55 protein-coding genes (1 of these 55 only partly in view) are annotated in these 54,693 nt (G+C 72.8%); 21 read left to right on the forward strand and 34 right to left on the reverse strand.

The window, feature by feature from the left end:
• The first annotated feature begins 102 nt into the window (after nucleotides 1-102).
• Together ABZ883_RS23830 and ABZ883_RS23835 are read left to right on the forward strand one after the other, a co-directional pair.
• Nucleotides 103-741, forward strand: a complete 639-nt coding sequence (locus ABZ883_RS23830; protein WP_360909201.1) for a sigma-70 family RNA polymerase sigma factor — start codon at nucleotides 103-105, stop codon at nucleotides 739-741.
• Nucleotides 738-1,163 (forward strand): hypothetical protein, encoded by a 426-nt coding sequence (locus tag ABZ883_RS23835; RefSeq protein WP_360909203.1) that lies wholly within the window; start codon nucleotides 738-740, stop codon nucleotides 1,161-1,163. The genes ABZ883_RS23830 and ABZ883_RS23835 overlap by 4 nt, the downstream gene beginning before the upstream one ends.
• Nucleotides 1,164-1,184: 21 nt before the next feature.
• Here ABZ883_RS23835 and ABZ883_RS23840 read toward each other — a convergent pair whose 3' ends face one another.
• From ABZ883_RS23840 to ABZ883_RS23885, 10 genes are all read right to left on the reverse strand, one after another.
• Nucleotides 1,185-1,481, reverse strand: a complete 297-nt coding sequence (locus ABZ883_RS23840; protein WP_360909205.1) for a hypothetical protein — start codon at nucleotides 1,479-1,481, stop codon at nucleotides 1,185-1,187.
• 29 nt (nucleotides 1,482-1,510) lie between these two features.
• Nucleotides 1,511-1,822, reverse strand: coding sequence for a hypothetical protein (locus tag ABZ883_RS23845; protein ID WP_360909207.1), 312 nt, complete (start codon nucleotides 1,820-1,822; stop codon nucleotides 1,511-1,513).
• A gap of 123 nt (nucleotides 1,823-1,945) precedes the next feature.
• Nucleotides 1,946-3,352, reverse strand: a complete 1,407-nt coding sequence (locus tag ABZ883_RS23850) for an MFS transporter (protein WP_360909209.1) — start codon at nucleotides 3,350-3,352, stop codon at nucleotides 1,946-1,948.
• Nucleotides 3,353-3,426: 74 nt separating this feature from the next.
• Complete coding sequence (locus tag ABZ883_RS23855; RefSeq protein ID WP_360909211.1) at nucleotides 3,427-4,680, reverse strand: hypothetical protein; 1,254 nt, start codon at nucleotides 4,678-4,680, stop codon at nucleotides 3,427-3,429.
• Nucleotides 4,677-5,918, reverse strand: coding sequence for a bifunctional glycosyltransferase family 2/GtrA family protein (locus tag ABZ883_RS23860; protein ID WP_360909213.1), 1,242 nt, complete (start codon nucleotides 5,916-5,918; stop codon nucleotides 4,677-4,679). The genes ABZ883_RS23855 and ABZ883_RS23860 overlap by 4 nt, the downstream gene beginning before the upstream one ends.
• 153 nt (nucleotides 5,919-6,071) lie before the next feature.
• Nucleotides 6,072-6,686: a hypothetical protein gene (locus ABZ883_RS23865; RefSeq protein ID WP_360909215.1), complete on the reverse strand. Its 615-nt coding sequence runs from the start codon at nucleotides 6,684-6,686 to the stop codon at nucleotides 6,072-6,074.
• Between the two features lie 26 nt (nucleotides 6,687-6,712).
• Nucleotides 6,713-7,219 (reverse strand): SigE family RNA polymerase sigma factor, encoded by a 507-nt coding sequence (locus tag ABZ883_RS23870; protein ID WP_360909216.1) that lies wholly within the window; start codon nucleotides 7,217-7,219, stop codon nucleotides 6,713-6,715.
• 145 nt (nucleotides 7,220-7,364) lie between these two features.
• The gene (locus tag ABZ883_RS23875; RefSeq protein ID WP_360909218.1) at nucleotides 7,365-8,246 is read right to left on the reverse strand and encodes a LysR family transcriptional regulator; all 882 of its coding nucleotides are present in this window, start codon (nucleotides 8,244-8,246) and stop codon (nucleotides 7,365-7,367) included.
• A gap of 69 nt (nucleotides 8,247-8,315) precedes the next feature.
• Nucleotides 8,316-9,185 carry an NAD-dependent epimerase/dehydratase family protein gene (locus ABZ883_RS23880; protein ID WP_360909220.1) on the reverse strand — a complete coding sequence of 290 codons (870 nt, stop codon included), beginning with the start codon at nucleotides 9,183-9,185 and terminating at the stop codon, nucleotides 8,316-8,318.
• Nucleotides 9,186-9,304: 119 nt separating this feature from the next.
• Nucleotides 9,305-10,741 (reverse strand): hypothetical protein, encoded by a 1,437-nt coding sequence (locus tag ABZ883_RS23885; RefSeq protein ID WP_360909222.1) that lies wholly within the window; start codon nucleotides 10,739-10,741, stop codon nucleotides 9,305-9,307.
• A 76-nt stretch (nucleotides 10,742-10,817) separates the two neighbouring features.
• On the opposite strand from ABZ883_RS23885, the gene ABZ883_RS23890 reads away from it, so the two are divergent.
• The gene (locus ABZ883_RS23890; protein WP_360909224.1) at nucleotides 10,818-11,564 is read left to right on the forward strand and encodes a TetR/AcrR family transcriptional regulator; all 747 of its coding nucleotides are present in this window, start codon (nucleotides 10,818-10,820) and stop codon (nucleotides 11,562-11,564) included.
• 10 nt (nucleotides 11,565-11,574) lie between these two features.
• Nucleotides 11,575-12,036 carry a GNAT family N-acetyltransferase gene (locus ABZ883_RS23895; RefSeq protein ID WP_360909226.1) on the forward strand — a complete coding sequence of 154 codons (462 nt, stop codon included), beginning with the start codon at nucleotides 11,575-11,577 and terminating at the stop codon, nucleotides 12,034-12,036.
• A gap of 40 nt (nucleotides 12,037-12,076) precedes the next feature.
• Here the strand turns inward: ABZ883_RS23895 and ABZ883_RS23900 are convergent, their stop codons facing one another.
• A complete protein-coding gene (locus ABZ883_RS23900) occupies nucleotides 12,077-12,274 on the reverse strand; it encodes a hypothetical protein (protein WP_360909228.1) in 198 nt (65 codons plus the stop codon).
• Between the two features lie 164 nt (nucleotides 12,275-12,438).
• Nucleotides 12,439-13,458 carry an aldo/keto reductase gene (locus tag ABZ883_RS23905; protein ID WP_360909230.1) on the reverse strand — a complete coding sequence of 340 codons (1,020 nt, stop codon included), beginning with the start codon at nucleotides 13,456-13,458 and terminating at the stop codon, nucleotides 12,439-12,441.
• A gap of 141 nt (nucleotides 13,459-13,599) precedes the next feature.
• On the opposite strand from ABZ883_RS23905, the gene ABZ883_RS23910 reads away from it, so the two are divergent.
• Entirely contained in the window at nucleotides 13,600-14,577 is a 978-nt protein-coding gene (locus ABZ883_RS23910) for an AraC family transcriptional regulator (RefSeq protein WP_360909232.1), read from the forward strand.
• A 291-nt stretch (nucleotides 14,578-14,868) separates the two neighbouring features.
• Here the strand turns inward: ABZ883_RS23910 and ABZ883_RS23915 are convergent, their stop codons facing one another.
• Together ABZ883_RS23915 and ABZ883_RS23920 are read right to left on the reverse strand one after the other, a co-directional pair.
• Entirely contained in the window at nucleotides 14,869-15,213 is a 345-nt protein-coding gene (locus ABZ883_RS23915; RefSeq protein WP_360909234.1) for a hypothetical protein, read from the reverse strand.
• A gap of 83 nt (nucleotides 15,214-15,296) precedes the next feature.
• Complete coding sequence (locus ABZ883_RS23920; RefSeq protein WP_360909236.1) at nucleotides 15,297-16,850, reverse strand: CehA/McbA family metallohydrolase; 1,554 nt, start codon at nucleotides 16,848-16,850, stop codon at nucleotides 15,297-15,299.
• 583 nt (nucleotides 16,851-17,433) lie between these two features.
• Between ABZ883_RS23920 and ABZ883_RS23925 the strand changes: the two genes are divergently transcribed.
• Complete coding sequence (locus ABZ883_RS23925; protein WP_360909238.1) at nucleotides 17,434-20,706, forward strand: class I SAM-dependent DNA methyltransferase; 3,273 nt, start codon at nucleotides 17,434-17,436, stop codon at nucleotides 20,704-20,706.
• 347 nt (nucleotides 20,707-21,053) lie between these two features.
• Here the strand turns inward: ABZ883_RS23925 and ABZ883_RS23930 are convergent, their stop codons facing one another.
• The gene (locus tag ABZ883_RS23930; protein WP_360909240.1) at nucleotides 21,054-22,577 is read right to left on the reverse strand and encodes an aldehyde dehydrogenase family protein; all 1,524 of its coding nucleotides are present in this window, start codon (nucleotides 22,575-22,577) and stop codon (nucleotides 21,054-21,056) included.
• Between the two features lie 171 nt (nucleotides 22,578-22,748).
• Here ABZ883_RS23930 and ABZ883_RS23935 point away from each other — a divergent pair, with 171 nt between their 5' ends.
• On the forward strand, nucleotides 22,749-24,038 hold the full coding sequence (locus ABZ883_RS23935) for a GAF domain-containing protein (protein ID WP_360909242.1): 1,290 nt from the start codon (nucleotides 22,749-22,751) through the stop codon (nucleotides 24,036-24,038).
• Between the two features lie 21 nt (nucleotides 24,039-24,059).
• Here the strand turns inward: ABZ883_RS23935 and ABZ883_RS23940 are convergent, their stop codons facing one another.
• From ABZ883_RS23940 to ABZ883_RS23965, 6 genes are all read right to left on the reverse strand, one after another.
• Nucleotides 24,060-24,809, reverse strand: a complete 750-nt coding sequence (locus tag ABZ883_RS23940; protein ID WP_360909244.1) for a GNAT family N-acetyltransferase — start codon at nucleotides 24,807-24,809, stop codon at nucleotides 24,060-24,062.
• A gap of 129 nt (nucleotides 24,810-24,938) precedes the next feature.
• The gene (locus ABZ883_RS23945) at nucleotides 24,939-25,916 is read right to left on the reverse strand and encodes an NAD(P)-dependent alcohol dehydrogenase (protein ID WP_360909246.1); all 978 of its coding nucleotides are present in this window, start codon (nucleotides 25,914-25,916) and stop codon (nucleotides 24,939-24,941) included.
• Nucleotides 25,913-26,158, reverse strand: coding sequence for a helix-turn-helix transcriptional regulator (locus ABZ883_RS23950; RefSeq protein ID WP_360909248.1), 246 nt, complete (start codon nucleotides 26,156-26,158; stop codon nucleotides 25,913-25,915). Before ABZ883_RS23950 ends, ABZ883_RS23945 begins: the two co-directional genes overlap by 4 nt.
• Nucleotides 26,152-26,580: a hypothetical protein gene (locus ABZ883_RS23955; RefSeq protein ID WP_360909250.1), complete on the reverse strand. Its 429-nt coding sequence runs from the start codon at nucleotides 26,578-26,580 to the stop codon at nucleotides 26,152-26,154. The genes ABZ883_RS23950 and ABZ883_RS23955 overlap by 7 nt, the downstream gene beginning before the upstream one ends.
• A 933-nt stretch (nucleotides 26,581-27,513) precedes the next feature.
• Nucleotides 27,514-28,413 (reverse strand): sugar isomerase, encoded by a 900-nt coding sequence (locus ABZ883_RS23960; RefSeq protein WP_360909252.1) that lies wholly within the window; start codon nucleotides 28,411-28,413, stop codon nucleotides 27,514-27,516.
• 202 nt (nucleotides 28,414-28,615) lie between these two features.
• Nucleotides 28,616-29,404 carry a DeoR/GlpR family DNA-binding transcription regulator gene (locus ABZ883_RS23965; protein ID WP_360909255.1) on the reverse strand — a complete coding sequence of 263 codons (789 nt, stop codon included), beginning with the start codon at nucleotides 29,402-29,404 and terminating at the stop codon, nucleotides 28,616-28,618.
• A gap of 76 nt (nucleotides 29,405-29,480) precedes the next feature.
• On the opposite strand from ABZ883_RS23965, the gene ABZ883_RS23970 reads away from it, so the two are divergent.
• The 5 genes from ABZ883_RS23970 to ABZ883_RS23990 all read left to right on the forward strand — a co-directional run bounded on the left by ABZ883_RS23970 (nucleotide 29,481) and on the right by ABZ883_RS23990 (nucleotide 33,226).
• Nucleotides 29,481-30,314, forward strand: a complete 834-nt coding sequence (locus ABZ883_RS23970) for a class II fructose-bisphosphate aldolase (protein WP_360909257.1) — start codon at nucleotides 29,481-29,483, stop codon at nucleotides 30,312-30,314.
• A gap of 146 nt (nucleotides 30,315-30,460) precedes the next feature.
• The gene (locus ABZ883_RS23975) at nucleotides 30,461-31,033 is read left to right on the forward strand and encodes a hypothetical protein (RefSeq protein ID WP_360909259.1); all 573 of its coding nucleotides are present in this window, start codon (nucleotides 30,461-30,463) and stop codon (nucleotides 31,031-31,033) included.
• 43 nt (nucleotides 31,034-31,076) lie between these two features.
• Nucleotides 31,077-31,835, forward strand: a complete 759-nt coding sequence (locus ABZ883_RS23980; RefSeq protein ID WP_360909261.1) for a DUF2071 domain-containing protein — start codon at nucleotides 31,077-31,079, stop codon at nucleotides 31,833-31,835.
• A 126-nt stretch (nucleotides 31,836-31,961) separates the two neighbouring features.
• The gene (locus ABZ883_RS23985) at nucleotides 31,962-32,312 is read left to right on the forward strand and encodes a nuclear transport factor 2 family protein (protein WP_360909263.1); all 351 of its coding nucleotides are present in this window, start codon (nucleotides 31,962-31,964) and stop codon (nucleotides 32,310-32,312) included.
• Between the two features lie 29 nt (nucleotides 32,313-32,341).
• Nucleotides 32,342-33,226, forward strand: a complete 885-nt coding sequence (locus tag ABZ883_RS23990) for an oxidoreductase (RefSeq protein ID WP_360909591.1) — start codon at nucleotides 32,342-32,344, stop codon at nucleotides 33,224-33,226.
• A 17-nt stretch (nucleotides 33,227-33,243) separates the two neighbouring features.
• Here the strand turns inward: ABZ883_RS23990 and ABZ883_RS23995 are convergent, their stop codons facing one another.
• Entirely contained in the window at nucleotides 33,244-33,885 is a 642-nt protein-coding gene (locus ABZ883_RS23995) for a class I SAM-dependent methyltransferase (protein WP_360909265.1), read from the reverse strand.
• A 205-nt stretch (nucleotides 33,886-34,090) separates the two neighbouring features.
• On the opposite strand from ABZ883_RS23995, the gene ABZ883_RS24000 reads away from it, so the two are divergent.
• The 5 genes from ABZ883_RS24000 (at nucleotide 34,091) to ABZ883_RS24020 (ending at nucleotide 38,984) form a co-directional block, all read left to right on the forward strand.
• Entirely contained in the window at nucleotides 34,091-35,359 is a 1,269-nt protein-coding gene (locus tag ABZ883_RS24000; protein ID WP_360909267.1) for a GNAT family N-acetyltransferase, read from the forward strand.
• 47 nt (nucleotides 35,360-35,406) lie between these two features.
• A complete protein-coding gene (locus ABZ883_RS24005) occupies nucleotides 35,407-36,600 on the forward strand; it encodes an aminotransferase class I/II-fold pyridoxal phosphate-dependent enzyme (RefSeq protein WP_360909269.1) in 1,194 nt (397 codons plus the stop codon).
• Between the two features lie 80 nt (nucleotides 36,601-36,680).
• On the forward strand, nucleotides 36,681-37,772 hold the full coding sequence (locus tag ABZ883_RS24010) for an NAD-dependent epimerase/dehydratase family protein (RefSeq protein WP_360909271.1): 1,092 nt from the start codon (nucleotides 36,681-36,683) through the stop codon (nucleotides 37,770-37,772).
• A 34-nt stretch (nucleotides 37,773-37,806) separates the two neighbouring features.
• Nucleotides 37,807-38,133 carry a plasmid stabilization protein gene (locus tag ABZ883_RS24015; protein WP_360909273.1) on the forward strand — a complete coding sequence of 109 codons (327 nt, stop codon included), beginning with the start codon at nucleotides 37,807-37,809 and terminating at the stop codon, nucleotides 38,131-38,133.
• A 635-nt stretch (nucleotides 38,134-38,768) separates the two neighbouring features.
• Nucleotides 38,769-38,984, forward strand: coding sequence for a hypothetical protein (locus tag ABZ883_RS24020; protein WP_360909275.1), 216 nt, complete (start codon nucleotides 38,769-38,771; stop codon nucleotides 38,982-38,984).
• A gap of 33 nt (nucleotides 38,985-39,017) precedes the next feature.
• On the opposite strand, the gene ABZ883_RS24025 is transcribed toward ABZ883_RS24020, so the two are convergent.
• The 12 genes from ABZ883_RS24025 to ABZ883_RS24080 form a co-directional block, all read right to left on the reverse strand.
• The gene (locus tag ABZ883_RS24025) at nucleotides 39,018-40,073 is read right to left on the reverse strand and encodes a sugar kinase (protein WP_360909277.1); all 1,056 of its coding nucleotides are present in this window, start codon (nucleotides 40,071-40,073) and stop codon (nucleotides 39,018-39,020) included.
• Nucleotides 40,070-40,954: an SMP-30/gluconolactonase/LRE family protein gene (locus ABZ883_RS24030; RefSeq protein WP_360909279.1), complete on the reverse strand. Its 885-nt coding sequence runs from the start codon at nucleotides 40,952-40,954 to the stop codon at nucleotides 40,070-40,072. The genes ABZ883_RS24025 and ABZ883_RS24030 overlap by 4 nt, the downstream gene beginning before the upstream one ends.
• Nucleotides 40,951-41,586: a bifunctional 4-hydroxy-2-oxoglutarate aldolase/2-dehydro-3-deoxy-phosphogluconate aldolase gene (locus ABZ883_RS24035; protein WP_360909281.1), complete on the reverse strand. Its 636-nt coding sequence runs from the start codon at nucleotides 41,584-41,586 to the stop codon at nucleotides 40,951-40,953. Before ABZ883_RS24035 ends, ABZ883_RS24030 begins: the two co-directional genes overlap by 4 nt.
• 27 nt (nucleotides 41,587-41,613) lie before the next feature.
• Nucleotides 41,614-42,414 (reverse strand): hypothetical protein, encoded by an 801-nt coding sequence (locus tag ABZ883_RS24040; protein WP_360909283.1) that lies wholly within the window; start codon nucleotides 42,412-42,414, stop codon nucleotides 41,614-41,616.
• Entirely contained in the window at nucleotides 42,408-43,553 is a 1,146-nt protein-coding gene (gene dgoD, locus ABZ883_RS24045) for a galactonate dehydratase (protein ID WP_360909285.1), read from the reverse strand. Before dgoD ends, ABZ883_RS24040 begins: the two co-directional genes overlap by 7 nt.
• Nucleotides 43,550-44,305, reverse strand: coding sequence for a FadR/GntR family transcriptional regulator (locus ABZ883_RS24050; RefSeq protein ID WP_360909287.1), 756 nt, complete (start codon nucleotides 44,303-44,305; stop codon nucleotides 43,550-43,552). Before ABZ883_RS24050 ends, dgoD begins: the two co-directional genes overlap by 4 nt.
• 50 nt (nucleotides 44,306-44,355) lie before the next feature.
• Nucleotides 44,356-45,114 (reverse strand): SDR family NAD(P)-dependent oxidoreductase, encoded by a 759-nt coding sequence (locus ABZ883_RS24055; protein ID WP_360909593.1) that lies wholly within the window; start codon nucleotides 45,112-45,114, stop codon nucleotides 44,356-44,358.
• Nucleotides 45,115-45,170: 56 nt separating this feature from the next.
• Entirely contained in the window at nucleotides 45,171-47,282 is a 2,112-nt protein-coding gene (locus ABZ883_RS24060) for an alpha-galactosidase (protein WP_360909289.1), read from the reverse strand.
• Nucleotides 47,279-48,211 carry a carbohydrate ABC transporter permease gene (locus ABZ883_RS24065; RefSeq protein ID WP_360909291.1) on the reverse strand — a complete coding sequence of 311 codons (933 nt, stop codon included), beginning with the start codon at nucleotides 48,209-48,211 and terminating at the stop codon, nucleotides 47,279-47,281. The genes ABZ883_RS24060 and ABZ883_RS24065 overlap by 4 nt, the downstream gene beginning before the upstream one ends.
• On the reverse strand, nucleotides 48,211-49,065 hold the full coding sequence (locus tag ABZ883_RS24070; RefSeq protein WP_360909293.1) for a sugar ABC transporter permease: 855 nt from the start codon (nucleotides 49,063-49,065) through the stop codon (nucleotides 48,211-48,213). Before ABZ883_RS24070 ends, ABZ883_RS24065 begins: the two co-directional genes overlap by 1 nt.
• 44 nt (nucleotides 49,066-49,109) lie before the next feature.
• Entirely contained in the window at nucleotides 49,110-50,402 is a 1,293-nt protein-coding gene (locus ABZ883_RS24075; protein ID WP_360909295.1) for an ABC transporter substrate-binding protein, read from the reverse strand.
• Nucleotides 50,403-50,977: 575 nt separating this feature from the next.
• The gene (locus ABZ883_RS24080) at nucleotides 50,978-51,817 is read right to left on the reverse strand and encodes a hypothetical protein (RefSeq protein WP_360909297.1); all 840 of its coding nucleotides are present in this window, start codon (nucleotides 51,815-51,817) and stop codon (nucleotides 50,978-50,980) included.
• 193 nt (nucleotides 51,818-52,010) lie between these two features.
• Here ABZ883_RS24080 and ABZ883_RS24085 point away from each other — a divergent pair, with 193 nt between their 5' ends.
• From ABZ883_RS24085 to ABZ883_RS24100, 4 genes are all read left to right on the forward strand, one after another.
• Complete coding sequence (locus ABZ883_RS24085; protein WP_360909299.1) at nucleotides 52,011-52,442, forward strand: hypothetical protein; 432 nt, start codon at nucleotides 52,011-52,013, stop codon at nucleotides 52,440-52,442.
• 76 nt (nucleotides 52,443-52,518) lie between these two features.
• On the forward strand, nucleotides 52,519-54,084 hold the full coding sequence (locus tag ABZ883_RS24090; protein ID WP_360909301.1) for an AlkA N-terminal domain-containing protein: 1,566 nt from the start codon (nucleotides 52,519-52,521) through the stop codon (nucleotides 54,082-54,084).
• A gap of 33 nt (nucleotides 54,085-54,117) precedes the next feature.
• Complete coding sequence (locus ABZ883_RS24095; RefSeq protein WP_360909303.1) at nucleotides 54,118-54,627, forward strand: methylated-DNA--[protein]-cysteine S-methyltransferase; 510 nt, start codon at nucleotides 54,118-54,120, stop codon at nucleotides 54,625-54,627.
• Nucleotides 54,628-54,640: 13 nt separating this feature from the next.
• Nucleotides 54,641-54,693 carry the 5' portion of a 2OG-Fe(II) oxygenase gene (locus ABZ883_RS24100; RefSeq protein WP_360909305.1) on the forward strand. 682 nt of this gene lie beyond the right edge of the window, so 53 of the gene's 735 nt are visible here — the first part of the coding sequence; its start codon is at nucleotides 54,641-54,643; its stop codon lies beyond the right edge, outside the window.

Here is a 54,693-nt window from a genome sequence, read left to right on the forward strand (position 1 = left end):
TCGCGCTGCCGGGCTCGTTCACCCCTGGCGTGGGGGTGGCCGTAGCGGGTGCGGAGGGCTGTACGGATTCGTCTGCGGCAACATGGACAGTCCACAGCGGCGGTGGGGTCGCGCCCCGCCTTCCCGGCACATCCGCTCCGGCAGGTCTGGGTGCGGCTCCGCGGCGTCGTGTCCGGGGAAGCCCGGCGCCCCACGGCGGAGCGGGCGGTCCGCCCGTCGCCGCAGGCGCGCACCGGACCGGCCGGTCACACCTCGCCGCCGGAGATCGACGAGCTGTACCACCACCGCAGGCTGGACCTCGTACGGCTGGCGCTGTTCCTGGTCGACGACCTGCCCACCGCGGAGGACGTCGTGCAGGACGCCTTCGCCGCGCTCTACCGCCGGCACGGCGAACGGCTGGCCGGCGTGGACGACCCCGAGGCCTACGTGCGCACCAGCGTGGTCAACGGGGCCCGGTCAGTGCTGCGCCGGCGCAGGACGGTGCGGGCCCACGTCCCGGAGCGCGAGGGGCACGCGCCGCCGCCGGAGGAGTACGTGCTGCTGCGCGAGGAGCACCAGGAGGTGCTGACCGCGCTCGGCCGGCTGACGCGCAGGCAGCGCGAAGTCCTCGTCCTGCGGTACTGGTCGAACCTCACCGAGGCGCAGATCGCGGACACGCTGCGGCTGTCCCGCGGCACGGTGAAGTCCACCGCGAGCCGGGCGCTGGACGCCCTGGCCCGCCACTTGGAGGCATCGTCATGACAGCTGTCGTCGACCGGCCCGACCGGGCCGCGACCGAGGAGCGCCTGCGCGCCGCGCTGGACGCGAAGGCCCGCACCGTCGGCCCGGACAGTCTGCGCCGGGCGGTCCCGCCGTCCGCGCTGCCCCGCCCGCGGGTGCGCATGCGCGCCGCCGCGGTGGCCGTGCTGGGGCTGGCGGCCGCGCTGGCGTGCGTGCTGCTCGCCGTGACCGCCGCGCAACGGGACAACCGCCCCGTGCCACCGGCCAGCCCCACCCACTCCCGCAGCGTCCCCGAGCAACGCCGCGACGGCCCGCACCCCTCACCGGTACCGACCGGCAGAACACCGACCGGCGAGGGCACACCCGGCACCGCCCCGCTCCCCGAGCCGGCCGAATCGGGCGCCGCGCAGAGCGGACCGGGACCGGCCGCCGTGACAAGGTGAGCCGCCCGGGGCAGGCGGTGATCAGCAGAACCAGCCGTCCTGGACCCAGCCGTGGCGGTTGATGTTGCCGTAGGCGAACCCGTAGGCCCAGCCGCTCTGCTTGCTCTCCACGGTGAAGGTCTGGCCGCTGTAGAGGGTCCCCATCCAGGCGCCGCCGGGGGCGGTGCGCACGTACAGGTCCTGGGCGCACACGGTCTCGCGCTCGCCGATGGTGCCGTTGGCCGCCTGGGCGGGACCCGCGGACACCAGCAGGCCCGCGGTCAGGGCGACGGCGACCGCGGCCGCGCGGATGGTCGGGTGGGTGCGGAGTACGGGCATGGTGGTTCCTTCCTGCGTTGGGGGGCGGCTCACCAGGAGCCGTAGCCGCCGAGGCACTCGATGCGGACGTAGCCCCAGTCGCCCTTGCCGAAGTCGAAGGTGGCGGCCCAGCCGTTGTAGACGGGGTGGGCGCCGCGGGTGTGGCCGACCTTGTTGCCGTAGCCCAGGACGCGGATCAGGCCGCTGGGTCCGGAGGAGCTGTCGTAGTTGGCGTAGAAACTGGCGCTCTGGCACACGATGACCGCGTGCTCGGGCGGCACCACCGCGTGTGCCGGCTGGGCCACGACCGTGAAGGCCGCTGCGGTGGCCGTCGCGGCCAGCGCCTTCGTCAACGTCCTCATGTGTCGTCCTCTCGTGCGTCGCGTGGATCACCGAGTCCGCGCATCAGAATGACGTGACGGGATCTATGCGGGTAGAGCGACGGGATGAATTTTACATGGCCATGACACTCGCCTCACCGTCGCTCACTGCCCTCCGGCGCGCTCCGACGGTGCCCCCGCGGGCGTCCCGCGCCCGACGGACACGCCGTCCTCGCACGCCTCGGCGCGGCTGAGGGCGGCGGCGCGGGTGTCGGGCATGAGGACGTAGACGACGAGCGAGACCAGCGCGCAGCCGGACACGTACCAGAAGAACGTGCTCTCGTGGCCCGCGTTCTTGAACCACAGGGCCACGTACTCCGCCGTCCCGCCGAAGAGCGCGTTGGCGAGCGCGTACGGCAGCGCGACGCCCAGCGCCCGGACCCGGGTCGGGAACAACTCGGCCTTCACCACGGCGTTGATGGAGGTGTAGCCGGTGACGACCGTGAGGGGGATCAGGGACAGCCCGAGCGCGGGCCAGTAGGACGTCACCGAACCGAGCGCGGTCATGACCGGGTAGGTGCAGACCGCGCAGCCGACGGCGAAGCCGATCAGCAGGGGGCGTCGCCCGACGCGGTCGGACAGCGCGCCCGCGAGCGGCTGGAGCAGCGCGAAGACGGTCAGGGCCGTGAAACTCACCAGTGTGGCCGTGGTCCTGGCCATCCCCGCGCTGCCGATGAGGTACTTCGTCAGGTAGGTGGTGTACGTGTAATAGGCGACCGTCCCGCCGAGGGTGAGCGCCATGACCAGCAGCGCCTGGCGCCGGTGCTGCCACAGCAGGGCCAGCGATCCGCGCGCGTCGGCGGGTTCGGCGGCGGCCTCCTCCGCGAAGGCGTCCGTCTCCTCCAGCCGGCGCCGGATCCACAGCACCACGACGGCGAGGAGCGCACCGAACACGAAGGGGATCCGCCAGCCCCAGTCCGTCAACTGGACTTCCGTCAGCACCTGCTGAAGGGCGATCAGCACCGCGAGCCCCAGCAACTGGCCGCAGGTCATGGACACGTACTGGAAGGAGGAGCCCAGCCCGCGCCGGTCGCGGGCGGAGGCCTCCGTCAAGTAGGTGGCGCTGGCCGCGTACTCGCCGCCGATGCTCAGTCCCTGCACCAGCCGGGCGACGAGCAGGACGACCGCACCGAACGGGCCGGCCGAGGCGTGGGTCGGCGCGACCGCGATGAGCAGCGCGGCGACCGACATCATCGTGACGCTCAGCGTCAGCGCGCTCTTGCGGCCGTGCCGGTCGGCGGCCCTGCCGAGCAGCCAGCCGCCGACAGGGCGCATCAGGAAGCCCACGGCGAAGACCCCGGCGGTGTTCATCAGCCGGGTGGTCGGGTTGCCGCCGGGGAAGAAGGACTCGGCGAAGTAGACCGCGAAGCTCGCGTAGACGAACCAGTCGTACCACTCGACGAGATTGCCCAGCGAACCGCCGGCCAGGGCGAGGCGGCGCCTGCCGCGCTCGTCCCTGGGCGGACGCGCCGCCCCGGCGGGAGGCTGCGGCGTGGCGGCGTTGGAGGACATGGCGGCTCCAGAGGAAAGGCCCGGTGGGGGACGGGGTCCGGTGCCGGGGTCCAACGCGCCGCGCGGCGCCGCGGTTACGGGACGCCGAGCTCGAAGAGCGCGTACCCCGCGTACGAGCCCGAGGCCAGCGCGGCCATCCCCAGCAGCACGGCCCGGTGCGGGGCCCTGAGCCGGCCGAGGGCGAGGGCGAGCGGGATGAACAGCGGGAAGGCCGGCAGCAGGTAGCGGGAGATGTTGCAGAAGATCTGCTGGGTGCCGAGCACCGTGACGACGGTGAGGACTGTGTAGACGACGAGTTCGACGGGCGGCCGCAGCCGGATCAGCAGCGGGATCAGCGCGATGTCCAGCAGGACCACGGCGACGCCGATCAGGTCGGCGAACGGGAACGCGGACAGGTAGTCGAAGTGGCCCACCGGCACCGAGGTGAACACGTCGACCGTGTAGCGCCCCCAGTCGAAGGTGTGCGCCCACGCGCCTTCCTGGAGCTTGAAGTAACCGCCGTAGTCGCCCATGCGGTACCCCACCCACCCGAGGTAGCCGAAGAGCCCCAGCGGCGCGACGGCGATCGCGGCCAGGGGACGCAGCACGCCGGAGCGCCGCCGGTCGCGCACCACGGCGAGCAGCGCCGCGACGGTGAGGGCGGCGATCAGCGCGGTCGCGGTGGGCCGGGCGAGGCCGGTGGCGAAGGTCAGCAGTCCCGCCGTGATCCAGCGGCGGTCCATGACGGCGTGGCAGGCCCAGACCGCGAGGGCGACGTAGAGCGATTCGGAGTATCCCGTCCACTCCATGCCGGAGCCCGGCCACACCGCCCACAGCCCCGCGGCGGCCAGGCCCGCCCGGTGCCCGCCGAAGCGCGCGGTGACGGCGTACACGCCGAGTGCGGCGACGAACGAGCAGACGACGGAGACGAGCATCCCCGCGCCGTACAGGCCGAGGCCGGTGCACTCGGCGACCAGCCGCATCACCGCGGGGTAGAGCGGGAAGAAGGCCGCGGAGTTGCCTTCGAGGGTGATCAGCCCGGTGGCCCCGGGCACGGGGACCAGGGCGGGGTGGTAGCCGTGGGCGGCGATCTGCTGGTACCACCAGCCGTCCCAGCTGGCGAGGACGTCCCAGGGGTGGGCGCCGCCACCGAAGCGCGGGTTCTTGGTGCGGTAGTCGCCCGCCCACGACAGCAGCAGCAGGAAGACCGCGAAGCCGGCGAGCTTCAGCGTCCCGTACGTCGCGAGGACCTGGAACCGGCGGGCGGCGCGGGAGGGTTCCGGGCGCGGGTCGGCGGCCGGGGGGCAGACGTCGGCGGGCACGTCGAGGGTGCCGTGCGCGAGGGTCATCGGGAACCGGTCTCCGTCCGGGGAGCGTGCCGGCCCGGGAAGACCCAGGACCGCAGCAGCAGGAAGCGCAGGAGTGTGGCGGCGAGGTTGGCGGCCACCAGCGCGCCGGTCTCGACGCGGTGCCCGGCGCCGGGTGCCGCGTGGTGCAGCGCGGCCAGCGCCCCGCTGGTGAGCGCCAGCCCGATCAGAAACGCCACGAGCCCGCGGACGTGGTGGCGGGCGGCGCCCGCGCGGCCGCGCACGCCGAAGGTGAGCCGGCAGTTCGCCGCGGTGTTGGCGACCGCGCAGACCAGCAGGGCGAGCGCGTTGGCGGCCTGCGGGCCGGCGGCGGGGCGCAGGGCCGCGTACAGCAGCAGGTATCCGGCGGTGCTGACAACGCCGACGGCCGCGAAGCGCAGCAGTTGGGCCGGCAGTCCGCCCGGCGGCCCGGTCTCGGCGGCGCTGCGGCGCAGTGCGGCGAGCGGGAGCCGGCCGGCGGCCAGTGCGCGGCCGATGCGCGCGATGCCGCGCAGGTCGGCGAGGGCGGTGGACAGGATGTGCACCCGGCTGTCGGGGTCGTCCACCCAGTCGACGGGCACTTCGTGGATGCGCAGCCCGGCGCGCTCGGCGATCACCAGCAGCTCGGTGTCGAAGAACCATTCGCCGTCCTCCACCATCGGCAGCAGCCGTTCGGCGACGTCCCGGCGCACGGCCTTGAACCCGCACTGCGCGTCGCTGAAGCGGACGTCGAGGGTGGAGCGCAGGATCGCGTTGTAGCAGCGGGAGACGACCTCGCGCTTGGGTCCGCGCACGACGCGGGAGCCGCGGGCCAGCCGCGTGCCGATGGCGATGTCGGAGTGCCCGGAGATGAGCGGGGCGACGAGCGGCAGCAGGGCGGCCAGATCGGTCGACAGGTCCACGTCCAGGTAGGCCAGCACGGGCGCCGTCGAGTGGGACCACGCGGCACGCAGCGCCCGGCCCCGCCCCTTCTCGGCCAGGTGCAGCCAGCCCGCCTCGGGGAGTTCGGCGGCGAGGCGGGCCGCGATCAGCGGGGTCCGGTCGGTGCTGGCGTTGTCGGCGACGGTGATCCGGAACGGGTACGGGAACGTCTCGCGCAGATGGGCGTGGAGCCGCCGCAGGGACCGCTCCAGGTCCGCTTCCTCGTTGTGGACGGGGACGACCACGTCCAGGACCGGTTCCTGGTGCCGGGCCGGCAGCGGGAGGCGTTCCCTCAGGATGCCGGGAGGTTCGTTTCTCATGGTCTGTCCGCATCTGCTCTCTGCGTCGGGGCGTGCCGGGCCGTGCCGGGACATGCCGGGCCGTGCCGGGGCCGCCTCATGGGCGTGCCGACGGCACCGGGGGGCGTTCGGTGGGGTGGGGTGGTGGCGTGGGGGGCGGCGGGCGCCGGGGGGCTATCCCGTGCCGGTCGCGTTCCCGTACGGGCTGACCGGCGGGGAGGTCGTGGAGGTGGCCCCGCCGGACGCGGTGCCGCCCGCGGTGGCACTGTTCGTGGCGCTGTTGGTGGCACTGCCCGTGGCACCGCCGCCCACCGACGCGGTGGCGGTCGACGGGCTCACGGGGAGGTCCGTGCCGGCCACGGTCGACGTCCCGCCCGTGGCCGGGCCGCTCGGTGGCGAGAACGTGGGGCTGGAGGTCGCGCTGCCGCTGGGGCTCGGCGCGTCGGACGACGTGGAACTCGGGTACGCCGTACCGGACGTCTGCGCACCGCCGGGGCCCGCCGGCACCACCTGGCCGGACGAGGAACCGGGCAGCAGGACGAGCGCGCAGGCGATGGCGGTCACCGCGACCGCCGAACTCCCGGCCTGCCAGGCGGTACGCACCCGGCGGCGGGCGACGACACCGCCGCGCAGCCGTTCCCGGTGCCGGGGCTCGAAGGGGGTGTGCCGCTCGGAGGCGTGCATCATCCGCGCGAGTCGCCGCTCGAAGTCGTCCATGGAGCCCATCGAGTCCATGGGGGTCACGGGGTCCGTGCGGTCGCCGGCGTCACTGCGGTCCATGGGGTCCATCCCCTCGCCCTCCTCCCTCATCTCCCTCACCCCACCGGCTCGATGACGTCGGCCAGCAGGTGCCGCAGTCGCGCGATGCCGCGTGAGGCGTGCGACCGGGCGGTGCCCAGCGGGCAGCCCAGCGCCTCGGCGACCTGCGCCTCCGGCAGGTCCTGGTAGTAGCGCAGCACCACCGCCGCGCGCTGCGGTGACGGCAGTTGGGCCAGGGCCGCCTCCAGCCGTGTCCGTTCGGCCACGGCGGCGGACACGTCCCCGGCCGCGGCGCGTTCCGGCACCTCCTCCACCGGCCGCTCCCCCCACCACCGGCGCCGCGCGGAGCGCGCCGCCGCCCGGGCCAGCACCTTGCGCACATACGGCTCGGGGGCCTGGGAGCCCACCCTCGGCCAGGCGAACCACAATTTGACCAGCGCGTCCTGGAGCAGGTCCTCGGCCCGGTGCCGGTCACCGCCGGTCAGCAACCGTGCAAGGTGGAACAAAGCGGACCAGCGGGCTGCCACGAACTCATCGAACTCGTCGGTCCGCGTCGAACCCATCAGCACCGCCCCTGCCCTTCACAGCCTCTTGCACCTCTTGAAAGACGCCGGACCCCGCGCCACTATGCGGCCGGCGCCCGTGATCCCCGTCACACGCCTGCGCCCCCGGGTCCGCGGGGGCCGGGGGCACGGCGAGCGCACCGGGCTACGGGACGGGGTGGCGGTGCGCGAGGGCAAGGGCGACGGAGACGAACTCCTGGACGAGCGCGTCGTGGCGGCTGCCGTCCCAGGCCAGGCACACGCGGTTCGGGCCGATGTCGGACAGCTCGACGTGGGTGACGTCGGGGCGGGTGTAGTAGGAGGCGGTGGACAGCGGCAGCACGACCACCCCGCGCCCGGCCGCCACGCTCTCCAGCTTCTCCTCGACCGTGCGGAACGCCGGGACCGGGGCCGGGCCGGCGGTGCGCAGTTCCTGCGCGATGTCGCGCCACTCGGGGACCGCGTCGGGATCCTGCAGCAGGTGCTCCCCGGCGAGGTCGGCGATGGAGAGGGAGTGCTTGCCCGCGTAGCGGTGGTCGGCGGGCAGGACCGCGACGCGCGGTTCGGTCATCAGCTCGCACATGCCGAGGCCGCGGGCGTCGAGCGGCATCCTCACGTACCCGACGTCGACCCGGCCGTCCCGGACGGCCTCGGCCTGGTCGTTCCAGCCGGTCCTGACCACCTCGACCGACAGCCCCTGGTGGCGCCCGGAGAACTCCCGGACCGCGCCGGTGACGATCAGGCCCGGCATGAATCCGACCGTGAACGTCCCGGGGCCGCCGTGCGCCGCGCGGGCCACCCGGCGCTGCGCCGCCTGCGCCGCCGCCAGCAGGGGCCCGGCGTCGGCGAGGAGCTGCTCCCCCGCCGGCGTCAGTGCGGTGCTGCGCCGGTCGCGGGAGAACAGCTGCGCCCTGAGCTCGTGCTCCAGCGACCGGATCTGCCGCGACAGCACCGGCTGCGCGATGTGCAGCCGCTCCGCGGCCCGCCCGAAGTGCAGTTCCTCGGCCACCGCGACGAAATACCGCAGCTTGCGCAGATCGAGGTCCATGGGCACCTCCTCGCGGCCGGACTCCTCCCGACCGAGCCTATGCGCGTTCCGGCGAACGGACGACGCGGTTCAGGAGCCGTTCGCGAGGGCGGCCAGCGGGTCCAGGCGGGCCGGGGCCCAGCCCAGCTCGCGGCGGGCGCGGGCGCCGCTGATCCGCTGGTCGAGGGCGAAGGCCTGGGCGATCGGGCCCATCCGCTCCTCGGCCTCGGCGAGCGAGAGCCTGCGGACCTCGCCGGGCCGGCCGGTCGCCCGGCTGACCGCCTCGCTGATCTCCGCGGCGGTCGGGAACACGTCGATGGTGCCCGCGTAGACCGAGCCCGCCGGGGCGCCCAGGGCAAGCGCGTACAGCTCGGCGATGTCGTCGACGTGCACGACGGACCAGTGGTTGGCGCCGTCCCCGATGCACGGCACGGCACCGTCGGCACGCCCCGCCCCGGCGTAGAACGTCTCGACCAGACCGGCCGAGCGGCCGAGCACCACGCCCGGCATCACGACCACGGGACGCTCGCCGGTGGCGGCGCGGGCCAGGACCCGCTTCTCGTTCTCCAGCCGCCAGGCGGTGAGCCGCGGCGGGTCGAGGGGCGCGTCCTCGTCGACGACGCCGTCGGTGTCGCCGTACACCCAGATCCCGCCGGTGTGCACGTACGGGCGGGGGCCGGCCCCGTCCTGCAGCGCCTCGGCGGCCGCCCGGTCGACGTCCGCGGTGTCCGGGCCGGCGTGCTGGCCCAGGTGGACGACCCCGTCGGCGGCCCGGGCCGCCCCGGTGAGCAGGGCAGTGTCGGTCAGCGTGCCGCGGACGGCGGCCGCCCCGAGCCCGTTCACCACCGCCGCCGACTCCTCGCTGCGCACCAGGGCACTGACCTGGACGTCCCTGCGCACCAGCGCCTTGATCGTCGCCTGTCCGATGTACCCGGACCCTCCGGTGACGAAGACCTTCATGCCGCTCACCTCTCTGGTCGTCCCGCCGGCTCCTGGCGGGATGCGATGCCGTCGAGTCTTGCCGCGGGCCGCCGGGGCGGTCCAAGACCTGTCGCGGCGTCTGTGATGCCCCGCGGGTATCACTCCTGGCCGGCGGGGGTCAGGAAGAGCGGCGTGACCGAGACCGGGACGCGGACGGTGCCCTCGCCGCCCTCGACCGCCACCGGGGCACCGAAGGCGTCCACCGCCTCCGGCGCGGCGTGCGGCCACGGCAGGTCGAGGGGCACGGCGGGCAGGTCTTCGCCCGTGAGGAGATCGCCCGCGGACCACAGGACGTACAGCGGCGCCCTGCCGTCACGGGTGATCTCGAAGGCGTACGGACCGGTGTCCGCGCCGGTGTCGAAGGGGCGCACGGCCGTGGCGCCGTCGAGGTGGGCGGCCAGGCGGGCGAAGGCCTCGCCGGAGGGGTGCCGCCGGGTGAGGGCGGTGCCGTCGTAGTCCATCAGGGCCAGCTTGCCGAAGAGGAATCCCATCACGTTGAGGCGGTCGCGGTACCCGGGGATCTCGGGGGCCAGGTTCCAGCAGACCGTACGGGTCACGCCGGAGGCGAGGGCGAGGATGTTGCGCGTGACGATCTGGCGGCAGTTGATCCGGTCTCGACGCGCGGCGAGCCCGGGCGGGCAGTCCTCCATGAGCATCCGCAGTTCCGCGGGCAGTTCGTCCGCGCGTGCGTAGAGGTCGCGCATGGTGCGGCGGTCCGGGGTGTCCGCGGGGTCGGCCGGCGCGGCCCGGCCGGCGAAGGCCACCGTCATCGCCCGCTCGAACTCCGCCTGTGCGGCAGGGAGTTCGAAGAGAGTGGGCCCGTTGTACTCCCCCGCCACCACAGGCCGTTCGTAGCCGTGCCGGCGCATCATCGCGCGCGCCAGCCCGATCTGGGCGGGGATGTCGTGCGGGTCGCCATACAGGTGGACGGAGAAGAAGTCGAAGGCGTCGCGGCCGTGCTCGACAAGGTGGTCGAAGAAGAGCCGGGCCGGGCCGTCCTCGGGGCTCGACCACACGTCGTACCCGCAGCCGCCGAGCACCACGTGGGCGCCGGGGTCCGCGCCGCGCACGGCGCGGGCGAAGGCGGTGAGCTGGGCGACGTACTCCGGCGCCGTCCCCGCCCACAGCAGGCCGGTGTTGCTGGGCTCGTTGTCGCACTGCCAGTACGCCACGCGCCCCCGGCAGCGGCTCACCAGGCGGGAGACGAAGGCTTCGTACCGCCGTATGTCATGGGCGGGCGAGGAGGGCAGGAATCCGGTGGGCCGGCGGGTGGCCCACGGAGAGCTGGAGCACACCGTGATCCACACCTCGGCCGCGGGGTCCAGCTGGGCGAGGATCGCGTCCACGACCGTCCAGTCCTCGCGGTCCGGTTCGGGCTCGACCCGGCCCCAGTGGACGTAGACGCGGACGAGGCCGGCGCCGAGTCCGCGCGCCTGCGGCACGAAGCCGTCGGGCGCGCCGAACAGGCCGTAGCCGATGCCCCGGGCGATGCCGAGGCGGATGCCGGGCGGGCCGGCGGTTGCGGTGCTGTTCATGAAGACCTCCTGGTGCGGGCGCCGTGGCTGCTTACATATATGACATAAACTCTACCTGACACGATAAACTCGCATCGTGAAGGAGACCCCGCACGGCGCACCGGCGCCGTTGATCTGGACCCGGCCCGCCCCGCGCCGGCGTCAGAGCCCGCTCGACCGCGACGACATCGTCCGGGCCGCCGTCGAGGTCGCCGACGAGGGCGGCGCGCAGGCGCTGACCATGGCCGCGGTCGCCGGGCGCCTCGGGCCGTACACCCCGATGGCGCTCTACCGGCACGTCCTCAGCAAGGACGGCTTGATCGACCTCATGCTCGACGCCGTGACCGCCGAGATCCCGCTGCCCGACGCGCCCGGCGACGACTGGCGCGCCGACCTGCGCACGGTCGCCACCGGCAGCTGGGCCATGGTCAAGCGGCACCTCTGGTACGCGCGGCTCGCCCCCACCCGGCCCCCACTCGGCCCGCACACCATGCGCCGCACCGAATTCCTGCTGCGGGTCCTCGTCGGCCGGGGCGCGAACGTCGGTGAGGCGATGACCTACGCGGCCCTCCTCGACCGGCACATCCTGGGCAGCGCCCAGCAGGAGGCCGAGGAGCTGGCCATGCGCCACCGCCACGGGCTGCACACCCCGGCGCAGCTCGCCGAAGCGGTCACCGCCGCCCGCGAGCTCGCGGCGGAGGGCGGCCGGCACCCCCTGCTCGCCCAGTGGATGGCGGCGCCCGAAGGCCCCGGCCTGGACGAGCAGTTCGCCTTGAGCCTGACCTTCCTCATCGACGGCATCGCGACCCGCCTGCCCGGCGGCGGGGAGAACCCGGATCGGTAGTCTGCCGATCATGGCGGAATGGGAGATGCGACCCGCTGCGGCAGCGGACGTCGAGGCGGTCGCCGAGTTGCGGGCCGTGGTGCTGCGGGCGGATCTGGAACGGCTCGGGCGGTACGACGGGCAGCGGGTGCGGCAGCGGCTGCGCGACGGCTTCACCCCGGCGCACACCCGGGTGATCGAGGTGGGCGGCGCCTTCGCCGGATGCGTGGCGCTGCGGCCGTCCGCCGGCGCCCACTGGCTGGAGCACTTCTACCTCGCCCCGCACCTCCAGGGCGTCGGCATCGGCACGGCGGTGCTGCGCGCGGTGCTGGAGGAGTGCGACCGCGAGGGCACCCCTGTGCGGCTGAACGTGCTCCAGGGCAGCCCGGCCCGGCGGTTGTACGAGCGGCACGGTTTCACCCTCGACACCGAGGACCCGGTGGACGTCTTCCTGGTGCGCCGGCCGGCCGTGCCGGCTCCGGCGGCGTCCTGAACGGCCCGCGCGGGGGCGGGGAGTTCCCCGCCCCCGCGGTTCAGCTGCGGCCGGCGCTGTGCTCCTTGCGGGCACGCCGTTCCAGGGTGCGGCGCCGACGCTCCGCGGCCGCCGCCTTCAGCCCTTCCTCGCGGCGCTTGTTGTACCCGGGGGGCTCCACGGTGAACAGGCACAGGCCGCAGACGTAACCGCCTTCGGGGCCTTCGATGACGGGTTCGAGGCAGCGCTCACAGTCCATGCCGACCTGTCCTTACTCCTCAGCCGGATGCGCCGCAGTTGTTGCAGGACCAGCGCCCCTTTGGGCCCTGGAGTACGGACGCGCCACAGTTCGTACAGTTCACTCGTGCAGTCGTACCGTACAGGGCGCCCGTGTGCCAGCGGTTCCGCTGAGTTCGCGGAGCGTCACGCCCTGTTGGGGAGCCGGTCCGAGAACCCGTGGATCCAGCCCGGGTACTCCACCGGAAGACGGCTGGCGGCGTCCAGCTCCTCCAGGTCCTGCGCGGAGAGCTCCAGGTCGAGGGCGGACAGGTTGTCGGTGAACTGCTCGGGGCGGCGGGCGCCGACGATCGCGCTCGTGACGCCGGGCCGGCCCAGGACCCAGGCCAGGGCGACACTCGCGACGGAGACTTCATGGCGGGCGGCCACCACGCGCAGGACGTCGACGACGTCGTACACGCGCTCGCGGTCGACGGGCGGGAAGTCGATCGTGGTGCGGCGGGCGCCCGCGTCGCTCTGGCCGCTGCGGTCGAACTTGCCGGTGAGCATGCCGCCGGCGAGCGGGCTCCAGACGAGCATGCCCAGCTTCTGGTCGCGGACCAGCGGCAGGATCTCGCGCTCGATGTCGCGCCCGGCCAGCGAGTAGTACGACTGGAGCGAGCAGTAGCGGGCCAGGCCGAGCCGGTCGGAGGCGCCGAGGGCCTTCATCATGTGCCAGGCGGCGAGGTTGGAGGCGCCGATGTAGCGGATCTTGCCCTGGCGCACGGCGTCGTCGAGGGCGCCGAGGGTCTCCTCCACGGGCGTGACCGGGTCGAAGTTGTGGATCTGGTACAGGTCGATGTGGTCGGTGCGCAGGCGGCGCAGGCTGTCCTCCAGCGCCTGCATGATGTGCAGCCGCGACTGGCCGACCTCGTTGGGGCCGGGACCGATACGGGCGGTCATCTTCGTGGCGAGGACCACGTCGCGGCGGCGCTTGCCGAGCACCTCGCCGAGCAGTTCCTCGGACTCGCCCGCGGCGTAGACGTTCGCCGTGTCGATCAGGTTGATGCCGCTGTCGAGGGCGAGGCCCACGATCTCGTCGGTCTGCCGGAGGTCCAGTCCGCCGACCGAGTCGTAGGGCGGGGTGCCCGCTCCGCCGAAGGTCATCGCGCCGAGGGCGATGCGGGACACGAAGACTCCGGTGCTGCCCAGCTGCTCGTACTGCATTGCTGTATCACTGCCTCTTGTGGTGCGTGCGGAACGTCTGCCGGAGGCCCGCGGCGCCTCCGTATGTGCACGCTAGGACGGTGACGGCGGACAATCCATGAGAGAAAGTCCTTCGAAGTTGCGTGATCGTCCGGAGTGACCATGGATCCGCTGTCCGACGTCCTGAACCTGCTGCACCTGCGCGCCGCCGCGCCCTCCCGGATGGAGGCGGGCGGGCGCTGGGCGCTGCGCTTCCGCGCGTATCCGTACGTCAAGGTCGGTGCGGTCCTCGCGGGCACCTGCGTGCTCACCCCGGACGGCACCGATCCGCTGCGGCTGGAGGCGGGCGACTGCTACCTGCTCACGGGCAACCGGCCCTACCAGGTGGGCAGCGACCCGATGCCGGAGCCGGTCGACGGGCACGCCGTCTACGCCGCCGCCAGGGCCCGGGCGGGCGGCAACTCCATGACGGTGCGGTACGGCGATCCCGAGGCGCCGGACCGCACGGTCCTCGTCGGCGGCAGCATCGAGTTCGACGACGTCACCGCCGGACTGCTGCTCAGCAGCCTGCCGCCGACCGCGCGCATCGCCGCCGACAGCCCGCAGGCACTCGTACTGCGGCCCACGCTGCGGCTGCTCGCCGACGAGACCGCGGCCGAACGCCCGGGCTCGGCCGTCATGGCGGCCAGCCTCACGCAGATCCTCTTCCTCCAGGCACTGCGCGCGTACCTCGAACTGGCCGCCGAGGCGGGCGAGTCCGGCACCGGCTGGCTCGGCGGCCTGAGCGACCCCCAGGTCGGCGCCGCGCTCGGCCACATGCACCGGCAGCCCGCCCACCCCTGGACGGTGGGCGAACTCGCCTCCGCCGTCGGCATGTCGCGCTCCGCCTTCGCCCTGCGCTTCAGGTCGCTCGTCGGCCGGCCGCCCCTGGACTACCTGATGCGCTGGCGCATCCAGCGCGCGGCCGCCGCTCTCCGCGGCGGCGACCGCACCGTCGCCTCCGTCGCCGCCGAGTGGGGCTACGCCTCGGAGAGCGCCTTCAGCAACGCCTTCAAACGCGTCACCGGCCAGCCGCCGGCCCGCCACCGGGCGCTGGCGCTGCGTCAGGCGGAACGGGGTGCGGCGACGGCGGCAGGGTGAGACGGCGTCGCCGGAGACCGACATCGGCGACGAACGCCTCCGCGGCTGGCACCAGCGCCTCGACGTGCCGCGCGACACACGGTCCTGACGACGATGTCGCCGGCGCCGGTCCTGGCGTGGAACGGCAGCCAAGGATCCGGCTCCAGTGGCCTCGACCGACAGCAGGACGCGTTCCCGCTCCCGGTCGACGTGCAGGCCGACGGGGGCCGCCCCGCCGCCACGAGGGCACCCACCTGACACCGCCGCCCGGTCGGGTCCGCGGCGGTGATCCGGTGGACCGGAACCGGCACGTCAGTGGGTCTTCCGGGCGGGGCGGGCGCCGTCGAGGAGGACGAGTGCGGCGCCGGTGACCGCGGCGGCCGTGGCCGCGGTGAGGATCGTGCGGGAGGAGCGCCAGGACAGGACGGACCAGCGGGACTGGGCGGACAGCAGGGAGCCGACGCTGAGCCACGAACCGGCGGACAGCAGCGAGATGCTGGAGCCGATGGAGGCCGCGGACAGCGCGCTGCCGACCGAGCCCACGGAGAGTACGGAGCCCACGGAGCCGATCGAGAGGACGGAGTCCACGGAGCCGACGGACAGGACGGAGCGCTTCGACCACAGGGAGAGCGAGGACCCCTCGGGAATGGCAGTCATGGGTGCCATCCTGGCGGACGCGGCGGCGCGGCGCGGGTGCTCCGGGAAGGGGACCGGCCCGGCCCCGGCCGGGCGTACGCCGGCTACTTCCGGCCCAGCCAGATCGGGTTGGTGATCGCCAGGGCCGGTCCCGGCAGGCCCGAGGCGCCCCCGTCGGGGGCCGGGCGCCGTACCTCGGCGCGGACGTAGGAGGCGATCGACGCGGTGGTCGTCCACTCCAGGACACCGGACGCGGGCAGCAGCGCGCCCAGCATCTGGCCCTCGTCGGTCATCAGCCGCACCACGGAACCGGCCGGCACCCCGCTCGCCTCCAGGCGGACGGTCACCGACGCGTCGCGCGCCACCGGCAGCCGCTCGCCGATGCCCGCGTGCTCGCCGCGCGGCCCGCTCGCGGAGAACGAGACCTGGACGGCGGCGCTCTCGGCGATCCAGGAGGTCCCTGCCCGCAGACCGGCCTGCACGGCGCGGCGGTTGAGGCCGTCGGCGAGCACCACGGTCTGCGGCAGGCCGACGACGTCGGGGTCGCGGTGCGCGTCGGAGTTGCCCATCGCCGGAATCCAGTGGCCGTCGCCGCGGCGCGCGGCACCGGTCAGCAGGTTGTCCCAGGTGAGGAGCGTCAGCTCGTCGTCGAGGGTCCAGGGGCCGTTCCACACCTCGATGGCGTCGACGTCGTCGTAGCCGAACTTCCACTGGCTGGCCAGGCTCGGCGCGTAGGGGTGGGCCGGGACCACGATGCCGCCGGCCCGCCGGATCTGCCGGGTGAAGCGGCCGAAGGCGTCGTCACGGGCGCGGTAGCGCCAGTCGATCCACTCGCCGGCGTCCAGGCCGATCGCCAGGTAGTGGCCGTTGCGGGTGGTGACCTCCTCGCCCGTGAGGACCAGCAGGTCGTCGCCGGACACCTCGCCCAGGTAGGCGTGCGCCGACGTGGTGTTGTGGTCGCTGGAGTTGATGAAGTCCAGCCCGGCGGCGCGGGCGAGCGCGGAAAGCTGCTCCACGGTGCGCTTGCCGTCGGAGTGGACGGTGTGCAGGTGGCAGTCGCCCCGGTACCAGGCGCGGCCGCGGCCGGGCGCGTGGTCCGGCGGGTAGTTCGGGACCTGCGGGGCGGCCGGGGCGCCGTAGGTGAGGGTGACGGTGACGGAGTAGTCCAGGCCCTGCGGCGCCACCGTGTACGGCCCGAGGACGACGTGCCAGGTGCCCGCCCCGACCGGTCCGGCCAGGTAGCCGGGGGTCGCCGTCTCCGCGCTGATCGCGAACTCCGTGCGCGCGCCGCCCGACCAGCCGCGGAAGCCGCGCCCGCCGACGTCCGTGCCGTGCTGGTCGAAGATGCCGATGTCGCAGGCGTTGCCCTGCGTCCCCGGCGGCACGGTGGGCCGGTCGCAGCTGTACGACACCGCGATCTGCCGGACGCCGCGCGGCACTTCCACGGGCAGGTAGACGAAGTCGGCGGCGCCCGTCGGCAGGTGGCCCGTGACGACCCGGCTCTGCACGGTCCCCTCCGGGGGGACGCCGCCGGAGCCGTGGGAGTGACCGCCCGCCGATGCGGAGTCGGATGCGGCCGCGAAGCTCACGGGGGCCGGCGTCAGCACGCTGGTGGCGCCCGCGAGCGCGGAAAGCTTCAACACATCGCGTCGTTCCATCCCTTCAGCCTCACGCGTCCGGGTAACGGGAGCGTGGCGGCCGTCTGTGCAGCAGACTGCCGGACGTCAGCTCCGCGGCGGCCACCAAGAGGCGCCCGACCGGCGGACCGGATCAGGGGCCTCCGCACCCGCTTCTTGGTCGGTCAGGAACTTGACAACACAAACCGTGAGACTGTGGCGCTGTTGGATTGGCCATAGCCGCTCAGCTCCGGGCGGACGGCCCCCACCTGGGTATCGGCTGCGACATGCCTCTCGTGTGATCCAGTTGATCTAGGTTAGGGAAGTCAACCGCAGGTCAGGACCTTGCCGGCCGGGAGAGCCGACACAGTCGGCGCGACCTGTGTGAGACGAGAAGCCCCCGGTGATGCGTCAGACCTGGCTGCTTTGCCCCAAGTGCCGCTAGGGCGGCCGATACGAGGCGTCAGGGCGACACCCAAGCGCCACCAGGGTCTACCGAGGGAACAGCACTTTGGTCCGCTAATGCAGGAATGAGCCGTCGCGGTGATGCCCTCTGCGTAAGATCCACTGGACTGTGTGACGGTCGGCCTTGCATGGGGAGGGCCGCGTAGTTGGAGGGGACACCATGAGTGATACGCGGGCGCAGTTGTCCAGACAAATCTGGTCGCTCACGGATCTTCTTCGCGGGGACTTCAAGGCGTCCGAGTATGGCAGCGTTGTCTTGCCGTTCGCAGTGCTGCAGCGCCTCGATTGCCTGCTCGCCACCACTCGCCAGGAGGTGATGAACGCCTCGGCGAATTTGGCGAGCAAGGGCGAATATTCCGACACATTGCGAAATGAAGTGCTCCGTCGCGCCTCCGGGTACCCGTTCTTCAACACCGGTCCCTATGCCTTGGACGCTACCATCGCCGATCCGAGCGAGACATATTGGTTCCTGCGTGACCACGTGCACAACTATTCCGAGAATGTCAGGGACGTGTTCAGGCGCTTCGATTTCGACCGCACCATCGAACGACTGGCTCACGCTGGACTGTTACACAGGGTCGTCAGCCGGTTTCTCTCACTGGATCTGGGCCCTTCCCTCTCTGCCCGCGACATGAAATCCGTCTTCGAGGACCTTGCACGGCGTTCTGCTGAACAGGCAGGCGCAACCGGCGCAGACGAGCACGTTACCCCACGCGATGTAAGCCGACTGATGTCCACGCTATTGGTGCGGCCCGATCAGCACGCACTCGCCCTGCCCGGAACACTCCGCACGGTCCACGACCCGGCATGCGGAACCGGCGGCCTACTCGATGAGGTGGCCGAGCGGATCGAGTCCATCAACGCCGAGGCGCATGTGTACTTGCACGGCCAGGAGATTAACCCCGAAACCTGGGCAGTCGCCGGCTCGAACATGCTGATGAGTGGGCGCGACCCGGCACAGATCCGGTTCGGAAATGTTCTACGGGAGGACTTCTTCCGCAACGAGCGTTTTGATTACCTGTTGGCGCACCCTCCGTTCGGGCTTAGTTGGAGAAACGCCGAGGATCAGGTCCGTACCGAGCATTCGCGGGGTGGGCGTTACAACGCGGGGCTGCCACGCGTCAGCGACGGATCGTTGCTCTTCCTGCAGCACATGCTGGCAAAAATGAACCCGGTGGACGCCTCCGGTCAAGGTGGAAGCCGCGTTGTCGTTCTCTTCAGCGGCTCTCCCATGCAGAGCGGAGCCACTGGCTTGGGGGGCGAGAGTGACATCCGGCGATGGATCATTGAGAATGATTGGCTCGAAGGTATCGTCGCCCTACCTGACCAACTCTTCTACAACACCGGCATCAGCACGTACCTGTGGATCCTGAGCAATCGCAAGGAGCCAGCACATCAAGGCCGGGTAGCTTTAGTCAAGGCACAGGACAACTGGCAAAAAACACGGCAGTCAATAGGAAGCAAGCGGAAGTATCTCGGTCCAGATCAACTCGATGCAATTGTCAGACTCTACGAAGAGGCGCTGTCGGCTCCGGTCGGTGCATCCCCCCGCGACCAGGTGAGCGTCGTGCTGAACGAGGATCTACTGTACCGGCAGATTGTCATCGAACGCCCGTTACGACTTCGCTTCGAACTCACCACCGACGCTTTGCTCCAGCTTTCCTCCCTGCGGGCGATCCAGCGAGGGGAGCACCCCGAAGAGCTACTCAAAGCGCTGCGTGAGCTCGTCGGAACTACTTGGGCCACGAGATCCGATGCCTTCTCGGCGCTGTGGCGCGCGGCTGCCGCCGTCGGACTCACCTGGCCACGGGGTGCCGTCTTCGAAAAGAGTGTCCGAAACGCGATCGGGGTGCGTGATGACCAAGGAGAAGCACAACAGCGCCGAGGCGTGACTGAGCCTGATTTGGAGTTGCGTGACCTGGTCGTCCTGCCGCTGCGGGACGACCCACATGAATACTTCCGGACAGAGGTGCTACCCCACGCTCCGGACTCCTGGCTCGACCCTGCGAAGACTAGACTCGGGTGCGCGATCCGCCCCTCGCTGTTCTACGTCGCGGAGCTTGACGGGGAATTTAGGGCGCTGCGGGATTTCGCTCACCTGGAGGCGGAGCGTGTCAAGCTACGGCGCCCGCAGCGAGGCGAGGCAGAGCCAATCCCGCCAAAGCACCTCACAGCGTCCCATCTGCACACTGTCGACTCAGCCTTGGAACTGCCTGATGCGGAACTGGATGACTCCGAACTGACACCGTGCACCGGCGGCGACTTGGTAGGGCGCTCGGGTAACTGGCGTATTTTGCCGGCAGGTTTCGGCGACGCGGTCACTCGGCTCTTCGTGCTGCACCCCACCAAGGGAAGCGGCCGTGGGCTTTGCGAATGGCTCAACTCCCGGAAGGGCAACACTGCTTTTCCGCAGGCCCGTGACCTGCTCGACACACCTGTACCGGTGGAGTTGGTCACCTCCATCGATATCGAAGAACTGCTGGCAGAGGTGCAGGAAGGGCGCCACACACTACGAATGGCGACGGAGGGTATCCTGCCAAACGTCTTCACAGGGCCTGAGACACGCGTAGCCGAGATTCGCCAAGCTATCAGGTTTGTCGCCCGCGAAGCACGCCTTGCGGGACAATTGGTCCGCCCTTTCGACGACCCCGTGTGGCGTGCGGAGGCGAGCTATCCATTTCACGTAGCCGCCCTTGCGCGACGTTACCGCGTGAGCACGTACCCAGCCGAGCGGAAGGACGGATTGCTTAAACTCGGCGAAGGAACGGCTCGCATCCTAGGCATCCTTGCACTGCGTGAACTCATTGCGTATCACGGGAGCTTCAACAGCGCCCTACGGAAAATGTTCCGCCAAGGAGCCACCTTCGGCACTTGGACCACACTCATTCAGAGATTTCTGGATCACGTCCCAAGTCCGCAGCTACCGGAACTCGTGGCGGTCCACGAAAATAACATCACCCAATTATCCCTCAAGGACATTAAGGACCTCCGCAACATCTCCCACCATGCTCACGGGGTACGCAGGAGTCACGAACTAGACGAGGATGTCGAAAACCTTGAACCGCCTGTACTCTCGGCTATCAGCTCGGTTAACTGGCTGTCTAGCACCGACTGGTTTTGGGTAGAGCGTTGCGAATACCTAGATGACTCCTCATTCCACGTCGTTGGCCTGAGGCTACGAGGGAGCCACCCAAACTGGGAGCCTTTTAGCCGCCCGATCGACCATCCACTGCGGCCCGACAGGCTATATGTCGATGGAACTCCACCAGGTAAGCCGATGGATCTATGGCCATTGGCGATCGTCAGCCTGTGCCCGGACTGTCGAACACGGGAACTTTTCCTGCTCAATCAGATAGCAAACGACACGGCGATTCTGCGCAGCTTGGAGGAGCACGAGTTGAAAATTCCGTACCCTAGCGATCCCACGGACTGAGCTTATGAACGAGTCCACGTTGCGGCGCATGGTCCGAATCGCGGTGTAGTGAATGTACACTCCCTCTGGGAGTGAGTTCCAGACGGGCCAGCAGCTTCCCCCTGCGAACAGCATCACAACCGTGCCGTGGAACCCGACGCGACCACCACTTGCCCACAATCAGCCCTAACACCGAAACGGCCCGCCAAAATCGCCAGAACCGACGGGCCTTCACGAACATTCGAGGCTGGAGTCCCACTGGTCCGGGGACCGCACTGATTAAGCGGCTCCCGCCGAAGAGTCTTTAAGCAGCTGCGAATCTGGGTTGTCTGGAGGGAGGAGCTCCCTCCAGACAACCGATTTGCGGCTTAGAAGAAGCCGAGCTTCTTCGGCGAGTAGCTGACCAGGAGGTTCTTGGTCTGCTGGTAGTGGTCCAGCATCATCTTGTGGTTCTCGCGCCCGATGCCGGACTGCTTGTAGCCGCCGAAGGCGGCGTGCGCCGGGTAGGCGTGGTAGCAGTTGGTCCACACCCGGCCGGCCTGGATCGCGCGGCCCGCGCGGTAGGCGGTGTTGCCGTCGCGGGTCCAGACGCCGGCGCCGAGGCCGTAGAGGGTGTCGTTGGCGATGGAGACGGCGTCGTCGAAGTCGTTGAACGACGTGACGGCGACGACCGGGCCGAAGATCTCCTCCTGGAAGACCCGCATGCGGTTGTCGCCTTCGAGGATAGTGGGCTGGACGTAGTAGCCGCCCGCCAGTTCCCCGCCGAGCTGGGCGCGCTCGCCACCGGTGAGGACCTTGGCGCCCTCCTGCTGGCCGATGTCGAAGTAGGAGAGGATCTTCTCCAGCTGGTCGTTGGACGCCTGCGCGCCGATCATGGTGGCGGTGTCCAGCGGGTGGCCCTGGACGATCTTCTCGGTGCGGGTGATGCCCGCCTCCAGGAAGGCGCTGTAGTGGCCGCGCTGGATCAGGGCGCGGGACGGGCAGGTGCAGACCTCGCCCTGGTTGAGGGCGAACATCGTGAAGCCCTCGAGCGCCTTGTCGTAGAAGTCGTCCTCGGCGGACGAGATGTCCTCGAAGAAGATGTTGGGGCTCTTGCCGCCGAGTTCGAGCGTCACGGGCTTCAGGTTCTGCGACGCGTACTGCATGATCAGGCGGCCGGTGGTGGTCTCGCCGGTGAAGGCGACCTTGGCGACGCGCGGGCTCGACGCGAGCGGCTTGCCGGCCTCGACGCCGAAGCCGTTGACGATGTTGACGACACCGGGCGGCAGGAGGTCGGCGATCAGGCTCATCCACACGTGGATGGAGGCCGGCGTCTGCTCGGCGGGCTTGATGACGACGGCGTTGCCGGCGGCCAGGGCCGGGGCGAGCTTCCAGGTCGCCATCAGGATGGGGAAGTTCCACGGGATGATCTGGGCGACGACGCCCAGCGGCTCGTGGAAGTGGTACGCGACGGTGTCGTCGTCGAGTTCGGCGAGGCTGCCCTCCTGGGCCCGGACGGCGCCCGCGAAGTAGCGGAAGTGGTCGATGGCCAGCGGGATGTCGGCGGCCAGCGTCTCGCGGACCGGCTTGCCGTTCTCCCAGCTCTCGGCGACGGCCAGTTCCTCCAGGTGCTGCTCCATGCGGTCGGCGATCCGGTTGAGGATGTTCGCGCGGTCGCCGGCCGAGGTGCGGCCCCACGCCGGTGCCGCCGCGTGCGCGGCGTCCAGGGCCCGCTCGACGTCCTCGGCGGTGCCGCGGGCGATCTCGGTGAAGGGCTGTCCGGTGACGGGCGTCGGGTTCTCGAAGTACTGCCCGCGCGCGGGTGGGACGTACTCGCCGCCGATCCAGTGGTCGTAGCGGGGCTGGAAGCTGACGACGGAGCCCTCGGCACCGGGGTTGGCGTAGCGGGTCATGGGGCGGCCTCCCATGGATGGGCCGCCCGCTCCGTTGCGGACGGCGGTGGGGGGACCGTAGAACGCGGAAGGTTGCAGGAGGGTTGCGACACGGCGTACCTGCGGAACTACACTCGGCAGCAGCCGGCCGGTGCCGCCGGGCGCCGGCCCACCCCCGACCCAGGGGCGCTCATGACTGCCTCGTACGCGGCCTCGTACACGGCCTGGCCACCCGGGACCGACCCGCAGTTGCTGCGCCGGGACGTGGCGCGTGCCCACGAGGAGTTCCTCAGCACCGGGAGAGCGCCGCGGCCCGTGCGCGACGTGGTGCGGGACTCGTGGCAGCGCTCGCGCAGCCGCGGGGTCGACCCGGAGGTCGCGGGGCCCAGCGTCCCCGCCCTCGCGGGGCCGGAGCTGCGGGCCTACCGCGAGAGCCACCCGCTGGCGGCCGTGCTGCCCGTGGTCCGCCGGCTGCTGGTCGAGTCGGCGCAGGAGAGCAACGAACTGGTGGCCGTCGGCGACGAGCACGGCCGCCTGCTGTGGGTCGAGGGGGCGCCGGGCCTGGCGGCACGCGCGGAGCGGATCGGCTTCGTCGAGGGTGCCGTGTGGGCCGAGGAGGCCGCCGGTACGAACGCGCCCGGCACGGCACTCGCGCTCGGCCGCCCCTTGCAGATCTACGCGGGAGAGCACTTCGTGCGCCCGGTGCATCCCTGGAGCTGCTCGGCGGCGCCGGTGCGGGACCCCGACACCGGCCGGGTCATCGGCGTGCTCGACCTGACCGGCGGCGACCACATCGCGGCCCCGCACGCGCTCGCGCTGGTGCGGGCGACGGTCGCGGCTGCGGAGGCGGAGTTGCGGGTGCTGCGGCTGCGCGGAGCGATCCCGGGGGCGGTTCCGGGATCGTCCGCCCCCGCACCGGCGTGCCGGCTGGAGGTGCTGTCGCGCGACCGCGCGCGGTTCGTCTCGCCGTACGGCAGCACCGAGTTGAGCCCCCGCCACTCCGAGATCGTGTTCGTCCTCGCCCTGCACCCGCGCGGGCTCGGCGCGGACGCGCTCGCCGTACGGCTGCACGAGCACGAGGCGGCCCGCGTCACCGTGCGCGCCGAGATGTCGCGGCTGCGGCGCCTGCTGGGCCCGCACGTGCTCGGCTCGCGCCCCTACCGGCTGCTGCTGCCCACCTCCACCGACGCCGCGCAGGTGCACACGCTGCTGGCCCGCGGGGCGTACCGCGAGGCGCTCGCCGGCTACCCGGGGCCGCTGCTGCCGGGGTCGGCCGCGCCCGCGGTCGCCGAGGCGCGCGACGAACTCGACTGCGAGATGCGCCGCGCGCTGCGGCACCGGGGCGACGCGCGGCTGCTGCTCGCCTGGCTGGAGCGCCCGGAGAACCACGTCGACGCCGAGATGCTGCAGGCCGCGATCAACGCCCTCCCGCAGGGGTCGCCGCGTCGGCTGACGCTGCGGGCGCTGCTGGAGCGGGCTTGAGCGGCGCGGCCCCGGCCGGCGTCACGCGCTGGCGTCGCCCGGCGCCCTGACCAGGAGGAAGAGCGGGCGGCGGCGGAGCGTGAAGCCCATGGACTCGTACAGCCTGATGGCATTGGCGTTGTTGCCCGCCGCGTGCAGGAAGGGCAGCTCCCCGCGGTCCGCGATGACCGCGCCGACCGCGCGGATCAGCCGGCTCGCCAGGCCGCGCCCGCGGTGGTCCGGGTCGGTGCAGACGGCGCTGATCTCCGTACCGCCCGCCGGGCGCATGCGCTCGCCGGCCATGGCGATCAGGCGCCCGTTCTCCCGCAGCCCGAGGTAAGTGCCGAACTCGATGGTGCGCGGCATGAAGGGGCCGGGCTTCGTGCGGTCGATGAGGTCCATGACCTCGGGGACGTCGCCGCTGCCCAGCCGTACGGCGTGCGGATCGTGCGCGACCGCCAGGTCGGTGCCGACGAGTTGCACCGCCTCGCCGCCGTCCAGGATCTGCCAGTCCTCGGGCACCACCGGCGAGCCCGTCACGAGCGCGGTCCCGCCCGGGCCGAGCAGCGCGGCCAGATCCGCCCAGGCCGCCGGGTCGGCCTGGTCCTCGACGGCGGCGAACGGCGACATGTCGCCGGGGTAGCGGGCGGCCCGGCCGTGCCGCTCGGCGAACCGCGCGTGCGCGCCGGTCAGCGAGGCCCACGCGGGGTTGTCCAGGGGGTGCGGCGCACCGGTGGCGAGCGGTTCCGTGCCGGGGTCGGACGGATGGGCGGGGTGGACGCTGGTCGACATGGCGGGGCGGGTCTCCGATCCGTGGGGTGGTGCGGGCCACTGGGTGCAACGGCCACGGAGCCGCTTCCCTTCCTGCCCTGACGAGCGTTTCCACCCTACGGCCCGCCCCCGCGCCCGCCGGGCGCGCCCTCACACCCGCAGCACGAGCTTGCCCCGCACCTCCCCCGCACGCAGCCGGCGGACCGCCTCGGGGACGTCCGCCAGAGACGGATACACGTGGTCGACAGCAGGAGTGACCGCACCCGCGTCGACAAACTCCGCAAGGCCCTCGAGATCGGCTGCCGGCTGCGTCGCCACCAGGGTGCGTATCCGGTGCCGGACCACGGACGACAGCAGCAGCCCACGCAGTTGCCTGCCGATGCCCCCCGTCCAGCGGCCGCCGTGCTCACCGCCGACGATGACGAGGGTGCCCTCCGGGGTGAGGGCGCGGCGCAGCCGGGAGAGCCGCCGGTTGCCCGCGATGTCGAGGACGAGGTCGTACCGGCGGGTCCCGTCAGTGGGGTCGTCCCGGGTGTGGTCGACCACCTCGTCGGCGCCGAGGGAGCGGACGAACGCGGTCTTCGCCGTACCGCACACACCGGTGACATGCGCGGCGCCGAGCGCCTTGGCCAGTTGCACGGCATACGAGCCGACGCCGCCGGACGCGCCGATCACGAGGACGTGCTGTCCGGCCCGCAGGCGCCCGGTGTCGCGCAGGGCCTGGAGCGCCGTGCACGCGGAGACGGGGACGGCCGCCGCCTCCTCGAAGCCGAGGCGGCGCGGCTTGGGCGCGAGGTGCGCCGCCTCGGCGCGGGCGTACTCGGCGAACGTGCCGGCCCCGCTGCCGTACACCTCGTCGCCCGGGGCGAAGCGCGTCACCCCGGCGCCGACGGCCTCGACCCGACCCGCGAGGTCCGTGCCGCGCACCCGGTTGCGGGGCGCCCGCAGCCCGAAGCCGAGGCCGCGCAGGAGGTAGGGCATGCCGGCCATGAGGTGCCAGACGCCCTGGTCGACGCCGGCGGCATGGACGCGTACGAGCACCTCACCCGGACCGGGGACGGGCCGGTCGGTCTCCTCGACCCGAAGGACGGACGGGGGTCCGTAAGTGTCCTGGACAACGGCCTTCACCGGGGCTCCTCGGGCTGCTCGGGGGCGGACTCGGGGTACTGGAACACGGCGTCGAGCGGCACGCCGAAGACGTGGGCGATCTGGAAGGCCATCTCCAGGGACGGCGAGTAGCGGCCCTGCTCGATGGCGATGACGGTCTGCCGGGTCACGCCGATGCGCCGGGCAAGTTCGGCCTGGGTCATCTCGCCCTTGGCGAAGCGCAGGGCCCGGATCTCGTTGGTGACCCTGGTCGGCCTCACCACGGGTGGAAGCCCAGCCGGTAGGAGACGATCTTCGCCGCCGATCCCACGACCGCCGACAGGACGAAGGCGAGGTATATCGCGTTGGCGATCCAGAACCGGTCCGACCCGGCCATCGCCAGCACAAGTCCGGCCACCGCGCCGGCGACGACGAACGAGTGGCCGACGTACTCCCCGAAGCGGTGGATCTCCCGATCGCGCTGGTCCTTGACGCGCCCTTCCCGGGCGGACGTCACCGACACCGCTATGTGCAGCAGGACCGACGCCGCGATCGCGGCGCCCACCGACCACACCAGCGCGGCCACGTAGGGCGCGCCGGCCGGCGACGCGCCTCCCGCCCGGCCGAGGACGACGGTCAGATACGCGGCGTACGACGCGATGGTGACCACGACCATGATCCAGGCGCGTTTTTCCTCTACGGCCATCACAGCCCCCCATGTAAAGAAAACCTGACACCGACGAGTGTCAAACACCCTTGACCCCATGTCAAGGATTTTTGACCTCGGTGTCCTCACGGAGGCGGGCGACGCCCTGAGCGCCCGGCACGAGGCGGCGGCCGAACGCAAGTTGGAGGTACGGCATGCGCCGACGCGTGGCGCGGACCCTGCAGCCCTCGCGCCGCCGTCGGCGGGCCGTGCCGGACGCGGGCGACGCCCGTAGTGCCAACACGTTCAACGCCGTTGCGAGGGCCACGTTCCCGGGGGGAAGCGGCCACAGCCGAACGCGAGCTGAAGGTACCGCAGGCGCCGACTCCCCGTCGCCGGACCGTCACGGACACGGGCGACGCCCTGAACGCGCCGTCACAACGACCGCGTTGCCGACCGAAGCAGCCGGGGCCCCTTGGGCCGAACGCGAGTTGAGGGTGCGGCAGGCGCCGACTCCCACCGCGTTCGCGGACCTCGCCGCCCCCGGGCCGCCGTCGAGGGGGCGTGGCGGACACGGGCGACGCCCTGATCGCCAACACGTTCAGCGCGGTTGCGGAGGCGGCGACGACCGAACGCGAGTTGGAGGCACGGCGGGCGTCACGGTGCAGGCAACGCCCTGAACGCCGGCACAAAGGCCACGCTCACAGCACAGGCGGCCACCGCCGAGGCCCTGGGAGCCGAGCACGAGGCGGCGACCGCCGCGCGCAGCGGAGGGCCGCCGGCCGGCCGGTGGGCAACCGCCGAACTCTTCCCGCACGCCCGCCGCCGGCGCGGCATCGGCACCGCTCCGGCACACGCCGCACTGCGGCGCCGGCACCGGCGTCACGTGCCGCAGGCCCTCCGACGAAGGCGCGCCGCGCTACCGGCGTCCGGGCCTCGCGATCCACGGACGGCGCACCGGGCCGGCGCCGGACCGCGCGGCCCGAAGGGCCGTCACGTGAGGATCACGGAACGGGTGAGGTGGCGCGGGGAGTCCGGGTCGAGGCCTCGGGCGGCTCCCAGGGCGGCCGCGAGGCGCTGGACGACGACGAGGTCGGCGAGCGGGTCGCGGCCGGCCGCGACGAGGCGGCCGCCGGTCGCGGCGATCTCCTGCGGCAGGCCCGGCGGCAGGTCGGCCGGGTCGCCGAACCACCAGGCGACGCGGCCGGGTCCGGTGATGCTGATCGGGCCGTGGCGGTACTCCATGACGGGGTACGCCTCGGTCCAGGCGCCCGCCGCCTCGCGCATCTTGAGGGCGGCCTCCTGGGCCACTCCGTACGCCCACCCCCTGCCGAGGAACGTGAACTGCTCCGCCCCCAGCAGTTCGTCCGGCAGCGGGTCGGCGAGCGCCGACTCGCCCTGCGCGGCCAGCCCGCCCAGGTCCTCCCCGAGCAGTGCCCGCAGGAGCACGAGTTCGGTGGTGGCGAAGCGCGTCTGCACCACCGACGCCTCGTCGGCGAAGTTCAGGACCACGGCCGCGTCGGCGAGTTCCATGACGGGGGTGGCCGGGTCGGCGGTGACGGCGACGGTGGGCGTCACGCCGCGCAGGCGGTGGAGCACGTCGAGCACTTCGGTCGTGGTGCCGGAACGGGTCAGGGCGAGCACCCGGTCGTAGGCGCGTCCGGCGGGCATCTCGGAGGCGGCGAAGGCGTCCGTCTCGCCCAGGCCCGCGGACTCGCGCAGTTCGGCGTAGGCGTGGGCCATGAACCAGGAGGTGCCGCATCCGACCACCGCCACGCGCTCGCCGGGGCCCGGCATCGCGGCGCGCCAGGGGGCGTTCGCGTCGGCGGCCAGGGCGACGGCCCGGCGCCAGCAGTCGGGTTGGGTCGCGATCTCGATCTCGGTCTGGCTCATGGGACTCCGTCCGCTCGCTGTGAACCGCTGCCGCTCGTGCAGTTGAGGCCAGTACGGGTGGTGGTTGCGCCGGTCTTGACATGCTGCCCGCCCGATCCAGCATGATGAGCGAAACTGCTCGACTCTTGCAATGTTCGCGCATAAACGCGCACGGCGGAAGGTGGTGACGCTCCGCGTGGACGACGGCCGACGCGGCACGCGCTCAGGCGCGGACGATCTCCACACCGGCCGCCGCGAAGGGCTCGGTGAGCGCGTCGGGAGCGTCCCCGTCCGTCACCAGGACGTGCACGTCCTCGACCGGGCAGATCCGTGCGAACGCCCGCCGGCCGAGCTTCGAGGCGTCCGCGACGACCACCACGCGCTCGGCGCGCCGGGCCAGCTCGCGGTTGACGCCCGCCTCGCCCTCGTGGCGGGCGGTGGCGCCGTGCGCGACGTCCAGGGCGTCGACGCCGAGGAAGACCACGTCGAGCGTGATCTGCGCGAGCAGGTCGGCGGCGAGGGGGCCGATCAGCTCGTACGAGGCCGGGCGGGCCACCCCGCCGGTGACGACGAGCTTCACATGCCGGCGCACGGCCAACTCGGCCGCGATGTTCAGCGCGTTGGTGACCACGGTCAGCGTCGGCTCGCCCGCGTCCGCCGCCAGGTCGCCCCGTTCGGCCAGCGCGCGGGCGACCGCCGTCGTCGTGGTGCCGCCGTTCAGGCCCACGACGGCGCCGGGCCTCACCAGGGCCGCGGCGGCGCGTGCGATGCGCTCCTTCTCGGCGGCGCGGCGGGCGGACTTGTAGCGCAGCGGCAGGTCGTAGGCGATGGCGTTGATCGTGGCGCCGCCATGGGTGCGCGTGACCATGTTCTGGCGTGCCAGCTCGTCCAGGTCGCGCCGGATCGTGGCGGCGGAGACGGCGAGTTCGGCGGCCGCGGCCTCCACCTCGATGCGTCCGTCGCGGGTCAGCATCTCCAGCAGCGCGCTCCATCGGGCCTGCGGTGCCGCCATCGTCTCGCCCCTTGTCGCCGGACCTGGCGGCCATGAAACCACAGGCCATCGCCCCGTCGAGAGGAACAACGAGCCCATGCCGCTGATCGGGACCGCCGCACTCGTCCGCTCCGCCCGCGCCGAGGGCCGCGCCGCGGGAGCCTTCAACGTCATCACCCTGGAGCACGCGGAGGCGATCGTCGCCGGGGCGGAGGCGGCGGGGCGTCCGGTCATCTGCCAGATCAGCGAGAACGCTGTGCGCTTCCACGGCGGCGCGCTCGCGCCGATAGCGAGGGCGACCGCGGCGGTGGCCGAGTCCGCGCGCGTGCCCGTCGCCCTGCACCTGGACCACGTCACCGACGACGCGCTGCTGCGGCAGGCCGCCGACTGCGGTTTCGGCTCGGTCATGTACGACGCCTCGGCGCTGCCGCACGAGCAGAACGTGGCCGCCACCCGCGCCGCCGCGCAGTGGGCGCACGGCGCGGGCCTGTGGCTGGAGGCCGAACTCGGCGAGATCGGGGGCAAGGACGGCGTCCACGCCCCCGGTGCCCGCACCCACCCCGACGGCGCCCGCGCCTACGTGGCGGCGACCGGGGTCGACGCGCTCGCCGTGGCCGTCGGCAGCTCCCACGCGATGACCACCCGGACCGCGCGGCTCGACCACGACCTGATCGCGCTCCTGCGTGCGGCGGTCGCCGTCCCGCTCGTGCTGCACGGCTCGACCGGTGTGCCCGAGGACGAGCTGCGGCGTGCCGTCGCGGGCGGGATGGCCAAGATCAACATCGGTACCGCACTCAACATCGCCTTCACCGGGGCGATCCGCGGTTTCCTCGCGGCGGACGGCGCCACCGTGGATCCGCGCCGCTATCTCGCGCCCGCGCGTACGGACATGGCGGCGGCGGTGGAGCGGGCCCTGCGCGTCCTGGGCTGAGCCGGCCCGCCCCGCTCGTGACGGGACACCTTCGCCGCACATTCCAACATTGACAGGTCGGACACGACTCCTCTAGCTTCGACATGTCAATCATGACATGTCGCGCCGCCGAGGGGCGGCGCACTCCGTGAACCTGGAGACCTACCGTGGGTTACCTGCGCGGCTTCATCCCGTGGATCGCGTCCGGCGTCATCTCCTCCTTCGACTGGCGCTGGGGCGCCGTGGCGGGTCTCGTCACAGGCCTGGCGCTGTTCGCGCAGGACCGCCGCCGGGGCGTCGCGCCCGACGCGATGATCCTGGAGCTCAGCAGCATCCTGTTCTTCGCCGTCGTCGGAACGGTCGCCTTCTCCTCCCCCGACTCGTCGCTGAAGACGTACGACGACGCGCTCTCCTTCGCCTGGCTCGCACTGACCGCCTGGGGCAGCCTCGCCGTCCGCCACCCCTTCACCCTGGGCATCGCACGCCGCCAGACCCCGCGCGAGTACTGGGAACTGCCCGGCTTCATCGCGGTCAACAACGTCGTCACGACGGCCTGGGGGGCCGGCTTCACCTTCATCTGCGCCGCGCTGACGGTCTGCCACCTGACCGGCGCCCCGGGCTGGGCCGGCATCGCCGCCCATGTGGCCGGCCTGGCCGGGCCCGCCGTCTTCACCTCCCACTACCCCGCCCGCGTCCAGGCCCGCCTCCAGGCGGCAGGTGCCCCACCGGTCGAGGTCTGACAGGTTCCCGCCGGGCCCTGCCCGGCTCTGCGATGCTGGCTGTGTGCTCGCCCCGGAACCGATAACGGCCGACCCGCCCGGCGCCACGGCGAATCCGCTGCTGACGCAGTCGTGGCTCGACCTGGCGTTCCTGCACTGGGCCGCCGATCCCGCCGACGTGGCACCCCTCCTGCCGGCCGGCACCGTGCCGGACACCCTCGGCGGGGTCACCTACGTCGGGCTGGTGGCCTTCCGGATGCACCGTGTCGGCTGGTTCCGGCTCCCCGGCGTCCCGTACCTGGGCACTTTCCCGGAGACCAATGTCCGCCTGTACTCGGTGGACGAGCACGGCCGGCGCGGGGTGGTCTTCCGTTCGCTCGACGCGTCCCGGCTGATCCCGGTCGCGGTGGCGCGGGCCGCGTTCCGGCTGCCGTACCAGTGGGCGCGCATGGACATCTGCCGCGACGGCGACACCCTCAGCTACACCAGCCGGCGGCGCGGGCCCGGGGCGGGCGGGGCGTACGCGCGGATCACCGTGCGGGTGGGCGAGCCCGTAGCCGAGCCGAGCGAGCTGGAGCACTTCCTCACGGCGCGCTGGGGTCTGCACAACACGTTCTTCGAGCGGCCCCTGTACCTGCCCAACACCCATCCGCGCTGGCCGCTGCACCGCGCCGAGCTCCTGGTCTGCGAGGAGAACCTCGTCGCCGCCGCGGGGCTGCCCGCGACCACCACCGCGGGGCCGCCGGTCAGCGTCCTGTACTCCGCCGGCGTCCCCGTCCGCTTCGGGCGCCCCGCCCGTCCGGCCGGTATCCCGACCCCCTGAGCCGAGCCCGTCGGCCGCCGCCCGCCGATCCGCGGTTGACCACGGCCACCGAGTTGCTGCTAATGTCGAAGCCACTTGCTTCCGATTTAGCAGCCGCTTGCGCACCGCACCCCGAGGAACGGCACCATGACCGCTCAGTCCATCACCCCCGCCGACCTGCCCGGCACCGTCACGCGCTACCTGCGGGCCCACGTGGCCCGCGACACCGCGACGGCGATCGGCGCCTTCACCCCCGACGCCACCGTGACCGACGACGGCAGGACCTACGAGGGCCGCACCGCGATCGAGCAGTGGCTCGACCAGGCGGCGAGCGAGTACACCTACACGACCGAACTGACCGCCGCCGAGCGCGCCGACGCCGGGCACTACGTCGTGACCCACCACCTGGAGGGCGACTTCCCGGGCGGCGTGGTCGACCTGCGCTACCGCTTCGCGCTCCGGGACGGCCTGATCGAGCGCCTCGACATCGCGCCGTGAGTCATGCTTCCCCCATGACCAGTGCACCGATGGAACCGCCCTCCCCCACCTCGACCCTCGCCCTCGACGGGACGACCACCGTCCCGCGCCTGGGCTTCGGCGCGATGCAGCTGCCCGGCCGGTGGAACGGACCCGCCGCCGACCGGGCGGTGTCGGTGGCCGTCGCGCGCCGGGCCGTCGAACTCGGCGCACTCCACATCGACACCGCGGCCTTCTACTTCTCCGGCGGCAACCGGGCCAACGAGATCCTGCGCGAAGCCCTCCACCCGTACCCGGCCGGTGTCACCATCGCCACCAAGGTGGGCCCGCTGCGCGACGCGAACGGGCTGATGGCCGGGGAGGCGGAACCCGGGCAGTTGCGCGGCCTGGTCGAGGAGAACCTGAGGGAACTCGGCGTCGACGTCCTGGACCTGGTCTACCTGCGGGTCGGCCGCCTCGGCACGGACCGGGCCGACTCGCTCGCCGAACGCTTCGCCGTGCTGGCCGACTTGCGGGAGGAAGGGCTCGTACGGCACCTGGGCGTCAGCAATGTGACGCGTGCTCAGCTGGACGAGGCACGGACCGTCGCGCCGGTCGCGGCGGTGCAGAACCAGTTCGGCGTCCTGGACCAGCGCGACGGCGATTTGGTGGACTTCTGCGCGACCGTGGACATCGCCTACATGCCGTTCTTCGCCCTCGGCGGCGGCCACTCCCCGCTCGACGGCGACGCCCTCGCCAAGGTGGCCGAACGGCACGGTGCGACCCCGTTCCAGATCGCCGTGGCCTGGGGGCCGGCCCGCTCCCCCTCGATCGTCCAGATCCCCGGCACGGCCTCCCTCGCCCACCTGGAGGAGAACATGGCGGCCGCCTCGATCGTCCTCGACGCCGACGACCTGTCCCTGCTCGCCGCCGGCGGCCGGTCCGCCGGGGCGTGACCGGCCGCCCCGGGCCGTCAGCCGGCCACGGGCAGGCGCCGCACCTTGACCACGTTGTCCCGGCGCGTCGTGGGACGTCCCTCCGGGTCGTTCTGCACGCGGTCGTGCTCCTCGCACAGCAGCACTTCCCATTCGCCCTCGGCCAGTTCGAGATCCCGAAGGACCTCGTCGGGGGTGGGGAAGTGCACCTCCGGGTGGTGATTGTGCTCCCAGGCGGGGAAACCGCCGTGTCCGGTGACGAGCAGGACGCCCCCGGCGGCGACGGCGGCCGCGGCGGAACGCAGGATGCGCTCGCGGGGCATGTAGCCGACGGTGTGCAGGAAGTGGGCGGCGACCAGGTCGAAGGAACCCTCGGGGAAGGACTCGCCGAGGTCGTGGCGCTCCCAGGTGACCAGCTCGCCGACCCCCGCGTCGGCCGCGTGCCCCGCCGCGCGCCGCAGCGCGACACCGGAGATGTCCACGGCGGTGACGCGCCAGCCGCGCCGGGCCAGCCAGATCACGTCGCCGCCCTCGCCGCAGCCCAGGTCGAGGGCGGTGCCCGGCGTCAGGTCGGAGGTCTCGCGGACCAGGACGTCATTGGGATTGCCGCTCCACACGCGCTCGGTCGAGGCGTAGCGGTCGTCCCAGTAGTCCTCCTGCGAGGCGATGTCGTCGGTCATCGGTGGATCGGGTCCCTTCACACGTGCGCGGCGCGGCGCCGTCACGGGCGCCGCCTCGGTCCGACGATGCTCCCGGCCGGCGCCGCCGGACAAGATTCCTTGCCGGTTCGGCAACATCGCCGTGCGGACGGGGCCCGGAGGGGCGCCCGCGTGCCGCGCGGCCGATGATGGGGGGACGGCAGGACGTCGCGCGTGGAGGCTGGCCATGGCCGTGTGGCACGTACGTGATTTCACCCCGGACGATCTCGAGGCCGTGGTGCGCCTGGACGCCGAGAGCGGCACCACCGACCAGCCCGCCGTCTTCCGTCTCTCCGAGGCGGTCGCCGCCCTTCAGGCGCAGCACCCCAGCGTGGTGGCGATCGCCGACGGCCACCTCATCGGGGCGGCGATCGGCCGGGTCGACGGGGACCGTGCGTGGGTACTGCGGATCAGCCTCCATCCGTCGTGGCGGAACCTGGGCCTGGGCACCGCGCTGCTGTCCGCGGTGGAGCACCGGCTCCAGGCGGCCGGGGCGCGGACGCTGGCCGCCGTGCTGCCCGAGGAGGAGACGGGTACCGCCGCGCTGTGCAACTCCGGTTTCACCCGGCGGCAGGGCCTGACGTACTTCGAGAAGACCCAGGCGGTGACGGCCCAGGACCCGGCGCTGCTGGCCTCGCTCGGCGCGCTCGTACCGCCCGCCGGGCTGTGGGAGAAGCTCGCCGGGATGGGACGGGAGAAGTCCCTGATCGAGCGCCGGATCGTGCTTCCGCTGGCCCATGCCGAGCTCGCCGACGAGCACGGGGTCGAACCGCCGCAGGCCGTCGTGCTGTTCGGGCCGCCGGGCACGGGCAAGAGCACCTTCGCCCAGGCGGTGGCGAGCCGGCTGGGCTGGCCCTTCGTGGAGCTGTTCCCGTCCCGGCTGGCCCTGGAGGGCGGCATCGCCCCCGGGCTCGGCCGGCGCTTCGACGAGATCGCGCAGCTCGACCATGTGCTGGTCTTCATCGACGAGGTGGAGGAGGTCGCCGGCCGCCGCAATCTCGCCGACCCCGCCTCCGTGGGCGTGGTCAACGAACTCCTCAAGTCCATCGTGCGGTTCCGCGACCGCGACGGCCGGCTGCTGATCTGCGCGACCAACACCGTCGCCGCCCTCGATCCGGCGTTCCTGCGGCACGGCCGGTTCGACTACGTGCTGCCGGTGGGCCCGCCCGACCACGAGGCGCGTCGCGCGCTGTGGGGGAGCTATCTCGCGAAGGCGGGTGCCGACGCGGACACCACGGCGCTCGCCGACGCCAGCGAGGGCTTCACGCCCGCGGACATCAAGCAGGCCGCGCGCGCCGTCGCGCAGACCACGTTCGAACGGACACTGGACACGGGGAGCAAGGCGCAGGCCACCACGGACGACTACCTGCGCACCATCCGTTCCACCCGCCCCACGGTCACCAGCGACATGGCGCTGGAGTTCGCGGAGCACAGCGTCCGCTACGGCCGCACATGAGCGTCACGAGGGGCGGCACGGACGCGGTTCCGCCCTATGTTGGTGTCATGACCACGCCGTCAGCCGCACCCGCGTCCGCTCCCGGCCCCCTCCACCGGCTCACGCTCGACCAGCTCCGGCGCCGTACGAGCATGAAATGGCGGTCCTATCCCGCCGACGTGCTGCCTCTGTGGGTGGCCGAGATGGACGTCCCGCTCGCGGAGCCGGTGGCGCGGGCGCTCACCGAGGCTATCGCGATCGGCGACACCGGCTACCCCGCGGGCACCGGGTACGCCGACGCGCTGGCGGCCTTCGCCCGCGACCGCTGGGGCTGGGACGGTGTCGTGCGCGAGCGCGCGGCGATCGTCCCCGACGTAATGCTCGGCGTCGTCGAGATGCTGAAACTGGTGACCTCGCCCGGTGACCCGGTGATCGTCAACTGCCCGGTGTACCCGCCGTTCTACCAGTTCGTGACGCACATGGACCGGCGCGTGGTGGAGGCACCGCTCGGGCCGGACCTGCGGCTGGACCTCGACGCCCTGGAGCAGGCCTTCGCACGGTGCGCCGCGGACGGCGGGCGGGCCGCGTACCTGCTGTGCAGCCCGCACAACCCGACGGGCACGGTGCACACCGCCGCGGAACTGGAGGCGGTGGCGGCGCTGGCGGGCGCGTACGGGGTGCGGGTGGTGGCCGACGAGATCCACGCCCCCGTGGTGGCTCCGGACGCGGTCTTCGTGCCGTACCTGAGCGTGCCGGGCGCGGAGAGCGGGCTGTCGCTCATGTCGGCGTCCAAGGCGTGGAACCTGGCCGGGCTCAAGGCAGCGCTCGCCCTCGCCGGGCCCGCCGCGGCCGAGGACCTGGCCCGCATGCCGGAGGAGGTCGGGCACGGCCCGAGCCACCTGGGCGTCATCGCGCACACCGCGGCGCTGCGGGAGGGCGGCGACTGGCTGGACGCCGTCCTGGCGGACCTGGACCGCAACCGCCGGCTGCTCGGCTCCCTGCTGGCCGAACGGCTGCCGTCCGTCGGCTACCGGCCCGCCCCGGGGACGTATCTGGCCTGGCTGGACTGCCGCGCGCTGGGCCTCGGCGAGAACCCGTCGGAGGTGTTCCTGGACAAGGGCCGGGTGGCTTTCAGCCCCGGCCCCGACTTCGGCACGGGCGGCACCGGCCACGTACGGCTGAACCTGGCGACCTGCCCGGAGGTGATCACGGAGGCGGTGCGCCGCATGGCGGCCGCCGCGGCCGCCGGCCCGGCCGTCTGAATCCGGCGGGCACGGGTAGCCGCCCCAAGAACGCGAAACGGGAACGCGGAGCGTCAAGGAGCGTCGAGGAGGCGAGCACCGTGACCAGCACTCCAGCACACGGGCCCCGCGACGGGCTGCACGTCGTGGTCGTGGGGGCGACGGGCAATGTCGGCACCAGCCTGGTGCGGGCGCTCGGCGAGGACCCCGCGGTCGCCCGGATCACCGGGATCGCCCGCCGGGTACCCGCGGACTGGCGGCCGCCGAGGACCACGTGGGTCGGCGCCGACATCACGGACGACGGCACCCGGCTGACGAACCTCTTCCACGGCGCCGACGCCGTCGTCCACCTCGCGTGGCTGCTCCAGCCCAGCCATGATCCGGCGGTCACCTGGCGCACCAACGTCCTCGGCGGCATCCGGGTCTTCGACGCCGTCGCGGCGGCCGGCGTCCCGGCGCTGGTGCACGCCTCGTCCGTGGCCGCGTACTCCCCCGGTCCCAAGGACCACCCGGTCGACGAGTCATGGCCCACACACGGCTGGCCGGGTGCCGCGTACTGCCGCGAGAAGGCGTACATCGAGCGGTACCTCGACGGGTACGAGGCGGACCATCCGCAGGTACGGGTGGTGCGCATGCGGCCCGGCTTCCTCTTCAAGAAGGAGTCCGCCGCGCAGCAACGGCGCCTGTTCGCCGGGCCGTTCCTGCCGGGACGGCTGGTCCGGCCGCGACTCGTGCCGGTCGTGCCCGACATGCGGGGCCTGCGCTTCCAGGCGCTGCACACCGACGACGACGCCGATGCCTACCGCAGGGCCGTCCTGCGGCCGGTGCGCGGCCCCTTCAACCTGGCCGCGGAGCCGCCGCTCGACGCGGCGGAACTGGCCTCGATCTTCGGCGCCCAGGTCGTGCGGATGCCGCGCGCCGCGGTGCGTGCCGCCCTGGCGGGCGCCTGGCGGCTGCACCTCGTGCCGTCCTCCCCCGGGCTCTTCGACGCGGTGCTGCGGCTGCCGCTGCTCGACACCGGCCGGGCCCGGCGGGAACTCGGCTGGCGTCCCCAGCACAGCGCGACTCACGCGGTCGAGGAGTTCCTGGAGGGCCTGCGCGAGGGCAGCGGGGCGTCCACCGCCGTGCTGGCGCCGAGCGGGGCCGTGGGGCGGCTCCACGAGGTCGCGACGGGTGTCGGCTCGCGGCCCTGAGCGCGAATACGAGACGAAAGGTGAGGTGACGGTCATGCCGGCGGGTTCCAGCCCCAAGCGGGAGCGGCAGTACGAGCACATCAAGGAGAGCGCCGAGCAGCGCGGCGTGAGCGAGAAGCGCGCGGAGGAGATCGCCGCCCGCACCGTCAACAAGGAACGCGCCCGCGCGGGCGAGTCGAGGACGGCGAGCCGCAGTTCCCTGGACGACATGTCCTCGGGCCGCCGCGGCGGCCTGCGCTCGGGCCACGGCGCGCAGGGCCCCACGTACGACCAGTTGTACGCGGAGGCGCGCCGACGCGGCGTCGACGGCCGCTCGCACATGAACAAGGCCGAACTCAAGCGGGCTCTCGGCGAGAACTGACCCCCCGGGTCGGGTTTCCTGACTCCTCGGACCCGCGGCGCGTCACGCGGCGTCGTACCAGGGCAAATTCATGTGACAGCTCCAGTCGGCTCCGCGATCATCGGCCGATGACCACGGAACCAGAACGTCTCAGTCTCCGTATCGTCTGCCCGCCGCCCGGTCAGGGCGTTGCGGAGGTCCGCGCGATCGTCAGCGGCCGGGATCTGCTGGACGACGTGTTCCCCCGTGGCGTGGGGGTGAGCCCCCGGTACCTGTTGGGGCCGGACGGGTCGCTGCGTGCCTCTGCGACGCCCCATGAGGTTCGGCTCGCCCGGGCCGGGTGCGGCGAGGAGGGGTGCTGTGGCGCTCTCTACGTGACTGTCAGGTCCGAAGGGGAGCAGGTGGTTTGGTCGGACTGGCGCGACCCTGCCCATCAGGACGCCGGCCTTCCGGAACTCCGTTTCGCCGCCGGTCAGTACGCGGCGGAGGTCCGACGGGCCGGAGAGGACCGCGGTTGGGAGGAGCCGGCCGGAGCGGTCGCACGGCTGCTCGAGGCGAGGCTGAGGGGACGAGGGGACTGGCTGGTCCGGTGGGACTGCGAGTTGGAAGGCGTCTGGGACTCGCGCGCGGAACCCGACCGGATCCACGTCGTCCTGATGCATCCCCGCATTCGGACCGGGGCGGCCCGGCCCTGGCTCCAGTTCGGGACGACTCTCCCGATCTCCGCGGAGGACCCGGCCGTCCAGGCCGAGCACCTGGAGGCGCGTCTGATCGCGGGCGATCCCCGTACCACTGCGGAGGTCTGGGGCGGGTCGCACGATGCCGGGCAACTCGGCTACCCATGGCCGCCCGTGGACCCGCACGTCACGTGAGCGGCGGGTTGCCGCGAGGTGCGGGGACACCCGTCATGCGGTCGAGTGGCTGTCCACGGTACGGAGATCGCCCGGCTCCGGCATCCGCGGCGCGGAGGTGTCCTCGAAGCCCACGGACGTCCGGCGCCAGGTGGTCTCGTCGGCGGTCAGCAGCGCGGTGAGGACGTCGGGGGCCGGCAGCGGGCCGTGGTCGGCGGGGACGCGCAGGGCCGAGGCGGCGGTCAGGTGACCGAGCCGGAGCGCGCGCTCGACGGGGAGGCCGCGGTGCAGGCCCGCGAGGAAGCCGGCGGCGAACGCGTCGCCCGCGCCGACGGGTTCGGCCACGCGGACGGTCAGCGCGGGAACCGTGCGGGCGTCGGCGCCGACGAAGGCGGTCGCGGCCCGGGCGCCGTCCTTGACCACGAGGATCCGCGGCCCGGGCAGCAGCGCGCGGACCGAGGGCGCGTCGGTGACGGCGTCCCCCCACAGCGCCTGGGCCTCGTCCAGGCCGACGAGCACGATGTCGGCGCGGTCGGCGAGGGGGCGCAGCACCTCCGCGGCGGCGGCGCGGTCGCTCCACAGGGCGGGGCGGTGGTTCACGTCGAAGCTGACGGGGCACGGACGTCCGGGGCGCAGCACGCGCTCGACGAGGGCGCGGCAACTGCCGGACAGGGCGGGCGTGATGCCGCTGAGGTGGAGCAGCGCGGCGCCGTGCAGGGCCGGGTCGTCGAGCAGGTCCTCGGTGAGGGCCGACGCCGCCGAGTCGCGCCGGCGGTAGTGGACGCGGGTGCCGTGCTCGCCCGGGTCCTTGAACAGCAGCCCGGTGGGGCGGTCCGGGTCGACGCGCACGCCGCCGACGTCGACGCCGCCCGCGGCGATCCGCGCGAGGACGCGGCGGCCGAACGGGTCGTCGCCGACGGCCGACACCCAGCGCGCGGGCACGCCGTGGTCGGCGAGGTAGAGGGCGACGTTGGACTCGGCGCCGGCGACCGCGACGCCGAGCCGGTCGGCGTTCTCCAGCGGCCCGAGGGGGTCCGGTACGAGCGCGGCCATGGTCTCCCCGACGCAGACCACGGGGCCCGGGCCGAGCTTGAGCGCGTCGGTGGTCACGGGCCGTCCTCCGGTTCGGGGCCGGTGGGGCGGTAGGGCGCGGCGGGGGTGCCGGGGACGTCGACGCGGACGGCGAAGACGGCGCCGTCGAGCGGGCCCGGGGCGTCGAGGCCGATGGTGGCGCTGGTGACGTGGAGGGTGCGGCCGTCCGGGCCGCCGAGGCACAGTCCGGCGGGCTGGGCGGCGGGGAGTTCCACGACGCGGTCGAGCGTGCCGTCGGGGAGGTGGCGGCGGACCTGGCCGGTGCCCCACACCGCGGTCCACAGGGCGCCCTCGGCGTCGACGGTCATGCCGTCCGGGCTGCCGGAGTCCGGGGTCACGAAGGTCTCGGGCGCGCCGAGTTCACCGCCGGCCACGTCGACCGGGTAGCGCCGGACGACACCGCGGGCGCTGTCGGCGAGGTACATCGTGCGGCCGTCGGCGGTGAAGGCGGGCCCGTTCGGCACCGTGATGCCGCGCAGGACGCGGGTGACGCTGCCGTCGCGGTCCACGCGGTACAGGGAGCCCGCGTCCTCGGTCGCCGCGTAGGCCATACTGCCCGCCCAGAAGCGGCCGTACGGGTCGGCGACGCCGTCGTTCATGCGCATGGGCTCGAACGCGCCGTCCTCGGGCCGGGCGAGCCAGCGCACCCGCCCGGCGGGGTCGATGCGGCAGATGCCCGTGCCGGCCGCCGCGATCCAGTGCCCGGGGCGCCCCTCGACGGGGGCCACCGCGCCCAGCGGCACGGACAGTTGGGCCACCGTCCGGAAGGCGGGGGCGGTCAGCAGACGGCCCGTCAGGATGTCGGTGAGCACGACGCGGCCGTCGGTCCACCGGATGCCCTCGCCCAGTTCGAGGCGTTCCTCGCCGACGACCTCGTACGCGGTGCCGGCGGCGGTCACGGCGCGGGCTCCGCGCGGACGACGTCCAGGAACTCCCGTGCCCGCTCGCGCAGCGCGGCCAGGCTGCCGCCGGCGGCGGCGTCCGCCACCAGCGGCGAGCCGACGCCGACCGCGAGGGCCCCGGCGGCCAGGTACGCGGCGGCGGCCGGCGCGTCCACGCCGCCGACCGGCACGAACGGCAGGTCGGGGAAGGGCGCGCGCAGGTCCCGCAGGTAGCCGGGGCCGCCCGCGCTGCCGGCGGGGAAGAGCTTGAGTGCCTGGGCGCCGAGCTTGAGGGCCTGGAGGACGTCGGTCGGGGTCATCACGCCTGCCAGGACGGGCAGTCCGAGCTCCCGGCCGGTCGTGACGCCGTCGCCGAGCGCGGGGGTGACGAGGAAGGCGGCGCCGGCGCGGTGCGCGTCGTGCGCGTCGTCGGCGCTGAGCACGGTACCCGCGCCGAGGGTGGCCCCGGGCCCGAGCGCGGCGCGGGCCTGGGCGATCACGTCGAGCGCGCCGTGCCCGGTGAGGGACACCTCGATGAGGGTGACGCCCTCCTCGGCGAGGGTGAGCACGGTCTTGAGTGCGGCGTCCGGGTCGTTGCCCCGGACGATGGCGAGCAGCCGGTGGGTGCGCAGCGCTGCGAGCAGGTCCATCCGACATCCCTTCTGCTGGTGGGTGGTTCAGGTGCGGCGGGTCGCGGTGGCGGTCAGCCGCCACGAGACCTCGCCGGAGGCGGGCACGACGGCCGTGTCGCCCTCTTTCGCTCCCGCGCGGTCGAAGACGCGGCCGAGCATCGGCTCGACGCCGGTGGAGCGGTACGGTGCGCCGGCCGGGAAGGCGCCGAGGTTGCGCCACAGCGCGACGGCGACCGGCTGTCCCTCCGCCTCGAGCGTCAGGTGCAGCGTGTCGGGGCCGTCGGTGACCGTCATCCGGCCCGTGTCGACGACGGCGCCGACGGCGGTCCCGTCGTCGGGCCCGAGCACGTCGAGCGGGAAGCCGCCCACGGTGGGCCAGGTGCCGGGGACCTGGGTCGCGCCCTCGTCCGGGTAGAGCCGGGCGGCGGGCCGCCCGTCGACGCCGAGGCGGGCGGCGGGCGACAGGTCCAGGAGCGCGTGGGCCGCCCACACGAAGCGGTAGCCGGGCTCGGCACGGAGCGTGTACGCGGCGACGACGGCGCCCGCCTCGGCGGTGACGCGGCGGGTCAGCCGGAAGTCGGGGCACTCCACGGTGTACCCGTCGCCGTCCGCCCGCCACGGCCGCGACCAGGCGTCCCCGTGGTCGGGGAGTCCGCGCACGGTGGGCACGCACTCCTCCAGTCCCCCGGCGTCAGCGAAGGCGTCACCGGGCACGACGCCCGCGCGGCGCGGCTCCTCGCGGTGCCACAGCCATTCGCGGCCGCCGCCGGCGAGCGACGTCCAGCGGCCGCCGTGCGCCGGGTCGGTGGCGACGGTGAGCGGCACCGGCCGCGGCGCGGTCACCATTCGGCGAAGGAGCCGTCGGCGTGCCGCCAGACGGGGTTGCGCCAGGCGTGCCCGGTGCGGTCCGCGGCGCGCACGGCCTCCTCGTCGACGTCGATGCCGAGACCGGGCGCCTCGGGGCGGCGGGCCTGCCCGTCGACGAAGCGGAACGGCTCGGGGTCGACCACGTACGACAGCAGGTCGGCGTCCTTGTTGTAGTGGATGCCCCGGCTCTGCTCCTGGATCAGGAAGTTGGGCGTGGCGAAGGCGACCTGGAGGCTCGCGGCGAGCGCGATGGGCCCGAGCGGGCAGTGCGGCGCGAGGTGGGCGCCGAAGGTCTCCGCGAGCGCGGCGATCCGGGTGACCTCGGAGATGCCGCCCGCGTGCGAGAGGTCGGGCTGCACGACGGCGACACCGGCGTTGAGCACGGTGAGGAAGTCGGCGCGGCCGTAGAGCCGTTCACCGGTGGCGACCGGGACGTTGGAGGCGGCGACCAGGCCGGGGAGCAGATGCGCCTGGTCCGGCAGCACGGGCTCCTCGACGAACAGCGGGTGCAGCGGGGCTATCTCGTGCAGCACGCGCCGCGCGTTGGCCGCGCTGAAGCGGCCGTGGAAGTCCACGGCGACGTCGCGGTGGGCGCCCAGCGCCTCGCGCGCCACGGCGACGCGCTCGACGACGGCGGCCGTCTCGGCGGGGCTGGTGAGCGGCGGCGTGGCGCCTGCGGCGTTCATCTTGACGGCGGTGAAGCCGGCCTCGACCTGGGCGGTGATCTCGTCCTTCAGGCGGGCGGGTTCGTCGCCCCCGACCCAGGCGTACACGCGGACGGTGTCGCGCACCGGCCCGCCGAGCAGGGTGTGCACGGGGACGCCGAGGGTGCGGCCCGCGATGTCCCACAGGGCCTGGTCGATGCCCGCGACGGCGCTGGAGAGCACCGGACCGCCGCGGTAGAAGCCGCCCTTGGTCAGCACCTGCCAGTGGTCCTGGATGCGCAACGGGTCCTTGCCGATGAGCTGTTCCGCCAGCACCTCGACGGCGGCCCGCACCACCTCGGCGCGGCCCTCGACGACGGGTTCGCCCCAGCCGACGACGCCGTCGTCGGTCTCGATGCGGCAGAACAGCCAACGGGGCGGCACGAGGAACGTCTCGATGCGCGCGATCTTCACTTTGCGGGGTCGTCCTTCTCTTCGGTGGGGGGCTGCTCGCTGCCGTGCGGTCCGCTGACCTTGTCCAGGTCGCGCATCGCCTGGTCGAGCAGGGCACGCATGGCGTTCTCCGCCGCGTCCGCGTCCCGGTCGCGCACGGCGTCCAGGACGGCACGGTGGCTCGGCACGGGGTCCTCGCTGTGGGGGGCGCTGTGCACGATCTCGTCACGCTGGGCGAGACCGGACTCGATGACCATCTCCATGCGTTCCAGCAGTTCGTTGTGCGTGGCCGCCAGCAGCGCGCGGTGGAAGGCGAGGTCGGCCTCGACGGCGTGGCTCGCGCTGCCCTCCTCGCCCATGGCGGCCAGGGCCGCGTCGAGCGCTTCCAGGTCCTTGTCGGTGCGGCGGGACGCGGCCAGCCGTACGGCGGCGGGTTCGATGATGCCGCGCACCTCGCCGAGGTTGCGCAGCAGCGCCTGGTCGGCGCCGGAGCCGTTGCTCTCGGAGAACTGCCAGCGCAGCACGTCCGCGTCGAGCAGGTTCCAGTCGGCGCGCGGCCGTACGAAGGTGCCGCGCTTCTGCCGGGCGTCGACCATGCCCTTGGCCGCGAGCACCTTCAGCGATTCGCGCAGGGCCGTCAGGCTGACGTCCAGTTCGTCCTGCAGGGCCGCCATGTCGAGCGTCGCTCCCTCGGGGATCTCGCCGCTGAGCACTCGGCGGGCGAGGGTCTCCACGGTCTGGCCGTGCACTCCGCGGCGCGCGTATGGCGTCATGTGTATGCCTTTCTTGCTGGTCGTTCGGGACGGGAGCGGCTCTCCGGGTGTCAGGCGGAGGATTTGACGACGCTCCAGCCGCCGTCGACCACCAGGCTCGTTCCGGTGATGTACGAGGCTTCCTCGGCGGTGAGGAAGGCGACGGCGGCGGCGACCTCCTCGGGGGTGCCGAAGCGGCCGGCCGCCGTCTCGGCGACGCTCTGCTCGCGTTCGTCCTGCGGTACCCGGTCCCATGCGGCGGTCAGGATCGGCCCGGGGAGCACGGCGTTGACGCGCACCTCCGGTCCGTACTCGACGGCGAGCTGCGAGCACAGCGACAGCAGCGCGCCCTTGCTCGCCGCGTAGGCCGGGTGGCCGGGGATGCCGTGGTGGGCGTGGACGGACGAGGTGAGGACCGCCGCGCCGCGCTCCTGGCGCAGGTCGGGCAGGACCGCCTTGAAGCCGAGGAAGGCACCGGTGAGGTTGACCGACAACTGCCGTTCCCAGGACGCGAGGCTCGTCTCGTGGGCGGGGGCGACCCGCACCGTGTAGGCGTTGCTGACCAGGACGCCGACCGGCCCGAAGGCGTGCGCGGCGTCGACGACGCGCCGCCAGTCGTCCTCGCTCGCGACGTCCGCGGCGACGAAGACGGCGCGCGCGCCGTCCTTGCACAGCCCGGCGGCGATCTCCTCCCCGCGCTCTGCCGCGATGTCGACGAGCACGACGGCGGCGCCCTCGGCGGCCAGTCGCGCCGCGGTGGCGGCGCCGATGCCGGAGGCGGCACCCGTGACGACGGCGACGCGGTTGGTGAAGCGGGCCGCTGGGTTCATGGGGCTGGTCGTCTCCTGTTCGTTCCGTGCCATGGGTGCAGATTGTCGCCCGGCCGTCACTGGCGTGCCAGGACGACGAGCTCCGCGTCGTGCTGTGCCGTCCACGCGAACGGCAGTCCCGAGTGCAGCAGATGGGCGCCGCTGTAGCGGGTTCCGGTGGCCGTGTCGGTCCAGACGGTGTCGGGGGCCAGGCCGCGCAGCCGGAGCCGGGCGGCCCGGCCGGGCACCAGGGGCGCGCCGTCGAGCGTCCCGGTGTTCCAGGCCGTCACGACCAGGCGGGCGCCGCCCGGTTCCTCGTACTGGATGCCGCACGTCGCGTCGGCGGGGCTGCCCAGCAGGTGGACCTCGCCGTGGTGGACGACGTCGCGGACCTCCTTGTAGCGGGCGATCCACCGCGCGGCTTCGGCCCGCTGCTCCGGCGTCCAGTGCCGGATGTCGGCGCCGATGCCGAGCACGCCGGCGGCGGAGTTGACGAACCGGAAGGCCAGCGAGCGGGGCCGCGGGTCGAAGACGCCGGGGGCGTCGGTGACCCAGGAGCTCATGGTGTGCGGGGCGTGCGCGTGCAGGTAGCCGTACTGGATGCGCAGCCGGTCCATGGGCGCGGTGTTGTCGCTGGGCCACACCACGTCGGTGCGCGCGATGGTGGCGTGCTCGACGCGTCCGCCGCCGCCCGCGCAGCCCTCGACGGTGACGTGCGGGTGGGCGGCGCGCAGGTGGTCCAGCACCCGCAGGTAGCCGGCGATGTGGGCGGCGTCGAGGTCCTGGAGCTCGGGGTCGGCGCCCGCCGGGTGGCCGGGGCGGCCGCGCTCGGTGGGGGGCCGGTTCATGTCCCACTTGAGGTAGCTGATGGCGTGGGAGCCGAGCAGCCGGTCGAGGGTGCCGATGACGAAGTCCTGGACGTCCTCGCGGCCGAGGTCGAGCAGCAGCTGGTTGCGCACCAGCGTGGCGGGCCGGCCGTCGATGCGGTACACCCACTCGGGGTGCTCGGCGTACAGCTTCGAGCGGGGGCTGATGCCCTCGGGCTCCACCCACAGGCCGAAGTCCATGCCCAGCGCCCGGACGTCCTCGACGAACCGGTCGAACCCGCCGGGGAACTCGGCGGGGTCCGGGTCCCAGTCGCCGAGGCCGCCGGTGTCGTCGGGGCGTCCGACGAACCAGCCGTCGTCGACCACGAAGAGTTCGGCGCCGAGTTCGGCCGCGACCTGCGCCAGCTCCAGCTGGTTCCCGGCGTCGACGTCGAAGCCGGTCGCCTCCCAGGAGTTGTAGAGCACCTTGCGGGGGCGGTCCATGCGCCCGCCGGTCAGGTGCCGCTCGTAGCGGTGCCAGACGCGGGCCAGTCCGTCGAGCCCGTCGGGGCTGAACGCGCAGGCCAGCCGGGGCGTGACGAGCGTCGCGCCGGGGGCGAGGCGGACCGCGCCCTCGTGGGGCACCCGGCCGGCGCGCACGCGCACCGCGCCGCCGGGCTCGGCGTCGGCGGTGATCCGCCAGTTGCCGGACCACTCCAGGGCGATGCCGTAGGTGGGGGTGGCGCCCTCGGCGGGGGACGCGGCGTCCTGGATCGCGAGCCAGGGGTGGTAGGCGTGTCCGGCCGAGCCCTGGGTGCTCTCCATCTCGAAGCGCCCGCGCTCCAGCGTCACGTCCTTCAGCTGGAACTCCTGCGACCACTGGCCCGACAGGTAGCTCAGCCGCGCTCCGCCCTGGACGGGGACGTTGACGGCGGCGGAGTCGAAGCGCTCCAGCCGTACGTCGCTGTCCCCGGTGCAGGTCAGCTCGGTCCAGCGCAGGACGACGTCGGTGCCCGGCACCGTCTCGTAGCACAGCGTGGTGCGCAGGCCGAGCAGGTCGTCGGCGAACTCCAGGCGCAGCCCGCGGTCGCCGTCCTGCGTGGCGCCGGTGAACCGCCACCAGCTGCCGCGGTCGCCGCCGGGGCGGGAGGCGATCAGGTCGGCGCCGGTGAACGGCCGCAGCCCGTACGGGATGTACTCGGCCGGTGCGGCGTCGGCGGGCGTGATGAAGTGGGTGCGGCGCGACCAGTCCAGGGGCGACGGGCCGTCCTCGGCGCCGTGCGGCCCCCAGGCGGCGAGCTCGGCCCAGCGGCCCTCGCCGCCGAGGGTGACGGCATAGGTGGTGGTGTCGGTGCGCAACAGCCACCGGTCGTGCGCGGTCACTTGACGGCTCCGAGGTTGAGTCCGGCCACGAAGTGGCGCTGGAAGCGGAGGAAGACGGCCACCGTCGGGGCGGCGGCGATCACCGAGCCGGCCGCGATGACGTTCCACATCGACACGTACTGTCCCTGGAGTCCGATGAGGGACGCCGTGATGGGCATCTGCGTGTCGGTGCGCAGCACCGTGATGGCCCACAGCAGGTCGTTGAAGATCCAGGTGAACGACAGTGCGCACAGCGCGGCCAGCGCCGGGCGGGCCAGCGGGAGGATGATCCGCCAGTAGATCTGCCAGGGGTTCGCGCCGTCGATGACGGCGGCCTGCTGGATCTCGCCGGGGATCGACCGCATGAAGCCGTGCAGGACGAAGACGTAGAAGCCGACGCCGAAGCCGACCTGCACGCCGATCAGGGCGTACAACTGGTCGTAGATGCCGAGCACTTCGCTCAGCTTGGAGACCGGGATCAGCAGGATCTGCGGGGGCAGCAGGTTGCCGCCGAGCATGAGCAGCAGCAGGACGCGCCGGAAGGGCAGGTCGTAGCGGCTGAGCGCGAACGCGGCCATGGAGGCGAGGCCGAGCGAGAGCAGCACGGTGGGGATGGTGACCAGCATGCTGTTGATGAGGGCGCGCTGCTGGCCGCCGTCCACCCACGCCTGGCGGAAGCTGTCGAAGGTGAACGAGTGCGGCCAGCTGCCGACGCCGTGCGCGGCGATGTCGTCGAACGTCCGCGTGCTGGTGACCAGGACGAGGGCGATCGGCAGCAGCCACAGCGCGGACAGCAGTCCCGCGGAGAGGTGGAAGCCGGCGGTGCGCAGGGCACGGCCGCGCCCCGGGGACCGGCGGGGCCGCGCGGCCGGGACCTGACCGGCCCGGTCCGCTGCGTCCTTGTGGTCCTCGTGGTCCTTGACGCGCGAGGCGGCGTGGGTGGCGGTCATCAGTCGGCCTCCCTGAAGGCACGCACGAGGTAGCTCGCGATGACGCCGAAGGCCAGCACGAAGATGACGACGGCGAGCGCGGAGCCGTATCCCAGCCGCAGGGACTGGAACGCTGTGGAGTACATGTAGGTGCTCAGCACTTCGGAGGAGTGGTACGGGCCGCCGCGGGTGAGCGCCCACACGACGTCGAAGGAGCGCAGCGAGTCGATCACGATGACCGACAGGACGACCGCGTTGACACTGCGCAGCTGCGGCAGGGTGATGTGCCGGAACTGCTGCCAGCGGGTGGCGCCGTCGACCTTCGCCGCCTCGTACAGCGCCGGGTCGACGCCCTTGAGCCCGGCCAGGTACAGCACCATGACATAGCCGACCTGGCGCCACAGCGCGGGCACGATCACCGCGTAGAAGGCGGTGTCCTGGTCGGCGAGCCATGCGTGCTTCAGGCCGCCGAGGCCGATCGCCTCGAGGACGTTGTTGATCAGGCCGTCCGGCTGGTACATCGCCTGCCACACCAGGGCGGTGGCGACCAGCGAGAAGACCACCGGCAGGAAGAGCGCCGCCCGGTAGAACGCGATGCCGCGCCGCTCCTGCTGGAGCAGCAGCGCGGCACCGAGTCCGAGGACGGCGGAGAGCCCGCCGAAGAGCAGCAGCCACAGCACCGTGTTGATCGCGGCGGTGCGGAAGACCGCGTCGTGCACCATCTCGCTGAAGTTGCCGAGACCGACGAACTTCGGGGCGCCCAGCCCGTCCCAGGAGGTCAGGGAGAGGTAGAACCCCTGGAGGGCCGGCCAGAAGACCCAGAACGCCTCGACGAGCAGCGGGATGAGGACGAAGGCCAGGACCACCGGGGGCACCCGAGTGGCCCTGGACCGTCGTGTGGAGCCGATCAGCGCCATTGTCACTGGCTCCAGATCTTCTGTGCGCTGCGCTGCCACGTCGTCAGGATGGAGCCGATCTCCTTGGGCTTCGCCAGGTAGTGCACGAGCGCGGTGTCCGCGGTCGGCTGGAGGGCGTCGCTGGAGTCCCGGTTGAAGAACTGCGTGATCTCCGCGGCGCTCTCGACGAGCTTGCGCCCCTTGGCGACCAGCGGGGTGCCGGCGTCCTTGGCGTCGGGGTGGGTGGGCAGCACCGTACCCGAGGAGCTCTTGATGTACAGCTCCTGCGACTCGGCGGTGGCCAGGTAGCGCAGCAGCTCCTTGACGCCGTCGACACGCTTGCTGCGGGCGCTGGCGAAGTAGCCGTCGGTGGGCGCCTCCTCGGCGACCGGCACCTTGGGGTCGATGATCGGGAACTGGAAGAAGTCCAGGTCCCCGAGGGCGTCCTTCGGCGCGGCGTCGGCAAAGAAGGTGCCGATGAGCATCATGCCGGTGCGGCCCTGGAGCAGAGCGGTGGTGGCGTCCTGGAACGGGATCGCCGTGCCGTTGGGGTCGAAGAACGGGCGCGCCTGGTCCCACGTGTCGAAGACCTTGCGCACTTCGGGGTCGTCGAAGCGGTGCTTGCCCGCGAGGAGTTCACGGTGGTAAGTGGCACCGTTGACCCGGATGTTCAGGTAGTCGAACCAGGCGGAGGCGACCCACGGGGTGTCGCCGCCGGCACCGAGACCGATGGGGGCGACGCCCTTGCTCTTGAGCTTGTCGCACAGGTCCAGGAACTCGTCCCAGTTCTTGGGCTCCTGCACGCCCCACTTCTGGAAGTTCGACTTCCGGTAGAACATGCCCCACCAGTAGTAGCTGGTGGGCACGAAGACCTTCTTGCCGCTGGAGGTCGAGGTGCACAGCTTCTTCAGGGCGTCGGAGTAGCCGGCGAGCTCGGGCTTCTCCCAGACGTCGCTGATGTCGAGGAGCAGGTCCTTCTTGGCGTACGACTCCGCGACGGAGCCGGGGTACCAGGTGTACGCGTCCGGCGGGTTGGCGGAGGTGAGGTACGTCGGCAGCTGCGTGCGGAAGGTCTCGGAGGCGACGGTGTTGAGCTGCGCCTTGGTCGTCCCGCGCTTGTCGAACGCGGCGACGATCTCCTGCATCGCGGTCTTCGCCTGCGGGGAGGAGAGGTTGGACTGCAGGGTCACCGGGCCGCCGGACTTTCCTCCGGATGCGGCCGGGCTCTGGGTGACGCAGCTGCTCAGCAGTGCGCCGGCGCCGACTGCGCCGGCTCCCACGAGGAACCGGCGGCGGCTGGCGTTGATGGCGGTCATCTGTGTACTCCTAATGTGCCCACGGAACGGAGCTGAGGCCCCCTGACGGCCCGGCTCTGGGTGCGGCAGGAACAGACTGTCGCAGTGGTCAGCGCGCCGTCAAGATTAATTACTAATTTATTTCTGGGGTGGTGCGCCTCGGATCGAACGAGGCCCGGGGGCGCACCAGATGGAGCGAACAAGCTGGTCAAGCGCGGGGCGAGGTGGACCGGCGGAGCGACGCTCAGAGTCCGGTCCGGTGGACGCGGCCGCCCACCCCTGTTAACCCGGCGAGCACACCGTCGCCCCGGCCGGCGATCCCGCGGAGCGTGCGGCCGAAGGCGCCGCTCACCCCTGCACGATGCGAAGCCACTGGTCTCTCCCGGGAGTTGGGTTGCACGGGCACCCACCCCGGTCGGGCCGGGCGCCGGTGCCACGGCGGAAACTGTGGCGGCACCACCGGAGCCTGTCAATATTAATTGCTAATTAACTTAAAAACGGGGTCGCGAAACCATGGCTGTGCGCACGTCACGACGTACGAACGCCCCCGTCCGCGGGGCGCGGACGGGGGCGTTCGTGAAGCGTTCGTGCGGCGGTCAGGACCCCGACTGGGCCGCCCGCACCTGGGCGCTGAGGTCGGCGGTGTCCGACGCCGGAGGCGGCGTCACGGCCTTGGCGCTGCCGAACTTCAGGAAGTCGATGGTGACCTTGACCTTGCCCATCACCTCGACGATCCGGACCGGCAGGTCCTTGCCGTCGACCCAGACATCCATGTCGATGCTGTCGACCGAACCGGTCATGGAGTTGAGCAGGTTCTTCTTGTCCTTCGAGGACATCGCGTCGCCCATGGCCCCGAGGTCCTTCTTGCCCACAGTGGCGTGGTAGTGGTGCGCCGTGACGCCCCGCACCGACTCCTCGCCCAGGTCCTCGGTGTCCTTGGACAGGCCGATGTAACGCAGCCCCGAGGTCAGGTCGTTGGACTGCTGGGCCTGTTCCGCGACCTGCTCGCCCAGGATCGCGGACATGTCGACGCGCGCCCAGTGCTTGCCCTTGAGGGGGCCCGCGGGCTGGGGGTCCACGTTGTAGTAGTACGAGCCGTCCACCATCAGGGCGTGCAGCTTGGCGTCGTTCTGCAGCGCCTGCAGCTGGGCCGCCTTGGTGTCCATCATGACGTCGTAGGCGATGCCCTTGCCCCACGAGAACGTGCCCACCATCTCGACCGGGGCGCCCTGGCCGGGGTCGGTGGTGAAGTCGACCTTCGCCGACCCGACCTTCTCGGTGCGGTCGGTGACCCGCGCGAGGATCTGCGCGATCGTGTCCGCCTTGCCCACGGCCTCCGCCGTGTCGTGCGCGGCCTCGCAGCCGGCCGTCGCGGTCAGCGCGACGACCGCGGCCCCCACCGTGACGGCAAGGCGCATGCGCCTGGACGTGCCCATCAGATCCCACCCCTGTTGCGTGTTGACGTTGTGCGTGAGCTGTGCGGACTGTAGTGCGCGGCACCGACAGCGCCGTAACCATTTACCGCCCGCACCACCGCTCCCAGGTGTCCAGCGGGGGACGGCGCGCCTCCGGAAACCCCTCGGGTCGCGGGGGTGCCCACCGGGCGGGACAGGCCGGTACGCTCCGGGCATGTCGGAGGAGGAGACGTCCGCGACCGGCCCCGTGACGTACCGGGCCCGCGATCTGCTCGTCGCTGTCGTCGGGTTCCTGCTCGTCGGACTCGTCCCCCTGACGGTCCTCGGACTCATCGCCTGGCCGCTCGGGCTGCTGCCGAGCAGTGCGTTCCCCACCGCCTGGCTTGTTGTCCTCGCCGGTGCCGCTCCCGTGGCCGAGCTGTACCGGACCCGGCCGCCGGGCCGGCGCAGCGCGGCGGTCGCCGCCTTCGCCACCACGCTGGCGCTGGGTGTACTGGGAGAGACCGTGGAGTGGTGGATCTCGCCGGACTCCACCCTCGGCCTGGGCTCCGTGCTCGGCGCGCTGGCCGGTCTCTTCCTCGGCGCGGCGGTGTTCGCGTGGCGAATCGGCCACGTGGCCCGCGCCCGCACGGCCACCGGCACCTGACCGGCCACCGCCGGAACTCCGTGTCCGATATCCGCCGGTGTTCGCCCGCGGGATGCCGCACAGTGGAGTGGTGACGATGGACGACCGCAGGTACGAGGCGGTGCGCAGCCGGGACGCCAGGTTCGACGGCGAGTTCTTCTTCGCCGTCACGACGACGGGGATCTACTGCCGTCCCAGCTGCCCCGCCGTGACGCCCAGGCAGCGCAATGTGCGCTTCTACCCGACCGCGGCCGCCGCGCAGGGCTCCGGTTTCCGGGCCTGCCGGCGGTGCCGCCCCGACGCCGTCCCCGGCTCGGCCGCGTGGAATGTGCGGGCGGACGTCGTCGGCCGGGCGATGCGGCTGATCGGCGACGGCATCGTGGACCGCGAGGGCGTGGCAGGCCTCGCCGCACGCCTGGGCTACAGCGCCCGCCAGGTGCAGCGGCAGCTGAACGCGGAAGTCGGCGCCGGGCCGATCGCCCTGGCGCGGGCCCAGCGGGCGCACACCGCGCGCATCCTGCTCCAGACGACGGGGATGCAGGCGGCCGGTATCGCGTTCGCCGCCGGCTTCGCCAGCGTGCGCCAGTTCAACGACACGATCCGCGAGATCTACGGCATGACCCCCACCGAACTGCGCGCGGCCCGGCCCGCGAGCGGACGTTCCGCGGCCGTCGCCACCGGCGGCGCGGACGCGGTGTCCGCCGCCGGGGTGCCGCTGCGGCTCGCCTACCGGGGCGGCTACGACACCGGGCAGGTCTTCGACCACCTGGAGCGGCGCGCCCTGCGGGGCATCGAGGAGGTCACCGGCCTCCCCGGCGACCGCACGTACCGCCGTACGCTGCGCCTGCCGGGCGGACACGCCGTCGCCGAGGTGGGCGAGTCCGCCCGCAGCGGCAGCGGCTGGCTGGAGTGCCGCCTGCACCTGAGCGAGCTGCGCGACCTGACCACCGCCACCCAGCGCATCCGGCGCCTGTTCGACCTGGACGCGGACCCGTACGCGGTGGCCGAACGGCTGGCCGCGGAACCGGCAATGGGGGCGCTGGCCGCGCTCCGCCCCGGCATGCGCGCGCCCGGCACCGCCGATCCGCACGAGATGGCGGTCCGCGCCGTCCTGGGCCAGCAGGTCACCCTGGCCGCGGGACGGCACCTGGGCGCCGCGCTCGTGGCGGCGTACGGGACGCCGCTGCCCGCGCCGAGCGGCGGCCTCACGCATCTGTTCCCCACGGCGGACACCCTCGCGGGGGCGTCGCTGGAGGAACTCGGCATGCCAGGTGCCCGCCAGGACACACTGCGCGGCCTCGCCGCCGCGCTCGCCGGCGGCACCGTCGCCCTCGACCCGGGGGCCGACCGGGACGCCGCGGAGAAGGCGCTGCTCGCCCTGCGCGGCATCGGCCCCTGGACGGCCGGCTACCTGCGGATGCGCGCTCTGGGCGACCCGGACGTCCTACTGGAGGACGACGCGGGGGTGCGCGCGGGCGCCGCGCTGGCGGGGGTCCCGCTGGAGGAGGCCGAGTCCTGGCGGCCGTGGCGCAGCTACGCCGTGCACCACCTCTGGAACGCCGCGCAGACCCTGTCCCGGGGTGAACCGCCGGGTGCCGGAGCAGCGGGAATGCGACGTCCGAATCCCGCCAGCACCACCCTCGCCGAGGGACCAGACTCGTAGCCGTACCGCACGAACGACGGAAGGACCGGACCGATGACGGTCTACACCACGACGCCCAGCCCGCTCGGCGAACTCCTGCTCGTCGGCGAGGAGTCGGCGACCGCCGGGGGCGGCACGGCGCTCACCTCGCTGTCCGTTCCCGGGCAGAAGGGCGGCGTCGCCTCCCCCGCGCCCGGCTGGCGCGAGGACCGGGCGGCGTTCGCCGGGATCCTCGACCAGCTCACGGCGTACTTCGCGGGCGAACTGACCCGCTTCGACATCGAGTTCACCACGGCCGGCACCCCGTTCCAGCAGCAGGTGTGGAAGGCGCTGGAGAGCATCGACTACGGCACGACCCTCTCCTACGCCGACGTCGCGGAGCGCTGCGGCATCCCGCGCAGCTCGTCCCGCGCGGTGGGCGCCGCGATCGGCCGCAACCCCCTGCTGGTCGTCCGGCCGTGCCACCGCGTGATCGCCTCCAGCGGCGCGCTGACCGGCTACGCCGGGGGCATGGCCCGCAAGGAGCACCTGCTGGCGCTGGAGTCCGGCCACCGCGCCGGCTGAACGGGAGAACCGCATGACCCCCACCACCCACGCCCCGGCGGCGGCACCCGCGCGGGTCGCCGCCGC

This window comes from Streptomyces sp. NPDC046977 (assembly GCF_040644455.1).
Classification (GTDB): domain Bacteria; phylum Actinomycetota; class Actinomycetes; order Streptomycetales; family Streptomycetaceae; genus Actinacidiphila.

What these genes read in the sequence shown, in the direction of transcription:
- ABZ883_RS23885 (WP_360909222.1), bottom strand. Translation starts at nt 10,741, where the DNA reads ATGAACAGCACCGCAACCGCCGGCCCGCCCGGCATCCGCCTCGGCATC.
- ABZ883_RS23985 (WP_360909263.1), top strand. Translation starts at nt 31,962, where the DNA reads ATGACCGCTCAGTCCATCACCCCCGCCGACCTGCCCGGCACCGTCACG.
- ABZ883_RS24090 (WP_360909301.1), top strand. Translation starts at nt 52,519, where the DNA reads ATGGACGACCGCAGGTACGAGGCGGTGCGCAGCCGGGACGCCAGGTTC.
- ABZ883_RS23935 (WP_360909242.1), top strand. Translation starts at nt 22,749, where the DNA reads ATGACTGCCTCGTACGCGGCCTCGTACACGGCCTGGCCACCCGGGACC.
- ABZ883_RS23990 (WP_360909591.1), top strand. Translation starts at nt 32,342, where the DNA reads ATGGAACCGCCCTCCCCCACCTCGACCCTCGCCCTCGACGGGACGACC.
- ABZ883_RS24005 (WP_360909269.1), top strand. Translation starts at nt 35,407, where the DNA reads ATGACCACGCCGTCAGCCGCACCCGCGTCCGCTCCCGGCCCCCTCCAC.
- ABZ883_RS24020 (WP_360909275.1), top strand. Translation starts at nt 38,769, where the DNA reads ATGCATCCCCGCATTCGGACCGGGGCGGCCCGGCCCTGGCTCCAGTTC.
- ABZ883_RS23960 (WP_360909252.1), bottom strand. Translation starts at nt 28,413, where the DNA reads ATGAGCCAGACCGAGATCGAGATCGCGACCCAACCCGACTGCTGGCGC.
- ABZ883_RS23925 (WP_360909238.1), top strand. Translation starts at nt 17,434, where the DNA reads ATGAGTGATACGCGGGCGCAGTTGTCCAGACAAATCTGGTCGCTCACG.
- ABZ883_RS23835 (WP_360909203.1), top strand. Translation starts at nt 738, where the DNA reads ATGACAGCTGTCGTCGACCGGCCCGACCGGGCCGCGACCGAGGAGCGC.
- ABZ883_RS24050 (WP_360909287.1), bottom strand. Translation starts at nt 44,305, where the DNA reads ATGACGCCATACGCGCGCCGCGGAGTGCACGGCCAGACCGTGGAGACC.
- ABZ883_RS23910 (WP_360909232.1), top strand. Translation starts at nt 13,600, where the DNA reads ATGGATCCGCTGTCCGACGTCCTGAACCTGCTGCACCTGCGCGCCGCC.
- ABZ883_RS23905 (WP_360909230.1), bottom strand. Translation starts at nt 13,458, where the DNA reads ATGCAGTACGAGCAGCTGGGCAGCACCGGAGTCTTCGTGTCCCGCATC.
- ABZ883_RS23970 (WP_360909257.1), top strand. Translation starts at nt 29,481, where the DNA reads ATGCCGCTGATCGGGACCGCCGCACTCGTCCGCTCCGCCCGCGCCGAG.
- ABZ883_RS23860 (WP_360909213.1), bottom strand. Translation starts at nt 5,918, where the DNA reads ATGAGAAACGAACCTCCCGGCATCCTGAGGGAACGCCTCCCGCTGCCG.
- ABZ883_RS24015 (WP_360909273.1), top strand. Translation starts at nt 37,807, where the DNA reads ATGCCGGCGGGTTCCAGCCCCAAGCGGGAGCGGCAGTACGAGCACATC.
- ABZ883_RS23915 (WP_360909234.1), bottom strand. Translation starts at nt 15,213, where the DNA reads ATGACTGCCATTCCCGAGGGGTCCTCGCTCTCCCTGTGGTCGAAGCGC.
- ABZ883_RS24085 (WP_360909299.1), top strand. Translation starts at nt 52,011, where the DNA reads ATGTCGGAGGAGGAGACGTCCGCGACCGGCCCCGTGACGTACCGGGCC.
- ABZ883_RS24035 (WP_360909281.1), bottom strand. Translation starts at nt 41,586, where the DNA reads ATGGACCTGCTCGCAGCGCTGCGCACCCACCGGCTGCTCGCCATCGTC.
- ABZ883_RS24055 (WP_360909593.1), bottom strand. Translation starts at nt 45,114, where the DNA reads ATGAACCCAGCGGCCCGCTTCACCAACCGCGTCGCCGTCGTCACGGGT.
- ABZ883_RS23845 (WP_360909207.1), bottom strand. Translation starts at nt 1,822, where the DNA reads ATGAGGACGTTGACGAAGGCGCTGGCCGCGACGGCCACCGCAGCGGCC.
- ABZ883_RS24000 (WP_360909267.1), top strand. Translation starts at nt 34,091, where the DNA reads ATGGCCGTGTGGCACGTACGTGATTTCACCCCGGACGATCTCGAGGCC.
- ABZ883_RS24095 (WP_360909303.1), top strand. Translation starts at nt 54,118, where the DNA reads ATGACGGTCTACACCACGACGCCCAGCCCGCTCGGCGAACTCCTGCTC.
- ABZ883_RS23840 (WP_360909205.1), bottom strand. Translation starts at nt 1,481, where the DNA reads ATGCCCGTACTCCGCACCCACCCGACCATCCGCGCGGCCGCGGTCGCC.
- ABZ883_RS23940 (WP_360909244.1), bottom strand. Translation starts at nt 24,809, where the DNA reads ATGTCGACCAGCGTCCACCCCGCCCATCCGTCCGACCCCGGCACGGAA.
- ABZ883_RS23900 (WP_360909228.1), bottom strand. Translation starts at nt 12,274, where the DNA reads ATGGACTGTGAGCGCTGCCTCGAACCCGTCATCGAAGGCCCCGAAGGC.
- ABZ883_RS23895 (WP_360909226.1), top strand. Translation starts at nt 11,575, where the DNA reads ATGGCGGAATGGGAGATGCGACCCGCTGCGGCAGCGGACGTCGAGGCG.
- ABZ883_RS23855 (WP_360909211.1), bottom strand. Translation starts at nt 4,680, where the DNA reads ATGACCCTCGCGCACGGCACCCTCGACGTGCCCGCCGACGTCTGCCCC.
- ABZ883_RS23920 (WP_360909236.1), bottom strand. Translation starts at nt 16,850, where the DNA reads ATGGAACGACGCGATGTGTTGAAGCTTTCCGCGCTCGCGGGCGCCACC.
- ABZ883_RS24040 (WP_360909283.1), bottom strand. Translation starts at nt 42,414, where the DNA reads ATGGTGACCGCGCCGCGGCCGGTGCCGCTCACCGTCGCCACCGACCCG.
- ABZ883_RS23880 (WP_360909220.1), bottom strand. Translation starts at nt 9,185, where the DNA reads ATGAAGGTCTTCGTCACCGGAGGGTCCGGGTACATCGGACAGGCGACG.
- ABZ883_RS23865 (WP_360909215.1), bottom strand. Translation starts at nt 6,686, where the DNA reads ATGGACCCCATGGACCGCAGTGACGCCGGCGACCGCACGGACCCCGTG.
- ABZ883_RS23995 (WP_360909265.1), bottom strand. Translation starts at nt 33,885, where the DNA reads ATGACCGACGACATCGCCTCGCAGGAGGACTACTGGGACGACCGCTAC.
- ABZ883_RS24075 (WP_360909295.1), bottom strand. Translation starts at nt 50,402, where the DNA reads ATGACCGCCATCAACGCCAGCCGCCGCCGGTTCCTCGTGGGAGCCGGC.
- ABZ883_RS24065 (WP_360909291.1), bottom strand. Translation starts at nt 48,211, where the DNA reads ATGACCGCCACCCACGCCGCCTCGCGCGTCAAGGACCACGAGGACCAC.
- ABZ883_RS24080 (WP_360909297.1), bottom strand. Translation starts at nt 51,817, where the DNA reads ATGGGCACGTCCAGGCGCATGCGCCTTGCCGTCACGGTGGGGGCCGCG.
- ABZ883_RS23930 (WP_360909240.1), bottom strand. Translation starts at nt 22,577, where the DNA reads ATGACCCGCTACGCCAACCCCGGTGCCGAGGGCTCCGTCGTCAGCTTC.
- ABZ883_RS23875 (WP_360909218.1), bottom strand. Translation starts at nt 8,246, where the DNA reads ATGGACCTCGATCTGCGCAAGCTGCGGTATTTCGTCGCGGTGGCCGAG.
- ABZ883_RS23965 (WP_360909255.1), bottom strand. Translation starts at nt 29,404, where the DNA reads ATGGCGGCACCGCAGGCCCGATGGAGCGCGCTGCTGGAGATGCTGACC.
- ABZ883_RS23850 (WP_360909209.1), bottom strand. Translation starts at nt 3,352, where the DNA reads ATGTCCTCCAACGCCGCCACGCCGCAGCCTCCCGCCGGGGCGGCGCGT.
- ABZ883_RS23955 (WP_360909250.1), bottom strand. Translation starts at nt 26,580, where the DNA reads ATGGCCGTAGAGGAAAAACGCGCCTGGATCATGGTCGTGGTCACCATC.
- ABZ883_RS23870 (WP_360909216.1), bottom strand. Translation starts at nt 7,219, where the DNA reads ATGGGTTCGACGCGGACCGACGAGTTCGATGAGTTCGTGGCAGCCCGC.